This window comes from Synechococcus sp. MU1651 (assembly GCF_023630635.1).
Taxonomy (GTDB): domain Bacteria; phylum Cyanobacteriota; class Cyanobacteriia; order PCC-6307; family Cyanobiaceae; genus Parasynechococcus.
Map to the genome: position 1 here is coordinate 1 of NZ_JAKUHJ010000012.1, position 55,034 is coordinate 55,034.

Here is a 55,034-nt window from a genome sequence, read left to right on the forward strand (position 1 = left end):
CTGTTCCCTTCGGAACAGCAAAAACGATTCAGATCAACTGAATCGGAAAGCCCCCTCCTCGGAGGGGGCTTTTTGTTGTGCTTTCAGACTTGAGCTCCAATCAACCATCAACAGAGAGGAGCCATCTAAAGTCTTCTCTGCACAACTCTGTGCGATGCAGAGGTGCCAACCCCTCAGCAAAGCTTTGAGTCGACTCAGCAGCGTGGAAGCGAGGCAACCTCGATATCGCACGAAGCAACCGCTTTTGCTGGTGGGCTTTGACTGAGCAGTCCTATGGATGGGCCGGGACTAGCAGCAACTGAAAAGCATGAGAGAACGCGCCGGACTGCCATGAGAAAAACGCAACCCCTGATCCAGCACCTCGGCTTAAAGCCCCATCCAGAGGGGGGCTGGTACCGAGAGCTGCATCGCAGTCCAGACCAAGTGCAGCGACAGGACGGTGCCGAGCGATCTGCCTTGACGGCCATTCTGTTTTTGCTGCCCGCCGGTGCCGTCAGTTGCTGGCATCGGGTGATCGGTGGAGACGAAGTCTGGACGCACATTGATGGGGCCACGCTGGAGCTCTTTCAATGCCAGGGCGATGGCACAGGGCTGAAACGTGATGCTTTGCATGCGTCCAACCCCATCGAGGTGGTTCCCGCCAACACCTGGCAGGCGGCGCGGAGTCTTGGTGACTACTCGTTGATGAGCTGTTGTGTCGGCCCGGGATTTGAGTTCTGTGATTTCGAGATGGCCCGGCAGCATCCCACGACAGAACGTCCGAAATTGCCCCATCCGGAGTTGATCTGAACCGATGGCTTCGTAGCCTCACCGCATCGATCAATGGCCATGGGCAGCAGCTTCGGCGACCTCTTCCGGATCAGCACCTTCGGTGAATCCCACGGAGGAGGGGTGGGTGTCATCGTTGAGGGCTGTCCACCACGGCTCAACCTAAGCGTCGAGTCGATTCAGGCCGAACTGGACCGACGCAAGCCAGGCCAAAGCCACATCACCACACCGCGCAAGGAAGCGGACCAGGTGGAAATTCTCAGTGGCCTGCTGGATGGCGAAACCACCCTTGGCACCCCGATTGCCATGGTCGTGCGGAACAAGGACCAACGGCCCGGGGATTACAAGGACATGGCGGTCGCCTTTCGGCCCTCCCATGCCGATGCCACCTACCAGGCGAAGTATGGAATCCAGGCCCGCAGCGGTGGTGGACGTGCATCAGCGCGGGAAACCATCGGCCGTGTCGCTGCAGGTGCGATCGCCAAACAACTGTTGAAACAAGCAGCAGGAACTGAAATCCTGGCCTGGGTGAAGCGGATCCACACCATCGAAGCCTCCGGCATCGACCCACAGCAGGTTCAGCTGAGTGATGTGGAGGCCAACATCGTTCGGTGCCCCGAGCCAGCGATCGCCGAGCGGATGATTGAGCGCATCGAAGCCATTGGCCGCGAGGGTGATTCCTGCGGCGGAGTGATCGAATGCGTGGTGCGCCATCCCGCCATTGGTCTGGGCATGCCGGTGTTCGACAAACTCGAAGCCGACCTCGCCAAAGCTGTGATGTCGTTGCCGGCCACCAAAGGATTTGAAATTGGGTCTGGTTTCGATGGAACGCTGTTGAAAGGCAGCGAGCACAACGACGCCTTTGTGCCGACCGAGGATGGACGGCTGAAGACCGCCACCAACAACTCCGGGGGCATCCAGGGAGGGATCAGCAATGGTGAGCCGATTGTGATCCGAGTGGCCTTCAAGCCAACGGCCACGATCCGCAAAGAGCAGCAGACCATTGATTCCGATGGCAAGGCCACCACACTCGCTGGGAAAGGACGGCACGACCCTTGCGTTCTGCCGCGGGCCGTACCGATGGTGGAAGCGATGGTGGCACTCGTTCTGGCTGATCACCTACTGAGGCAGCAGGGGCAATGCAGCCTTTGGTGAGCACCACCCTTGAATCAGTTCAGACGGAACTCACCGCTGAGCTGGAGCTCACCGCCGCTGCGGCCGTTTTCGTCTTTGCAGCGCTGCGGGTCCGGGTGCGGCGGGCGGGCTTTTTGCTGGCCTGAGCCTTGGCTGAGGCTGGTTTCTTGGCAGCCAACGTTTTCTTCACCGTCCGGCGTGCACGACCGGTGGTCCCACGGCTGCGATGACTCAACACCAGGGCCCACTCCTCATCACTGAGGGTGGATGGCTTGCTGCCATGGGCGTAGGAGAGCTTGGCCGCCTTTTCAATGTCCTTGATCAGGTTCGTCCAGGACGTGGCAAAACGCTTGTCAGACTGCGATTTTGCTCCGCTTTCCACCAGGGTCTCCACGACTCCAGCAGCCGACACCTTCTTGCGCCGACGATTGAAAATCTCCTTCTGAAGCTGAGCGATCAGGGCATCGGCCTTGTCGCTGAGCTTGATCGTGAGCTGCGACATGACGCAGTTGGATAGCTATCTCATCTGTAGCATTTTGGACGCATGTCGACCAGCCGTTGGCGTCAACGCTGGCTTGTCGATTGACGCAACCAGTCGAGAAGTGCCTGGAAGGCAGGCGCCGATCCCACCACCCTGCGGCCCAGAGCCACGGCGCCATGACCAGCCTCCAGCCATACGGGGAGGTCGCTTACCTCGAGACCACCAGCGGCAATCACGAAGGGCAGGGGGCCAAGGGGCGCCTGCAAGCGGCTCCAGTAACCAGGCCCCAGATTGGCAGCGGGAAACAGCTTGACGACACGACAGCCGAACCGCATGGCCTGGTGAACCTCCGTGGGGCTGAAGACCCCAGGCACCAGCAAGACACCAAGCTCTCTGGCCTGCTCCACGAGCTCAGGGCACCAGCACGGTGCCATGGCGTAGCTGAGATCAAGCCGCGATAGATCGTTGAGCGCCTTGGAAACCGTCACCGAAGCAGCCCCAAGATTCAGACCAGGGCAATGGTCTTGTACCCGATGCATGAACCCCATCCAGCCTGGCTGGTCAACCCAGGCCACTTCGAGATGTCGAAGTCCTGCGGCGTGAAGCTGCTTCACCTGGTCCAACAAACCAGAGCCTGAAGCCGCGAGGTCGTCGGGATCAGGCCGAATCACCAACAAAAGGGGCTGATGCTGCAGGGATGCCACCAAGAGCTCCTGCCGCACCAGCCAAGTGTTGGAAGACGAATCGAAATCAGACGTATTCGGCGACCCGGACGTCACGTTTAATCAGCAGCTCCTGAAGCTCTTCAGCATCAACAGTCTCCTGCTCAACGAGCATCTCAGCCAATTCATCCAGAACGGCTCGGTTGTCGACCAGAACCTTGGTGGCGCGCTTGTAGGCCACATCGACCAGCTCAGAGACCTCTTTATCGATCATGGCGGCGGTTTCCTCAGAGAAGTCACGCTCCGCAGCGATGTCGCGGCCAAGGAACATGCCACCCTGCGCGCGCCCCAAGGCAACAGGACCCAGTTCATCGCTCATGCCGAAGCGGGTGATCATCTGACGCGCGGTGGACGCAACCTGCTGGAGGTCGTTGGATGCACCAGTGGTGACCTCATCTTCGCCGTAGACAATCTCTTCAGCCACCCGACCGCCAAGGGCAACAGCCATCTGGTTCTGGAGGTAGGCCCGGGAGTAGAGACCTGATTCCATTCGCTCTTCACTGGGGGTGAAGAAGGTCAGACCGCCAGCATTACCGCGGGGAATGATCGAGATCTTCTGAACCGGGTCATAGTCCGGCATCAGAGCGCCCACAAGGGCATGACCAGCCTCGTGATAGGCCACCAGGCGAGCGCGGCGCTCGCTCATCACACGGTCCTTCTTCTCCGGGCCCGCCATCACCCGTTCAATGGCATCGCTGATCTCGTCGTTGCTCACTTCGGTGAGCTCGCGACGGGCCGCAAGGATGGCGGCTTCGTTGAGAAGGTTGGCGAGATCGGCACCGGTGTAACCAGGTGTCCGGCGTGCAACCTTGTCGAGATCGACGTCCTTGGCGAGGGTCTTGCCGCGAGCGTGAACCCCAAGAATTTGTAGACGTCCGGAATAGTCAGGCCGATCAACGGTGACCTGACGATCGAAACGTCCGGGGCGCATCAGAGCGGCATCGAGCACGTCCGGGCGGTTGGTGGCCGCCACGATGATGATCCCGGTGTTGCCCTCGAAACCATCCATCTCCGTCAGGAGCTGGTTCAGCGTTTGCTCACGCTCGTCGTTACCACCGCCGAGGCCTGCGCCCCGCTGACGGCCAACGGCATCGATCTCATCGATGAAGACGATGCAGGGAGCGTTTTTCTTGGCTTGCTCGAAGAGGTCGCGAACGCGGCTGGCACCAACGCCAACAAACATCTCAACGAACTCAGAACCAGAGATCGAAAAGAAGGGAACACCTGCTTCACCAGCAACAGCCTTGGCGAGAAGGGTCTTACCGGTGCCAGGAGGCCCCACAAGCAGAACACCCTTGGGGATCTTGGCGCCGACGGCCGTGAAGCGATCGGGGTTCTTGAGGAAGTCGACCACCTCGGTCAGCTCAAGCTTCGCCCCTTCAATGCCGGCCACATCGGTGAAGGTCACCTGGGTGGAGGGCTCCATCTGAACCCGCGCTTTGCTCTTGCCGAACTGCATGGCTGGGTTGCCGCCACCTCCACCCTGGGCGCGCCGGAAGAGGAAGAACAGACCACCAAGCAGCAGCAGAGGGAAGATCAGACTTCCAGCAGCCTGCTGCCAGCCAGGGGTCTGACGGGAGGGCTGCACGGCGATATCAACGCTGTGTTCGGTCAGCAAACCGAGCAGCTCACGATCGGGGGCCAGGTTGACCTGGGCACGACGGCCGTCGTTTTCAACCACCTGGGCGGTGCCTTGATCAGGAGAAATCAGCACACGGCTGATTTGGTCATCCTTCACCGCCTCAACGAACTCGCTGTAGCGGATGGTGTTCACCTGGGGCTGGCTGCCACCGCCGCCACCAAAGAAGGCTGGTGCAATCACAACGATCGCCAGAACCAAGAGGGCCCCGAGACCGATATTTCGCCAACGCTTGTTCACAGGTCGCCTCGTAGATGAAGGAATGTTAAACGGGTTCTCAGTCTTCAGGCGGCGCGGAGCACCTCAACCACGCTCTTGAAGGCGAACCACTCGGGAATCTCCTCACCACCGCGCAGCATCTTGCGGAACTGGGTGCCGCTCAGCTTCTTCACGTGTAGGCCACGCGCTTCAGCATGCTCGGCCGTCACATAGCCCTCTTCCTGGGTGTAAACGAGGTTCAGGGAGGGAACGGTTTCCATCGTGAGCTCGGGGGCACACTCCTTCGCGAAGTTCTGAGCGTCGTAAGGGCCATAGAAATCGTCACCGGTGAGAGACGATTTGCAGCCGGCCATATCCCGGCCAATGATGAAGTGGGTGCATCCGTAGTTGCGGCGGATGATCATGTGCTGCAGCGCTTCACGCGGACCGGCCATGTGCATGGCGTAGGGCAAGTAGGCCCAGCGAATGCTGTCGTTGTTCACTTCAGCCGCCAGACGTTCATAGGTCTGGAAGCGAACGGCACCAGGGATGTCGTCCTGCTGAGTGGGACCGCAGGTGGGATGAACCAGCACCACAGCGTTGTCACTGACGTTCTGTGCATGCAGGGCACGGGTGAACAGTTCGTAGTGCGCACGGTGAATGGGGTTACGGCACTGGAACGCCACCACGTCCTCACCTTCGGGCAGGCCTGCACGCACCTCAGCAGGGGTCTTGCAGGGGAACACCCGCTCGGGCAGAGCAAGACCCTGGAGGCTTCCACCCAGATAGAAGCGCTTGCGCTCCATCGTGATCATCCGAACCGCAGGGTGCTCAATGGAGGTGGTGCCGTAGCAGCCCTTGGCTTCAGCCACTTTGTTGGGTTCCCACTTGTCCTCCACCTCGAGGACGGCCAGGTCCTGACCCTTGTAGGTGAGCAGCAGCTTGTCGCCCACCACCACGTCATCGCGGTCGGTGTCCATCACGATCGGCAGGCCGAACAGCTGGCCAGCAGCCAGACGATGCCCACTGACCACGGCGTCGTAGTCCTCCTGGTGCATGAAGCCACGCAGGGGAGAGAAGCCACCAACACACAGCAGCTCCACATCACAGGCGTTGCGATCGGAACACTCGATCGTTTTGGTCGCCGTGGCTTTCACAGCGGCACGATCCGCCTCGGCCACCATCAGATCAACCAGCGTTCCGCCGTAGGGAGCAATCACACCGGATCGCTGGGCAGGAGCTGAAGCACTGACGGTCATGGCTGCATGGAAAGATCGGGCGATTCTCCCAGATCGCCGGAGGATTGCAATGGGCCACAAAAAAGGGGGCCTAAGCCCCCTTGCAACCTGTTGTGATGACTTGGATCAGGCCTCTTCAAGACGGCCGTAGAGATCGCCAGTGATCTTGATGTCGACCACTTCACGACCACCCATGTCGGAGTCGGAGGGCTGGATGGCGCTGAACACACCAGCGAATTCTCCGGTTTCAGGATCAACCTTGGTGATGGAGAGGCTCATGGTTCCCACACCATCGATGTAGCGCTTGTTGTTGTCCTTCTCGAGCTGCTCGTCATCACCACCAAGTGCCACAAGACCCTGGGCGTACTGAACACCAGTCGTCAGAGCCCGACCCTTGGGATCAATGAAGTTGCTGGTGCGGTAGCTGGGGGTGCGATAGGTGCCTTCAAAGTCAGTGCTGGTGGTCAGAGCCGAGCCATCAGCAGTGGCATTGAGGGACTTGCTGGAGAACGTGAAGGGGAACTCTTCGCCACCGGGCACAAGAACGGTGATCGGCTGGAAGTCGATGCCACCTTTCTCCTGGAATTGCAGGCCTGATTCCGTCACCTTGAGATCGCCAAAAACGGAGTCGAGGCTGGAGGTGTAACGGGTGAGGATCTTGCCCTCAACAAACTCGGCTTGCTGACGAATGTTCTTGGGCTCCTCCTTGGCATAGACCTGCACGGGGTGCATGCAGATCTCACGCAGCTCGTAGCTGCCACCGGCCGTCAGAGGAATCGAGCCCCGGGCTGAATCCCCGATCGTGGGGCAATCGTTGGCTTTGCCGGTGTTGTGAATGTCGTCGTAGGTGACGTTGGATCCACCACGCTGGACTGCATCACTGTCGCCACTGCAGGCCGTGGTGAAGAACGCGAGGCAGAGCGCCAGCACGACGGCCAGCAGAGGACGAATGCGCATGGAAGGAGCCGATCGGCTGAACGCTAATGGGGACGGAATGCCGTCAGATCTGGATCTTACAGGGCGAAAAATGACGTCAGGGCTAGCCTTTTGCAGCTCTCAACAACTTGTCGAAAGAGCGTGACATCCAACGATCCCGATTCGACCCAGGCACGGATGGCTCCGGCACTGGCCGCCCTAGGCGAGCTGGCAGAGGAGTTGAGGGGAAATCCCGAAGCACTGCTCACCCTGCTGCGTGAGCTGGAGGCCCTGCATCGCGACGTTCAGGACGGTCCGTTTCGTCAAAGCCTTCCAGAAAACCGCCAGAAATTGTTCACACTTCTGCAGGGAATGGAGAAAAACGGAGGCTGGCCCTACATCCCTCGTCTTCAGCTGCGCACCTTCATCGACCTGCTCGGTCAGGACTCCATCGACGCCGCGGCCTGATCCCGAGCCTCAACCAGAGCATCTATCAATTGATGGGCCAGAGAGAGCTTTGCCGTCACAGGCAGCTCTCGTCTCCAGCCATCTCCAAGCAACCAGCCTCCATTGGATTGGTCCCCGAAACCCTGACCATCGCGGTCCACGGGATTCACCATCATCAAATCGCAGCCCTTCGCCAGCCGCTTGCTTTCAGCCCGCTCAAGCAAATGGGCATCGCTGCCTGTGAGCGCTGAGAAACCGAGAACCAACTGTCCGGGACGGCGTTGGCGGGTCAGATTCGACAGCAAATCAGGCACTTCGGCCCAACCAGAAACAAGTGCCTGCTGAAGATCCTGCTTGGCCAGCTTGCTTGGGGGAGCGGCATCGCGCCGCAGGTCAGCGACGGCAGCAGCCATGACGAGCACATCGGATCTGGACTGAGCCAACTGCAGAGCTGAACCGAGTTCGGCGGCACTCTCCACCGCAGTGCACTCCAGGCCTTCAAGCCAGGCGTCGGGGAGATCCAATGGACCATGCACCAGATGAACGGTGGCACCCCGGAGGCGTGCCGCCTGCGCCAGCAACACACCCATGCGGCCGCTGCTGCGGTTGCTCAGGAAACGGGCCGGATCAATCGACTCTTGCGTCGGTCCAGCCGAAACAAGAACGGTCATCCCCGAGCAATCAAGGGTCACGTCAGGAATTCCCGAACCGCGGCTGAACACAGACGCAGCCGCCAACTCAATCAACAGCGGATCGGCCATGCGCCCATCGCCGACGCGATCACAGGCCAAGAGACCGGACGCCGGCACGAGGGGGATCACCCCAGGGAAGGATTGAACCTGCTGCCAGTTGCGTTGCACCGCAGGGTGACGCCACATGGCCGTGTTCATCGCCGGAGCCGCGATAACAGGAGCTTCCATGGCCAGCAGAACACTGGCGAGCAGACCGTCGGCTGAACCCTGGCTCCAGCGGGACAGGCTGCTGGCACTAAGGGGCGCAACGATGGCCAACTCCGCCCACTCCGCCAACTCGATATGCAACGGCCTGGATGAGGCGGAGTCCCAATGGTCGGCCTCGAGATAGCAGCGATGGCGACTGAGGCTGGCGAGCGCCACGGGACTCACCAAGGCAGCACCACTGGTGGTCACAAGACAGCGCACCTCAGCGCCGGCCTTAATCAGCGCGCTGACGAGCAAGGGCGTCTTAACAGCAGCAATGCTGCCGCTGACGGCCACCAGCACACGCCGCCCGAACAGTGGCGACGACAGTGGCGACGCCTGCTCAATCTTCATCAAAAGGCTCTTGGTCCACCAAATGGTGGTACGGAAGGATCAGCTCGGGCCGGTGAATGGCCAGCGCCCGAAGCAGGTGCCAATCCGAAAGGCTGTCGAAAGGAGAGGGGTAATCGTCCTCTTCAAGCCGGCGGGCGAGTTCGGCCGTCGAGGCCTCGTCAAAAGCTTCGAGCCGTTCCTGCGTAAGCATCGAGCCGTCCTCAGACCCCATTCATGGCAGTTTGACGCAGGCCGTGCCGGCTAGCGTTGGCTGACCGGGGAATTAGCTCAGTTGGTAGAGCGCTGCGATCGCACCGCAGAGGTCAGGGGTTCGAATCCCCTATTCTCCACTGCGCTTTTGCAGCGTCGCCTGCCACTCATTGGCCTGTTTGTCCTGGTGGTGTTCAGCACCGTGGCACGACCTTCAGCCCTGCTCACCTTCACACTCCTGGCTGCAGCCGGTGCGATAAGTCGTGCCCCATCACGCCGCACCTGACCCCCCATGAGGTAAAAGGGGGGTGTTGAACTCCCCCGTAGCCGATGTCGCAATCGAAGCGCGAGCAGGTCGTGAGCCACCTGCGCTACATCCGCCAAGAGCTGCGCGAGATGCACCAAGGAGTCATGGAAGACGGCCTTCTTCCCGAAGCGGGCGAAGTTCGGGGTGTGATGGCACAAATGGAAGCTCTGCTAGAGCTTCTCGAAGGCAAAGCGTCCAGAAAAGCGAAGGCTGAGTCCAAATAACTTTCAGCGCAAGCCGTTGTCAAAGCCCTCAGCTCTGGCTTTGCTGCGCCAATCCCCATCACCTGGCCCGGGCTTGCCCCGGGTTTTTTTATTGAAATCTCCTATCCGTAGTGTCTGATGCCTGCAGGTTGCCTACGGGTGGTGTAAACAGGTGCTGGCAGGGGCATGGCCGGGTGATGGGGATCACTGGTTTCGACCCTGCCTCTTCCCCTGAAACCAGTGCCGTGCGACGGCTTCAAACCACCCGGCTGCAAACCAACCTTGGAGCAGCCTTTCAAAGGCTGGATCGATGGGCGCGCAATCCTTGGCGGCGGTTTTCCTTGCTGGCCCTTGCCGGACTCATCGGCTTTTTGATCGGTAGCGCCATCACATCAGTGGCAGGCGTTCTCGGGCAGATGGACCCCGTGGCTGCGCTTGTGGTGGTACTTGCCACTGAACTCACGATCCGGCGCCGACGCAGCTCCGAATCATCACTGAAGCTGCCCCAACAGCTCCTGGACCTTGGTCGTATTGGCTTTCTCTACGGCCTCTTTCTCGAAGGATTCAAGCTGATCTGAAGCAGAACCGTTCAAAACAGCCAACCAAGATTGCGATTCATACCCTTCGGAAAGAATCCGATGGGATGCAAATGGCGAGCAACCATTGCTTCCTGGAGCTTGAACCGCCAGCGGAGCGGTTACGTCATGCACCGCATGTGGTCATCGTCGGCGGAGGCTTTGCAGGGGTGCACGCCTGCAAGGCCCTGGCCAAGGCGGATGTGCGCATCACCCTGATTGACAAGCGCAACTTCAACCTGTTCCAGCCACTGCTTTATCAGGTGGCCACAGGTTTGGTCTCAAGAAGTGATGTGGCCACACCTCTGCGCGAACTGGTGGGCAAGCAAGACAACGTGCAGGTGCTGCTGGGGGAGGTCACCACCGTGAACCCCGAAGGCAAACAGATCGTTTTCAACGGCAAGGCCTACAGCTATGACCATCTGATCCTGGCCACAGGATCAGGCAGCACTTGTTTCGGCCACAAAGACTGGCGTACCTTTGCGACCCCGATGAAAATCCTCGAACACGCCGAGGAAATACGCCGCCGTTTGCTGATGGCGATGGAGCAGGCGGAGCAGACACCGAACCCCGAGGCACGCCAGTTTCTGCAGACGGTGGTGATCGTTGGTGCCGGCCCCAGCGGCTGCGAGATGGCTGGTGCCGTTTCTGAGCTGATGCGTTGGGCCCTGAACAATGCCTTCAAACAGCTGGATCCCCAGAAAACACGGATCGTGTTGGTGGACCCCGGCGACAGAGTGCTGAGAGCGATGCCATCGGAGCTCTCCGAAGCGGCCCTTGCGGCTCTCGAACGCGACGGGATCGAGTTTTTGCCCCAGGGCCGCGTCCAAACCATGCGGCCCGGAGAGGTGGTGATCAGCAGCCCCGATGGTGATGTCCGGGTCCATGCGGCAACGGTGATCTGGACCGCTGGTGTGAAGCCATCCCATCTGGGACAGAAGCTCACGGAAGCCACCGGTTGCGACGTCGATCGCGGTGGAAGGGTCATCGTCAACCCCGATTTCTCGATTCCCAGCCATCCCGAGATCCGCATCGCTGGTGATCTCTGCAGCTACAGCCACACCGTGAATGGCAGGCCGCTGCCGGGCATGGCGGCTCCCGCCAAACAGGCCGGCACATTCATCGGAAAAGACATCGCTGCAATCGTCTCCGGAGGTTCCCGCCCCAAATTCCGCTACGTCGATTTCGGCAGCATGGCTGTGGTGCACGCCAGTGCAGTGGCCGACCTGCATGGCTTCAAATTTTCCGGACGCCTGGGCCTGCTGCTGTGGGCCATCGTTCACCTGGCCTTGATCCCCAACCGAGAGAACCGGATCACCTTGAGCATCCAATGGCTGTACGCCCTGGCGACCCGGCAACGGGCCTCGATTCTGCTAACCGGAATGCCCAGCCAGCATCTGGCACTTGATGCTGAGGATGCCCACTTCCCGATGGCCAGCGGCAAAGGTCCCTCCATCGCAGAACCCGATGCCGGCCTCAAGGCAGCGATGGATTACTACGCCCATCAGCTCAGTGGACTCCCCCAAACTCAGGAGCTGCTCGACACCAGGGAGGCCTCAGTTGCAGATTCGGAAGCTGCCATCAAATAGAGCAAGGCCATCCGGGTGGGCACGCCATTCCTGACCTGCTCTTCCACAAGGCTGACGCGCGGGTCATCCAGAAGCGTGCCACTCAATTCGACGCCGCGATTGACCGGGCCGGGGTGCAGTACGGGAGCGTTCTCTCCGCAGAGCTGCATGCGCTCATGGCTCAGCCCGAAGTCCCGGTGATAGCGCTCCAAGCTGGTGAGCAACTGCTGGCCCATCCGTTCCTTCTGAAGCCGCAGGGTCATCACGGCATCGGCGCCCGGCAGCGCATGCTCCAGGCGCCGCACCACGCTGACCTTGCCCCGTTGCGGCACCGGATCCTTCAGCAGACCCGGGGGCGGAGCATCCACGAAGGCCGAAAAATCCTCGGGAACAAGGCTGGGAGGACCGCACAACACCACATCCGCGCCACAGGCCGTCAAAGCCCAGAGATTGGAACGGGCCACCCGCGAGTGAAGGATGTCTCCGACAATCACAATCCGGCGACCTTGCAGCGCTTCCGGCATGGGGTACTGGGGCGAGAAATGCCGAGCAAGAGTGAGCAGATCCAGCAGTCCCTGACTGGGATGACTGTGAAGTCCATCGCCCCCATTGAGCACCACGGTGCGCTCACCCATCTGCTGCAGATCCAGCGCCAGTTGCTGCGGAACACCGGTGGAACGGTGGCGCACCACCAAAACGTCGGCGCCCATGGCCACGTAGGTGCGCGCTGTGTCGAGAACGCTTTCCCCTTTGCTGAGTGAGCTGCTGGAGGGTGAAAAGCTCATCACGTCTGCCGACAGACGCTTGGCCGCCAACTCAAAACTGCTGCGAGTTCGGGTGCTGGGCTCGAAGAACAGCGTTGCCACCAGACGGCCCTGCAAGGCGGGCAGTTTGCGGGCACCAGTGACGGGCAGTGAACGAAACCGCTGGGCCAGCTCAAGCACAGCTGCAAAGTCTTCCCGCGAAAACGAGGCGAGATCCAGCACGTGTCGATGCGGCCAGCCACTCATGACGACGACTCCAGCGATGGCGCCCAGCACTGTGCCTTGGGTGGCATGCGATCGCCCCGAGCTCGTCTGCTGACACTGCGACTGCTCCGCAGGTACCAGCGCCATGGGGTTGCAGCGCCCTGGGAAATGCCGATCCGGGTGGTTGTCACAAGATCCTGGCTGGCAAATGTGTCTGACCTTGGGGCCATCCACACGTCATGTTCGCCTGTCACCGGACGGCTGTCATCACAGCGATCAAGCCCGAAACGTCGTGCCAACAGGCCGGGCCCTGCAGCCATCCGCTCCGGCTCATCGGGAAGTGCCACGGCACGCAGCAACACGCCGTTGGCCCAATCGGCCCGATCGGTGACCACGTTCACGCAGTGGTGGATGCCATAGCTCACATACACATAGAACCGCCCTGGCTCACCGAACAGGGTTTCGTTTTGCGGTGAACGGCGGCGGTAGCCATGACAGGCGGGATCATCCTGGGAATACGCCTCCGCCTCCACGATCACGCCCCACAGCAAGGAGCCGTCGTCTTGCCGTTTCACCAACCTGCAGCCCACCAAATCGGGGGCAACGACCTCCGCTGGTCGGCAGAAGAAACTCAGCGGTAGTGCCTCCATACCTCCCAACCTGGCTTGGTTTCTGGCTTATGCCTTTGCAGGCAACCAGCGCTCCTTGTCTGATAGCAATTCGCTGGTTGGCATCAACACACATTCGTCAACAGAAGTCTGAGCAGTTTCCGAGTAAAAGATAAATGTCCAATCATTTAGAGCAGCAGAGTCGTCAGGCAATTCGATCAGCACATCATCTAAATCAATAGAATCATCCAGAGCCTGATCCCACTGATCGAAACCCCGAGCTCTCGCCAAACTCAAGAGATCCTCCATCATCTCAGGAGACGGCGAATACTTAGGCGAAGTGGAGTTGACGACAGAAGGTAGAATTATATTCGGAAGTCCATTGGCAGATAAGAATGCAGACTGAATTCTTGAGCCCACAGAAAAATCACCTAGCGGAAGAAGATAGTCAACACGCTCTTTCGCAAGGGCAGCACTCAAGTCTTTCTGACTCAGCTCTCGATCGAAAACCCCAGAAAGCGCTCTGACAGTGGGGTTGTCCAGATGCAGATGCCCACCATTGATCTCTTTCTTTAGCAATGAATAATCGCATTGGTTGCTGCGATACAAATACTTCAAGGCAGAGACGAGCCTCTGCTCAGCAGGGCGGTAAAAAGCTACTCGCGCAGGCTGAGACTGCAATCTCATACACAGGTCATTCCAAAGCAAATCCTGCGCAACTGAAAAAACATTGACCATGCACCCACTCAAAACGCCGTCCACCTCATTCAGAGCACGCGAATAAGCCTGAAGCTCCAAAGGCGAGTGACAGCGACTGACATGAAAAAGATTCCTCGCAGGGCTCAAGCCGACAAGCTTGATTCTTTCAAGCAAGAGCTTGAGCGGGTTATACATACGCATTCCTCCTGTTTTAGGAATATGCACATGCCAAAGGCTCGCCCAAGATTCCAAAGCAATTGCATCCTTAAAGCTAGGAATTAATTGATACGATGACGGCAAGACAGTCTTTATCTTTTGGGCAACTTCTGAGGTCAAATCCTTGCCATTCGATGCATCAGACCTTTTCCCCAAAACAATAAATTCCTGCTTGATTTCCAGACTTCTCTGATAATGAGAAATCGCATCATCTACAAGAGACTGTCCCTCCTCTAATTCAGCTAGAAGATAAAAAGCATCCGCAGAATCGGGCTTCAACTCAATCGCATTCTGATAACTAGCGATCGCTTCTTCAAACTTCTCTTGCTCTTTAAACGTATTACCTAAATTCAAATACGCATCTGCAAAATCGGGCTTCAACTCAATCGCCTTCCGATAACTGGCGATCGCTTCTTCAAACTTCTCTTGCTCTTTAAACGTATTACCTAAATTCAAATACGCATCTGCAAAATCGGGCTTCACCTCAATCGCTTTCCGATAACTGGCGATCGCTTTCTCTACCTCTCCCTCTTCATTCAATACATTACCCAGATTCAAATACGCATCAGCAAAATCAGGATTCACCTCAATCGCCTTTCGATAACTGGCGATCGCTTCTTCAAACTTCTCTTGCTCTTTAAAAGTATTGCCTAGATTCAACCAAGCACCCGCGAAACCTGGCTGTATGGAGACTGCGCGCCTGAGGACAATCTCTGAGTGCTCAAAACGCTCTACCTCTTTCAGGCAAATGCCAAGATTATTTAATGCCTCAGGATACTCCGCCCTCAAACCAAGAGTCTTCTCATAGCAAGGGATCGCCTCGTCCCATCGCTCAGCATCCTTAAAGACATTCCCAAGGTTATAAGCAGCGTCAGGATTTCCTGGCTGCAGAAATATCGCCTTACTCAATAGATCAATTGCCTCATCAAAACTCTTCTTCTCTCTGCAGATACAACCACAGAAATTAAGTGCATAGAAATTATTGGCATCAACAGCGAGCACACTTCTATAAATCACCTCTGCCTGATCCAGCTCTCCCTGGTTATGCAATGCAACAGCAGCCTGCAGCTGCTGCATAATCTCCTCTTGATTCACCAGGCATCTCTCACCTGACGCCATTTTACGGCAACTTCTTGCCTCGCTTCACTGCCTGGTGGTCACTGGTGAACCTTGCGATCACATACTCCTCTACAGAGGCATAACTGGTGCGCTGCAAAATCTCTTTGATCTGATCCTCTATCTTTCGATTATTGATCTTCAGCATTGGAATCTCCTTCAGCGGATGGCGGCTGATTGAGTCAACCTGGCGTGATATTCCAGCAACGCTTGCTTGTAGCACTCTCACCTGCACAGCGCCGTTGTTATTGCGCAATGGCGGTGGTCTCCGCATCACAACCTCTTCTCTCACTCGCTTCCCGATCTGGTTTACCTGCGGGCTAAAGCCGATTCAGCGCAAAAGCCAATCCCAAATGCCACTGCCATAGCCATCCGTAGCTCCTCTGCTTCCACCTCAGCAGCAACTCTCAATCTTTCCATGTTTGTGGCTTGATTTCTGGCTTATTTCTCCAAAACTCCAAACCAGACGCCAAGCCCAGTCTTCAATTTCAGCGACCCGTCACCACATTCACGCAGTGGTGGATGCCATAGCTGACATACACATAGAACCGCCCTGGCTCACCGAACAGGGTTTCGTTTTGCGGTGAACGGCGGCGGTAGCCATGACAGGCGGGATCGTCTTGGGAATAGGCCTCTGTTTCCACAATCACGCCCCACAGCAAACCTCAATCCGCTTGGCGTTTCACCAACCTGCAGCCCACCAGATCGGGGCCCACAATCTGAGCCGGACGGGCAAAAAAATTGAGCGGAAGCGAAACGAAATCGATGACAAGCTGCCGGCTGGCGGCCACGCTTGTTTCAGCTTGAACGTTGCAGGCTGTGGACAGCAACCTCCAGGCACGGCGTGATGGGGTTTTTCTGGTGCTGGCGGGTTTGTTCCTCGGAACACTCGGCATGCTCAACATCCTGGGCCTGACGCGCTTCCTGCAACTGGGCAGCATCGGCGGCTGGCCGATCGTGGTGGCCGTTGGCGCACTGCCCTACCCGGTCACGTTCCTCTGCACTGATCTGATCAGCGAACTCTGGGGAGAACAGAAAGCCAATCAAGTGGTGTGGGTCGGGTTGCTGCTCAACGGATGGGTGCTGCTGATCCTCTGGCTGGGGGGTGTGCTGCCGAGCATGAGCGGCAGCGATGACAGCACCTTTCGCACCATTCAGCAGCTCAGTTTCGGTTCGGTTGGCGCCTCGATGGTGGCTTACCTCACGGCGCAGTTCGTGGACGTGCGGCTGTTCCATTTCTGGAAACAGCTCACCAAAGGCAAGGCGCTCTGGCTGCGCAACAACGGCTCCACCCTGGTGAGCCAGTTGGTGGACACCAGTGCAGTGGTGCTGATCAGCCATTACGGCGCCCATGTGCTGCCTGTGCAGCCGGAACGGTCCGTGCTGCCGCAGCTGATCAGCTTCATTGGCAGCGGCTACCTGTTCAAGGTGCTGGCAGCGCTGACCGACACGCTTCCCTTCATCTGGCTCACAGGATGGCTGCGGAGGTGGCTGGACATTCCTGAAGAGGAAGGCGAACTCACAACAGAAGCCCCGTCATCGATGCATGAAGGGCGCATCCACTCCAAACTGAGATGAGTTCAGGCCAGGTGATGGACGCAGCCACCTCCAGCTTCAACCTCGGCACTGTGCTTCTCGCCAGCATCGTGCTGTTCCCCTTGGCCTGCCTGTTCTTCGGAACACGCGGCGGCTACTACAACACCGATCAGTACGACGGCAACGGCACCGCCCACTGATCGGCGGGAGTTGAGCGATCATCGGGTCACTGGTTCAGCCTGAATGACCGCTGCAACTCCCGGTCCTGTCGACAGCACGGACGCCATTCGCCTCGCCCTGCGCAGTTGGCCTGAAGTGGAGAGCTACCTCCAAGGCTGCAAGGGGGTGATCATCCCCCTGGGATCCACCGAGCAGCACGGTCCCACGGGCGCCATCGGCACAGACGCCCTCACCGCAGAAGCGGTGGCCCTTGAGGTGGGTCGTCGCACAGGCGTTTTGGTCACCCCAGCTCAAGCCTTTGGCATGGCGGAACACCACCTTGGTTTCGCGGGAACGATGAGCCTGCAGCCAGCAACGCTTCTGGCCGTTCTGCACGACCTGGTGTTGTCCCTGGGCCGGCATGGCTTCGAACGGGTGTTCGTGATCAATGGCCATGGCGGCAACATTGCAACGGCCAAAGCCGCCTTTGCCCAGGCCCACGGCACCGCCGCCACCCGCAAGCTCCCCGTTGCCCCGCAGCTGCGTTGTCGGCTGGCCAACTGGTTCATGGCCGGCCCCGTGATTCGCCAGGCGCGCGATCTGTATGGCGACAAAGAAGGCCATCACGCCACGCCCAGCGAAATCGCTGTCACCCTCGCCATGGAGCCGAGCCTGCAGAGCAAGCAGCGACCGCTGCCCGACCCCGCGCCAGCAGGCCCCATCCATGGACCGGACGACTTCCGGCGCCGTCACCCCGATGGACGCATGGGGTCCCACCCCTCCTTGGCCACCGCCCAGCATGGTGACGCCTTGCTCGAGACAGCCGCGACCGCGTTGAGCGAGGATCTGCGCACGTTCCTCGGCGAGTCATGAGCCAGATTTCCAGCGACGACGTCCGCAAAGTGGCCCAGCTCGCCCGCCTTGATCTGCCCGAGGACAAGATTGCGACCTACACCGGTCAGCTCGAGTCCATCCTCGAGTACGTGGGTCAGCTCCAGCAGGTGGACACCGAAGGCGTTCCGGAAACCACGCGAGCCGTGGAGGTGACCAACGTCACCCGGGCCGATGGCGTGCAGCCGACCCCCGTTCGGGACGACATTCTCAACCAGGCACCCCATAGAGAGGGTGACTTCTTCCGGGTTCCGAAAATCCTGGCCGACTGAACCCGGATCAGCGAGACACCGAACGTTTGGGCTCGGTTTTGATCGCGATGCGATCAACAAAACCGAGCCAGTGGCGACGCAGCCCACGACCTGGCATGAAGCGGGCTGCGCGCCTCATCTTTCCGCTGCGGCGCTTGTGGCTGCGCACTCCCACAAGGATGTCGTAGAGGAAGTTGTAACCATCCCGGCGGGTCTCAAAAATTCCCAACCGTTGGGGAGATCCCTTGGCGTCGAGCAGAGGCTTGGTGGCCTCATAGGCCGGTTTGTATTCGAACCAGGGAATGGATGGCCAGAGGTGATGAACCAGGTGATAGTTCTGCCCCATGATCAGCCAGTTCATCAGCCTGCCTGGGTAGATCCTGGCGTTCGTCCAGCGGTTGCGGGAGGTGAACGGCCGATGCGGGAGGTAGTCGAAGAACAAACCCAGCGTCACGCCCACCATCAGGGCAGGGGCAAACCAACAGTTGAAGATGAACGGCAGGAAGTCAAAGCGTGCCGCCGCCAGCACGATCACCACAAAAATGCTGCGCTCCAGCCCCCACTGCATCAACTCCCAGCGGCGCCAGAGGCGACGTTGAAAGAAAAACCATTCGTGATAGAAAAATCTCGGAGCAATCAGCCAGAGCGGCCCGAACGTGCTGACGATATGGTCCGGGTCGTTCTTCGGGTCATTCACATGGGCGTGATGCTCAAGATGCACCCGCGTGAACACGGGAAAGCTGAACCCGAGCAACAGCGCCGAGCCATGGCCCATGGCCTGGTTGATCCATCGATTGGGATGGGCTGCGTTGTGGCAGGCGTCATGAATCACCGTCCCTTCCAGATGCAGCGCAAGAAAGCCCGTGCAAAGCACCACCGGCAGGGGCAAGGCCGCCACAAACCAGCCCCAGATGGTCAGAGCCGCCAGGGCATAACCGCCTAGGAAGAGGCCAACGGTGGGGTTCCAGAAGGCCGGCGGGTCAACGAATTCACGCGGAACCGAGCGATAGCCCATTCCGACCGGACGAGGCTGCTGTTGTTGAGCAGTGCTCTGATGCATCCGGAGGTCAGGCAACAAGTCTGTAACGATCCCGAACCACGGTAGGGAAAGGAATGCCCACCGGGGGACTTGAACCCCCACGACCAAAGCCACTGGTACCTAAAACCAGCGCGTCTACCAATTCCGCCAGGTGGGCAACGCCCCGACTTTAGAGATCGCACCAGAATGGGAGCAGACCGCCACACCTCGGATGCTTGCGACCCTCAGCGGCGATCTCTGCCTCCTGCTCGGCCTGGCACTCCTGTTGCTTCCCCTTCTGGCCGTTGAACTCAGTCGTCCCCGCGATGGTGTTTGGGGCGCGGTGGTCTTGCTGCTGGGTCTCGTTCTGGTCACCAGCACGGACCGTCTGCGGGGAGCGCCGATGCTGGCGGTTCTCTGCGCCGGCCTGTTGATCGCACGCTTGGGATCCGAGGTCGGACAGGCCCGCTGGAACAGCCTCAGCGAAACCGAGCAGCAGCGGTTCACCTCGCTCGATCATTGGCGCACCAGCCTTCAACAACTGTTGATCACCACGGGCCGAGTGGGCGAAGGCATCAGCGGCATTGCCAAACAACTCAAACCGGCCGGGAAATCAGGGGTTACGGGCAAAAAATGGGTGCGTCCCGAGTCCCCCGAAACCACTGACGCAAGCGACACCGAATCAGCCGAAGCCGCCAAGGTCACATCTCCAGAGGGCGAAGACTGATAATCCCGAGGCCAGAGCAGGGACCCCGTGAGCAAGGAGACGCGCGACGCCGCCGCTGAGGAACGCCCCTCCTACAAACACACCCTCAATCTGCTGCAGACGGGATTCGGCATGCGCGCCAATGCCGTCCAACGCGAACCTGAACTGCAGGGCTTCTGGAAAGACCACGGCATCGACGGCGAGCTGGGCCTGAACAACAGCGGCCCAACTTTCACCCTCCATGACGGCCCGCCCTACGCCAACGGTGCGCTGCACATGGGGCATGCCCTCAACAAGGTGTTGAAGGACGTCATCAACAAATATCAGGTGTTGAACGGGCGGCGAGTGCGCTACGTACCGGGCTGGGACTGCCACGGTCTGCCGATCGAGCTCAAGGTGCTGCAGTCGATGGATCAGGAGCAGCGAAAGGCGCTGACACCGATCAAGCTGCGCAAAAAGGCTGCCGCCTACGCCCGCAAACAGGTGGATGGCCAGATGAAGGGCTTCCAGCGCTGGGGCATCTGGGCGGACTGGGAGCAGCCATATCTGACTCTGCAAAAGGAGTACGAATCGGCTCAGATTCGGGTGTTTGGCGAGATGGTGCTCAAGGGGCACATCTACCGGGGTCTGAAACCGGTGCACTGGAGCCCGAGTTCACGCACCGCTTTGGCCGAAGCGGAACTGGAGTACCCAGACGGCCACACCAGTCCCAGCGTCTACGCCGCCTTCCCAGCCGTGGAGCTTCCAGCGGCGCTGCGGGATGCACTCAAGGCCGAAGGCCTGGACCTGCCCACGGAGACCGACGCCCTTGGGAAGGCCCTGCAGGTGGCGATCTGGACCACCACCCCCTGGACGCTGCCGGCCAACCTGGCGGTGTCGGTGAATGAACGGCTCGATTACGCCCTGGCCGACGACGACGATGGCCGACTGCTGCTGGTGGCTGCCGATCTGATCGAGACGCTGAGCAGCACCCTGGCGCGCCCACTGAGCCGGCGCGCCACCGTCAAAGGCGCTCTGCTCGCCGGGCTGACCTACCGCCACCCGCTGCTGGATCGCACCAGTCCGGTGGTGATCGGGGGCGATTACATCACCACCGAATCAGGCACAGGCCTCGTGCACACCGCACCTGGTCACGGCGTCGACGACTTCCACACCGGCCAGAAGAACGGCCTGCCGGTGCTTTGCCCTGTGGACGAAGCCGGCAACCTCACCGACGAGGCCGGGCCGTTCGCGGGCCTGAATGTGCTCAAGGATGCCAACCCCAAGATCATTGAGGCACTGGAGTCCGCCGGGGCCCTGCTCAAGCAGGAGGCCTATGGCCACCGCTACCCCTACGACTGGCGCACCAAGAAACCCACCATCTTCCGGGCCACGGAACAGTGGTTTGCCTCCGTGGAAGGGTTCCGTCAACAGGCCCTGGATGCGATCGCCGCCGTGGAGTGGACCCCTGCTTCCGGTCGCAACCGGATCGAATCGATGGTCAAGGAGCGAGGCGACTGGTGCATCTCCCGTCAGCGCACCTGGGGGGTGCCGATCCCCGTCTTTTATCACCGCAGCAACGGCGAGGTGCTGCTGAACGCCGACACTCTGGAGCACATCCAGGCGTTGATCGCCGAGCACGGCGCCGACGTCTGGTGGGAGAAAGACGAAGCGGATCTGCTGCCGCCCGCCTACGCCGACCAGGCCGATCAGTGGCGCAAGGGCACCGACACCATGGACGTGTGGTTCGACTCCGGCTCAAGCTGGGCTGCCGTCGCCAGCCAGCGGGACAACCTGAGCTATCCCGCCGACCTGTACTTGGAAGGGTCCGACCAGCACCGCGGCTGGTTCCAGAGTTCACTGCTCACCTCGGTCGCCGTGAATGGCCACGCTCCCTACAAGCGGGTGCTCACCCATGGCTTCGCCTTGGATGAGAAGGGCCGCAAGATGAGTAAATCCCTCGGCAACGTGGTCGACCCGATGGTGATCATCGAGGGGGGCAAAAACCAGAAACAGGAACCGCCCTACGGCGCCGATGTGCTGCGGCTCTGGGTGAGCTCGGTGGATTACTCCGCCGATGTGCCGATCGGAGCCGGGATTCTGCGCCAGCTGGCCGATGTGTATCGCAAGGTGCGCAACACCAGCCGCTATCTGCTGGGCAACCTGCACGACTTCAATCCGGCAACCGACGCGATCCCGATTGCGGAACTGCCGTTGCTGGACCGCTGGATGCTGCAGCGCACGGCCGAGGTGATGGACGACATCACAGAAGCCTTCGAAAGCTTCGAGTTCTTCCGCTTCTTCCAGCTGCTGCAGAACTTCTGTGTCACCGATCTGTCGAACTTCTACCTCGACATCGCCAAGGACAGGCTCTACGTGAGTGCCCCCGCCGACCAGCGCCGGCGCAGCTGCCAGACCGTGATGGCCCTGATCATCGAGCGCCTGGCCGGACTGATCGCTCCCGTCTTGTGCCACATGGCCGAAGACATCTGGCAGAACCTGCCTTACCCCGTGGAGAAGACATCGGTCTTCCACCGGGGCTGGCCGACGGTTCCAGTCGAGTGGCGTGATGCTGCTCTCAGCGCTCCGGTTCAAGAGCTGCGGGAGCTCCGCGCCGCCGTCAACAAAGTGCTTGAAGATTGCCGCGGCCGTCAGGAACTTGGCGCATCGCTTGAGGCAGCCGTGCGGATTGACGCCCGCCGTCCGGAACTCCAGGCCGCTCTCTCCTGGCTGAGTGAGACGGGGGATCCCGAGGTGGACGGTCTGCGGGACTGGCTGCTGGTCTCACAACTGCAGATTGGCGGCGAGCCCTGGGCCGAAGTGCTGGCCAGCCAGGACGACGAGCTCGCATCGATCGAGGTGAGCCGAGCGCGGGGAACCAAATGCGAGCGCTGCTGGCACTACGAGGGGGATGTGGGTCAACACCCGGAGCATCCCCACATCTGTGGGCGCTGTGTTGGGGTTCTGGAACGCCGGACTCACCAGTTGGCCTGAGCCAGGAGATCGTTCGGCGGCATCGGTCCAGCCAGGACAACCTCTTGACCTGGCGACAAGGGCCCCTGCAGCAGCTCAGCCTGATCGAGGCTGGTTCCCTCAGGGAGAACGGAGGCATCAGGGTCAAAGGCGGTTGGATGGGTGGTGCTGCTGCTGAACCCACGGAAGATCAGCAACTCAAACGGCTCATCCCCGACCTGACCCCGTAGGCGGACAACCCGCTGGGGCTGAACACGCGTTCGCTCTTCCAGGGCCTGAACCAGCGCCTGGTCAGTCATCAGAAATCCCCCGCCACGCGGCCGTAACGGGGCAAACGCACCAACAGCCACTGCAGCAAACCAGCCAGGTAAGCCACCAGGGCGACGTACCCCACAAAGGCAGCAACGGCCTCGGTCCACAAACCACCGAACAGAAAATTGAACACCGTGGCCGCAAGACCATGGATGCCCTGAGGAGCTTCCAGCCAGGTGTGGCATGCCGAGGACTCCAGCTGTTGCATGCAGCCCAAACCCGTCACGCTCATGCCCAGGCTGATGAGAGCAAACCCACTGAATGCCCAACGCCACACCTTCACGGCAAGGGGCAGCGGACGCCAGGGCGGCTGGTCGGCCAGCTCCTCATTGATGTCGACCCAGAACCACAGGCTGATCACCATCAACACCGGTGCGACAACCGCCATGGCGTAGCCCAAGGGCCGCTGATCCGTCAGCAGCAAGAGGCTGATCGCCATCAGGCTGGCCACTTTCCAATAGATCCCGAGCAGCCGAAGCACCAACGGCTCGCGACGCCAGGACGACCAGATCAACAGGACCAGAGGCACGCCAACGGCGAAGGTGGCGGCCAGGCGATAGGTCAGCCACACCAGAGCGCGGTACGTGAGCTCGTTCACTGGGGACTGTCACAGTGCCGCCATTATCAACGTCCCGAGCTGTGCTCCAGGGTTGATAAGGTCCGCTTCATGGCACCGTTCGCACCGTTCAGCTGGTTTCGCTCCGGGGGCGCTGAAGCCAGTTGCCGGACAGGGTTGTCTGGCAAAGCGTCCCTGGATGAAGCCGTAAGGGATGTGGTCGTGCAACTGGGCCGATCCAAGGGCGAAGCCGATCTCGCCCTTGTCTTCACCTCCACGGGTTATGCCACCGACCTGCCGCGGCTGCTGCCGATGCTTCGCGCCCAGATCAGCGCGAAGCATTGGATCGGATGCACCGGTGGCGGCGTGGTGGGCACCCGCGGCGACGGAAGCGCCGCGGAACTGGAGCAGACACCTGCTTTGAGCGTGACGCTGCTCTCCCTACCGGGGGCATCGATCGCCACTCAACACCTGAGCATCGAGGAGCTGCCTGATCTGGATGGAGCCGCCCAGCAATGGCAAGACTGGGTTGGCATCACCCCTGAGGCTGCCCGCAGCCAGATCCTGCTGATCGACCCCACCAGCAGTGGAATCAATGACCTGATCAGCGGGCTGGACTACGCCTATCCGAGTGCCGAAAAGATTGGCGGCATCGCCGCACCCCACAACAGCCCGCACGGATCGTTGCTGCTGGATGACCAGGTCGTCACCGGCGCAGTGGTGTGTTCCATCGGGGGAAGCTGGCGGCTCGAAACCGTTGTGGCCCAGGGATGCCGCCCCATCGGCCCGGTCTTCTCAATCGAGCAGGTGCAGCGCAACGTGTTGTTGGAACTCAGTGATGGCAGCACCAAGGCCAGCCCCATCAATTGCCTGCAACGGGTTCTGGCGGACCTCAGCGAACGGGAGCGCGAACTGGTGCGTCACTCGTTGTTCCTCGGTGTGGAACGCAGCAGCCTGCGGCTGAACGCCAACGGAGCAGCCTCGGAATCGAGTGCCTTCCTGATCCGCAACCTGATCGGAGTCGATCCCAACAATGGCGCCGTGGCCGTTGCAGCGCGGGTGCGCGCCGGCCAAAACGTGCAATTTCACCTGCGCGAAGCAACGGCCTCCCAGGACGAAGCCGTTGCCCTGCTAACGGCAGCGACAACTGATTCTGACGACACGGTCCACTTCGGACTGCTCATGGCCTGCCTGGGACGGGGCCAGGGGCTATTTGGTCGAGCCGATGGCGACATCAGCCTGGCGCGTCAACTAATGCCAGACCTGCCTGTGGCGGGAGCGTTCTGCAACGGTGAGATCGGACCCGTCGGCGGGACAACACATCTGCATGGCTACACCGCCTGTTGGGGCTTGCTGCGCCAGGACCCCGACAGCTCCTCCGGCAGTGGCTCTGACAATCTCGGTTGAACCGGATCGCACCGCTTCAGAACCTTGCGTCAGCACGTCAATCCCCTCAGCAGCTTCTTCCAGTTGCCGCTGGAATTACCACCACCCCAGCAGCTGTTTCGCGTTCCTGATCAGCCGATCCACCTTGATATCGGCTGCGCCCGTGGCCGGTGCCTGCTGGGCTTGGCCGAGCGTGATCCCCACTGGAACCATCTCGGCGTTGAAATCCGCCGACCGCTGGTGATGTCTGCCGATCAAGACGCGCTCGCCTCGGAGCACGGCAATGTTCGGATCCTGTTCTGCAACGCCAACATCAGCCTGGAAGGCTGGATGAAGGCCCTGAAGCAGGACCGACTGCAGCGGGTCTCGATCCAATTCCCCGATCCCTGGTTCAAACGCAGGCACCACAAGCGCCGGGTCCTGCAGCCGGCGCTTCTGCTCGCGATTGCAACAGCCCTCCAGCCCGGCCGTGAGCTGTTTCTGCAGAGCGATGTTCTGGACGTGATTGAGCCGATGGTGGCTCTCACCGAGCTCAGCGACTGTTTCGACCGCCCCGCCGAGGACCAACGTCCCTGGCGCGCCAGCAACCCGCTTTCGGTTCCCACGGAACGGGAGCGCTACGTGCTTGAGCAAAACCTCCCCGTCTACCGGGTGCTCTATCGACGGAACCAGAATCCACTTCCTTCCGTGTCAGATCTGGAACAGCGCTGGCAGGAGATCGATAATCCGGCGGAAGCACTCACCACCTGAAGCCCCACGATGGCCTCTGCGGATGCAACCCAGACGGCAAGCGGTGGGGCCCTGTTGGTGCGCTGGCAGGGGGTGATCACTCCGGATCAGGCGGTGCTGAAACGCCTTGAAGGGCTGGCGGGACTCCTGCTGCTGGCCTTGTTCACGGGTCTTCCTTTCTTCACACGCACAGGCCTGGCCCTGGTGATTGCAGCCTGCGGCGTTCTTTGGCTGCTCTGGTGCCTCTGCAGTCCGCCACCTCGGCGCATCGGAACCATCTCGCGCTGGCTGATGCTTTTTCTGGCCATCGCGATTGTGACCACCGGATGTTCTCCGGTTCCAATTGCCGCCAGCAAAGGCCTGATCAAACTGCTCAGCTACCTGGGCGTTTATGCCTTGCTCTGCAAGCTGCTGCTGAGCAACAGCCGATGGTGGAACCGGCTGGTCGCCGGACTGCTGAGTGGCGGGCTGCTCAGCAGTGTTCTGGCTTTGCGACAGCTGTATGCCTCCAGCGAGGCACTGGCGGGCTGGGCCGATCCGAATTCCATCAGCGCCGGCACCATTCGGATCTACGGCCCCCTGGGCAACCCCAACCTCCTGGCGGGTTACCTGCTGCCGCTGATTCCCTTCGCAGCGATCGCACTGGTGCGCTGGCGTGGGGTGGGAGCCCAGCTGTTTGCCGGAACCACATTGGTGTTGGCAGCAACAGCCACGCTGTTCACCTACAGCCGCGGCGGCTGGCTGGGAATGGTTGCTGCCGGTGCCGTGCTGCTGTTGTTGCTGCTGCTGCGCTGGACACGCCACTGGCCTCCGCTCTGGAGACGTCTTGTGCCTCTGGCCGTGCTGCTGGTTGGAGCCGCTTGCCTTGTGGTGGCGGCCACCCAGATCGATCCGATCCGCACGCGCATCACCAGCCTGCTGGCGGGACGGGGGGATAGTTCCAACAACTTCCGCATCAACGTCTGGATGGCGGCCATCCAGATGGTGCAAGACCGTCCCTGGCTGGGCATCGGCCCTGGCAATACGGCCTTCAACAGCATTTATCCCCTGTATCAGCAACCGAAGTTCAACGCCCTCAGTGCCTACTCCGTACCCTTAGAAATCCTGGTGGAAACAGGCATTCCCGGGCTACTGGCCTGCCTGGGATTGCTGGCCAGCAGCCTGAGGCAGGGCCTCAAGCAGCTCAATGCCGATGCTCCAAGCGCCTTGGCATCCATCGCCAGCCTCGCTGCCATCGCTGGCCTGCTGATGCAGGGCAGCACCGACACAATCTTCTTCCGCCCCGAAGTGCAGCTGATCGGCTGGTTTGCTCTGGCCAGCCTGGTGAGTCAACCCAGGGAATCATGACACTGCTCGCTGGATTCGATGCCGGACAGACGCACACCCGCTGCCGCCTCAGCGTGGTTCAAAACGGCGTGCACCAGCCTGTTGGAGAAGGCGAGGGCCCCGGAGTCAGCCACCTGGATGCCCCCCAGGGTGAACGTCGTTTCCTCGAGGCGATCAGCACCAGTGCGCAGGAGGCCCTGAAAAATCACCCCGATGGCGTGATCCAGGCGGCCGTTGTGGGAGCCAGCGGTATCGAACACGGAACAGCGTTGCAACAGCGTGCTGAACGTTTGGTGGGTCAGGCCCTGGCCATCGGTGATGACACTGGCTTGACCAAGGTGCTGGTCACCGGAGACGAACACACCGCCTTGCGAGGTGCAATCCCTGAAGGTGCAGGAATCCTGGCGATCAGCGGCACCGGAATGATCGTGCTGGGCCGAGACGAGAACGGCCATGAACACCGCTGTGGTGGCTGGGGATGGCTACTCGATGGAGCCGGCTCGGCCTTTGATCTCGGCCACCAGGGATTGCAGCTGACCCTGCGCATGGCCGATGGACGCCTGCCCGACCATCCGCTGCGCCTGCAGATCTGGAATCAGATGGGCTGCGACAGCCACGCTGCAGTGAAAGCCCGGGTGGTTCAGCAGGACTTCGGCACGGCTGACTTTGCAGCCTTGGCTCCGCTGGTGGTGGAAGCCGCAGCCAAGGACTGCCCTGGCGCGGAGAAGATCGTTCAGGGATCGGCAGCAGCCCTCTCCCGCTGCATCAGCACCGTGGCCCAGCAGCTTTCCCTGCGCTCCCCCCTGGTGGTCTGCCATGGAGGAGCCGTCACCCATCTCCAGGGGTTCCGCACAGCCGTGCAACAGGCCATCCATCAGTCGATTCCCGAAGCCCGATGGGGCAAGGCCAAGGGCGATGCCTGTGATGGCGCCCTCCTAATGGCCGAGGCCTTAAGCCTCAGGCCGCGTTGAGATGATCCTCGGCAACGGCGGCCAGATGCCCCGTCCAATGCTCCACAGCGTCCGACTGCTCGGCTTCCACCATCACCCGCAAGACGGGCTCCGTACCACTGGCCCGCACCAAAATGCGACCGGTCTCGCCCATCGACTGCTCCGCTGAAGCAATGGCGTCGGTGAGAGCAGTGCAAGCGCTCCAGTTCTTACGGCGCAAACGGTCGATCACCCGCACATTGACCAATTTCTGCGGGTAGGCCTGGAAACTGCGGTCCAACCAATCGCTGAGGCTGATGCCCTGGGCATGGCACAAGGTGGCCAACTGAACAGCGGTCAGAACACCGTCACCACACAGCCCATGGGAGGCGGAAAGGATGTGGCCGGATTGTTCTCCACCGAGGCCCGCGCCACTGGCCACCATGGCGGCATGGACGTGCTGATCTCCCACCGGCGTGCGATCGAGGGTGCCGCCCCGCTGCTGCCAGGCACGCTCGAAGCCAAGGTTCGACATCACAGTGGCCACCAACCGCTGATCGGGGAGCGCCTGCTGCTCCTGCAGCACGGATCCCCAGAGAAACAGCACGTGGTCGCCGTCGATGATGCGGCCGCGGCCGTCCACCGCCAGCATCCGATCGGCATCACCATCAAAGGCAAAACCCATCGCCGCGCCGCGCTCGATCACAGCCCGTTGCAGCGGTTCCAGATGGGTTGACCCGCAAGCAACGTTGATGCGGGAGCCATCGGGTTCCCCATGGAGCACGGTGAGATCAGCCCCCAGGGCACGGAAGGCATCGGCACCGCACGCCGTCGCGGATCCCCAGCAGAGGTCCAAAACGATGGGAACGCCATCCAGTCGGCGTTCAGCCACCGATTGCTGCAACACCTCTCTGTAGCCATCCAGGAGATCGGCGCTGGATCGCACCACACCGCAGCGGAATGTTGCTTGCTCAGCCATGGGCGTCTGCCCCTGCAGACCGGCTTCCACCTGGGCTTGACGGGAGGCGCTGAGTTTGGCGCCATCGGCCCCAAACACTTTGATGCCGTTGTCCGCAGGGGGGTTATGGCTGGCGGAGACCATCAGGCCGCCGGCGGCCCCCAGCTGGCGAATCAACAACGGAACCGCCGGCGTCGGACAGAGCCCAAGGGTCCACACATCGCGACCAGCGGCCGTCAAGCCGGCCGTCAGGGCAGCAACCACCATGCTGCCGCTGGTCCGGGAGTCCATCCCGATCAGAACAGGACCTTCCGCCTGCAGAACCCTACCGACCCAATAGCCCACCTGAAGACACAGGGCGGGGGTGAGAACAGTGCCGGCGAGACCACGGATCCCATCGGTTCCAAACCCTGGCGCAGCGTCACCGAGAGCGGGGCCGATCGGGGAGCACGCCTTTTGAACCATGGGTCTCAATCGTGGACAGCACCATAGGAAGCACCTCTGAGGCTGATTCCCAGGGACGTGACAGGTGCAGCTCTGCCCTCCACGGCCCACAGGCGATCAAAGGCTCGCCAACTCTGTTTGAAGCATCAGAATGAAACGAGTTCAAGGTTGGGTGTGCAGGCAGGGCCGCGAATCGGAACGCTGCTGCTGCTTTCGGTTGCTGGTTTCAGTGGGTTAGCTGCATGGGGCGGGCAGCTGCTTCTGAACAAGCAGCATCAGCGCCTCACGCCTGAGGTCTCGCAGGCAAGGCTCTGGCAGCACTACCGCTGGGCCATCGATCCGCAGACCCGTCGAGAGGCCGCCCTATTGATGGTGGCGAGGGATGGGTCACCGCAACTGCTCCATGGCCAAGGCTGGGGGCGCGATCCGATGGCGGCCGTGGTGCTCGAACGGGCAGCCCTCACCGCTGCCGCCCAGGGCAAGCCATCGGACGCTGCTGAGACCTGGCAGCGCCTGTTGGATCGCTTTCCCGAAGCACCCGGCTCCGCTTGGGCTCGATTGGCGCTTGGCAACAACAATCCCGTTCTTCATCAGCAGCTGCTCCAACAGCAACCCGCACACCCCGCAGCACTGACCCTGGCGGCTCGGGATGGCTCCGAAGCGCTAGCAAGCCATCAAGGCGCCTTGCACCTGGCCCGTTGGAATGCGCGCCGAGCCGGCGCCCTTGGGCTGATGCGTGACGCCTGCGAGGCCACGGGGGCGCAGGCACCTCAACCCGACCAACGCCAAACCTTGGCGCAAGCACTGGCAAAACAAGGCCATGCCGACACCGCAGTGACCTGTCTTCAGGAGCTTGAGGCCTCCCCTGAGACCCAGCTGGCCATCGGTCGTTCCCTGCTGCTGCATGGCGACCCTGATGCAGGTACAGCCCGGCTGCTGACCCTGGCGCAGAACCACCCAAACCACCCCGCCAGCCTTGAAGCAGCACGGATCTTGAGTGAACCGCTCGATGCCCAGCCTGGGGTTCTGGATGCGCTTCCGGCTGCCCTTGAGGAGCGCTCAGCCGCTGTTGCAGCAGCTCGCGTGCGACTCGCAGGCGGCGATGGGGCGGATGCCGCCCTGAGCCGCTGGCCCAACGACCCCGACATCTGGCAACTCCAATGGGACCTCGCCCGCGAGGCATTTCTGGCTGGAGATTGGGATCGTGCCCGTGCCCTGCTGGAACGCCCCGATGAGGATGGTCCCCTGCCTCCACCGTTGGAGACGCGGCGGCTGTTCTGGTTGGGGCTTAGCCACAAGCAACTCGGCGAAACGACAAAGGCAGAACGCAGCTGGCGCCGCCTGATCGGGGCCTTCCCGGGGGGCTACTACCGCTGGCGCGCCATGGAGCACCTGGGTGTGGCCGAACCCCTTGCGTTGCGATCCCCAGACCCGCAGCAGGAGCCTCCAGCCTGGCAACCGCTCAACAGCCATCACCGCCTGGTGAACGAGCTTTGGCGCCTGGGCCAGGTGCACGCCGCCTGGGAGGCCTGGCAAGCCCAGGCAGACCCTGCAGTCCCACCGCCACCTGAAGAACGTCTCGCCGAAGGCAGGCTGCGCCTCGCCATCGGGGACACCTGGATGGGACTGGACCAGCTCTGGTGGCTCAGCCTCCGCTGGCGTAATCCGAGCTGCCATCAACGGACTCTCCTGCATCGCAGCCAATTCCCTCGCCTCTTCGAAGCTGAGATCCAGACAGCGGCAGAGCAAGCAGGCGTTCAGGCCAATCTGCTGCGAGCAATCGCCAAACAGGAATCACGCTTTGCTCCTGGTGTCGTCTCACCTGCTGGTGCCGTAGGCGTGATGCAATTGATGCCCTCCACAGCCACAGAGATGGCTGACGCACCAACCAGCACGCTGATGCTGAAGGATCCCTCCGACAACTTCGAACTGGGCGCGCGCTACCTCAACCACTTGCTGGAGCAATGGGAAAGCGACCCATTTCGCAGCATTGCCAGCTACAACGCCGGGCCTGGTGCTGTGGCCTCTTGGGCACAACCCACGGATCAAGACGACGATGCGCTCTGGGTGGAACGCATTCCCTACCCGGAAACACGCTTCTACACCAAGAAAGTGCTGGACAATCTGCTCGGCTACCTAGGCGGCAATCAATCGTTCTGCAACGAGACTGGCGCTGGGATGGAGCAGAAGCGTGCCGGCGACGATGCCAGCGATCACGACCAAACTCATCAGAAGCAGGCAGATCCCGGCGGCGGGCAGAACACCGATGCGGATGAGATCGAGCCTGGCCAACAGCACGGCTGAGGCCAGGATCAACACGTCGGTGAGCACATTGAGCTTCAGCAGATAGATGCCACCGGTGATCACCACCAGCAGCGTGACCACCAACGTCATCACCCGGCTCGACGCCATCAGCAACGACACCTGGCGCAACAGCAGATCGGGCATGGTGCAGAAGACGACAACCACCTGCGTCTGCAGCAGCACGAGACACCAGAACCAGGCCGCACTCACGCCATAGAGAGACGTGAAGGAGGGCTGAACAATCTGCCAATGGTTGCCGAGCACAACCGCAACGAGAAACAGCACCGTCAGCAACGGCGCCCGAACCGGAAGGCTCAGCAGTCGCAGAATTGGCATGGCGTCAAGGTAGCGGCGGCCTTTCGAAGGAGCTGCCAGAGTGATCGCTGTGGTTGACGTGCGATGACAGGCACCCCGGAGTCTTCGCCCCTGGGCACAGCGCAGCGATGGGTGCTGGTGCTGATTGCGGTAGCTCTGGCCATGGGCCTGGTTGTCCTACGCGGTGGCATTCAGAGCGAAAGTCCGATGGAGCAGCTGGCGAGACGATCCCTCGACCCACAAACAGCGTTAACCAACGGACGCCCAACGCTGATCGAGTTCTACGCCGATTGGTGCCAGGTCTGCAGAGAGATGGCACCTTCGATGCTGGCTTTGGAGAAGCAATCGCGCGATCGACTCGATGTTGTTCTCGTCAACGTCGACAACCCCCGTTGGCAAGATCTGGTTGATCGCTACGACGTCAATGGCATTCCCCAGTTGAACCTCTTCAACGCTGAGGGGGAAGCCAAGGGGCGATCCCTCGGCTTGCGCAGCGCTGAGGAACTCCAGCTGCTCACCACAGCACTGCTTGAAAATCAGCCGTTGCCGGCCTTGCCTGGCGTCGGCAACATCAGCCAGCTGCTGACGCCCCCCTCTGCGAACAACGCGATGGCAGGGGCCTCGAGCCCAGCCAACGCGGGGCCCCGCAGCCATGGTTGACACGCCTCGCCATGATCACCACAACTCGTCACTCTGACGCTCCCATGGACCGCTTTCGGGTCGATCTGATTGCAGCTACGCCGAACCCGCAGCAATGCGTGTACGCCGCCATGCATCAGGACTACAGCGAAGGATTCGTGGCCGGAGATCGTGCCAACTGGCCCGATGAGCAGCGGGCTGGAGAGATCTGTGTGAAACGCCTGCTGTCTGGAGAGCGCGGCCACTACGGCCCGATGGAGCATGCGCAGATCGTGCTGAACGTGGGCTGGTTCCCGCACTCGGTGATGCAGCAGGCCCGCACCCACCGGGTTGGGGTGAGCTTCGATGTGCAGTCGATGCGTTACACCGGTGAACGCATCTGCCGTGCAGCGGATGGAGCCCTCGACCTGGAAGAGGTGTTCTATCTGCGGCCCATCGGCGAGTACAGCGATCGGCAGGGCAAGAAATACGCCTACACCGAAGCACTACGCCAACAGGATCTTGATCTCTGCCGGAGCGCCGCCGAGCGCTACAGGGATCTGCTCAGGGCGGGCTTCGCCGAGGAGCACGCCCGCGGCATCCTTCCCTTCGACTACCGCCAGCATTTTGTGGTGAGCTTCAGCCTGCGGGCTTTCCTGCACTTCATGGACCTGCGGGCCAAGCTCGATGCCCAGCTGGAGATCCGCCAGCTCTGTGATCTGATGTGGCCCCACATGGTGGAGTGGGCCCCTGAATTTGCAGCCTGGTACGAAAAAAGCAGGCTGCACCGGGCGCGTTTGGCCCCCTAATCAGAGAGAACTAGACCTTGGCCAGCGTCACCCGTTCCGGTTGATGCTGGTATTTGCCTTGTCGATCGCTGTAGGTGGTCGAGCAGGGATCACCCTCAAAAAACAGCAGCTGACAGATGCCCTCATCGGCATAGATGCGGCAGTCAGCACCGGAACTGTTGCTGAACTCAAGGGTGAGGTGACCCTCCCAGCTCGCTTCTGCCGGGGTGGTGTTCACGATGATTCCAAGGCGGGCATAGGTGCTCTTGCCCAAGCAGATCACGGTGATGTTGGGGGGAACCCGCAACTTCTCCAAGGCCACACCCAGGCCATAGGAATGGGCCGGGAGAATGAAATATCGCCCGTCTTCATCCTCATGCAGGGGAGTGGGTTCCAGGTTGGCCGGGTTGAACCGCTTGGGGTTCATCACCGTGCCTGGAACATGCCGGAAGATCAGAAATTCCTGGGGAGAAAGGCGTAGGTCGTAGCCGTAGGAGGAGCAACCAAAACTCAGCACTGGCCGCAGCTTCTGCTCCGGCTCCAGGTGACGGACCAAACCGCTCTGGAATGGCTCGATCATTCCCTGCCCGGCCTGTTCAGTGATCCAGCGATCGCACTTGAGCATCAGAAACCTCGGCGCAACTCCGTGACTTGATCTGCCATCTCCACCACACCGGCGGGGATTGCAGGTCCAGTGATGATCACATCCATCGAAGCGGGCCGCTGCTCAAGCGCTGCAATCACGTCCGCTTCATCCAGGTATCCGAAGGCCACGGCAAGGCCGAGTTCATCCAACACCAGCTGGTCGAGATCTCCCTGGATCAGATGCTGACGGCAGATGGACCAAACCTCAGCCACCGCCTCCGCACCACCGGGATGCCCCGGCGAAGAGAGGCAGAGTGGCACTTCCGGCCGCAGCCAGACGAGGCCTCCGCAGAGCTGCACCCGGCCGGCCGGTCCCTGCTGCACGCCCCCTTTGAGGAACTGACTGATCAGAACACGACTGCCCAAGCCGGCAGCTCGCATGGCCTGGCTGAGAACACTGGCGAAACTGCCTCGATAAGGCGCCGTATGCACTTGCAGCTGCCCTTCGGGAGCCACCAGATGTAGGGGTGGCGGATCAGAAACGGCAGGCAAGGGCCTCAGGCCCGCCCGTTGCAAGGCCTGCTGATCCCGATCCAGGGAATTTTGGAAGGATTGGGGGTCGGCGAGGCTTGTGGTCATCACGAAAGCATCTGTCCGGGCGACCCCGGCAAGACCTTGAATGTAGCGGCGAGATCACATTCCACAAGGGGATCGACACCACCCATGGTGTTTGGACAGGGCGAGAACCAACCGCCTGCGAGGCTTGACGAACTGCACACCACCGATGAGCCAATCCCCTGAGCAACGCACTGATGGCCGTCGCCCGCAGCAGTTGCGACCGTTCTCGGTGACCTGGAATCCCATGGGGTTTGCCTTGAGCTCCCTTGTGGTTCATACCGGCCGAACCGCTGTTCTCTGCAGCGTTTGCTTAGAGGACAAGGTTCCCCGCTGGCGCAAGGGAGAAGGATTGGGATGGCTCAGCGCCGAATACCGGTTGCTGCCCGGATCAACCCCACAGCGGCAATCACGGGAGCTGATGAAACTCTCGGGTCGCACCCAGGAAATTCAGCGACTGATCGGCCGAAGCCTGCGCGCCGTGATCGACATGGAGCGCTTAGGGGAGCGCACCTTGCTGATCGACTGCGACGTGATCCAAGCGGACGCCGGCACCCGGACGGCCTCGATCACCGGGGCTTGGCTCGCCCTGGACCAAGCCTGCCGATCACTGGTGGACCAGGGAGTCCTAGAGCAATCGCCCCTGATCGATCAGGTAGCGGCCGTCTCCGTGGGCTTGGTGGATGGCCAGGCCTTGCTGGATCTGGACTACAGCGAAGACAGCCGAGCCGAGGTGGACCTGAACATTGTGCAGTCCGGCGATGGCCGCCTGCTGGAAATACAGGGAACTGCAGAGGGTGCGCCCTTCAGTCGCAGGCAACTCAATGAGCTGCTGGATCTAGCAGAGCCGGGATTGAGATCCCTGATGCAGGCGCAACGCCAGGCCTTCAACGAGCACAGCAGCGTTACGTAATAACCGCTACATGCCGGCCACCGCCGGCTCCGTAACTTCGCCACACCAGGGGGTTGTCATGACCAGTAGCCGAGGTTTCAGCCGATACGCCCCACAGATGGTGGCTCCAGCTCCCAGCGCAGAGCCCGCCAACCGTTCTCTGCTGGAGATCATCCGGGATCTCGATGGCGCCAGCAGTGAACTGGTGGATCGCAACAAGACCATCTTTTTCCCCGGAGATCCCGCAGAACGGGTGTATCTGATCCGCCGGGGAGCCGTTCGTCTGTCCCGCGTCTACGAATCGGGAGAAGAAATCACCGTGGCCCTGCTCCGCGAGAACAGCCTCTTCGGGGTGCTGTCGCTGCTGACAGGTCAACGGTCCGACCGCTTCTATCACGCTGTGGCCTTCACCCGGGTCGAAATGGTGACGGCACCAGCGACCTCCGTGAAGACCGCCATCGAAGCAGACACCAGCGTTGGCCTGCGCTTGCTTCAGGGTCTCTCCAGCCGGATTCTGCAGACCGAGACGATGATTGAAACCCTCACCCATCGGGACATGTCCTCCCGACTGGTGAGCTTCCTGCTGGTGCTTTGCAGGGACTTCGGCGTGGCAGATGAGCTGGGCATCACCATCGACCTGCGCCTGTCCCATCAAGCCATCGCTGAAGCAATTGGCTCAACACGCGTCACAATCACGCGTCTGCTGGGAGACTTGCGTCAATCCGGTCTGGTTCAGATTGACCGCAAGAAAATCACGGTTCTGGATCCGATCGCGCTGGCCAAACGCTTCAGCTAGGCCTGCCATCGCCCAACTTGTGCAGCCATGAGCGGCTGGGCACTGATACTGGTTCTGTTGGTGCTCGGGGGCGTGCTGTCGACCCTGGGCGACCGCTTGGGCAGCCGCGTCGGCAAAGCGCGACTGAGTTTGTTCAGCATGCGCCCACGGCGCACCGCCGTTTTGATCACGGTGTTGACCGGCAGCCTGATCAGCGCACTCTCACTTGGCCTGATGCTTCTGGTGAGCCGGCAGTTGCGGGTCGGCCTGTTTGAACTGGATGCCCTGCAGGAGAAACTCCAGGACAGCCGTCAACAGCTGGAGGCAGCCGAGCGGGAACGGGACAAGACCCAAACGGAAACCAAACGGATCGCCATTGAGCTCGAGCAATCGCAGCAACGGGCCAACACCCTGCGCCTCCAACTGGCTCCTCTGCAGAAGGAGCTGGCCCAACTCGAAGCCGAACGTGAACGTCTCAGCCAGGACATCGCCTCCCGCGATGCGGACATCCAGCGCACGGAAGCCGAACTCAACAGCGTTCGCAGCCGCATCCGTGCCGGTGAGCAGGAACTCAAACAACTGGAACGCAATCTGGTCGCCTTGCGGCGTGGATCGGTGGTGATCAGCAGCGGACAGACCTTGGCAAGAGCAACGGTTCGACTCGATGCTCCAAGCCAGGCCAAACAGGCTGTCGACAGGCTGTTGCAGGAGGCCAATCTCAACGCCTACGGGAAAGTGCGGCCCGGCGAAGCACCCGAACGCCAGTTGATCCGCGTTCCGCGCAGCGATGTGGAACGCCTGCAAAGCATCATCCGCAAACCGGAGACCTGGGTGATCTCGCTGCGCTCCGCCACCAATGTGCTGCGGGGTGAAACGGCGGTGTACGCCTTCCCCGAGGTGCGTCCCAACCGGCCGGTGACCCAACGCGGAGATGTACTGGCCACCACCACACTGCAACCGGATGAACGCACCTCAGAGGGCATTCGCACACGGCTGAACCTTCTCCTGGCCTCGGCCTATGCCGAAGTGCAGCGGCGGGGATCTCTGACCGAAGGCCTTCAGTTCGATGGATCAGCCCTCTCCCAACTGGTCCAGACCCTGATGGAAGGACCCAGCCAAAGCGTGGTCTTGAAAGTGATTTCCGCAGAGGTCAGTGAAAGTGCCGATCCTGTCGTGGTCACCATTCAGGCCTCCCCATGAAACGGGTGGCCGTCCTCGATCCAGGCCGCTGCAAATGTGGTCTTGTGCTGGCCGATCTTCAGCTCGGCCTCGTGCGCGAAGGGCATGTGCTGGCCCCGGAGGCCGTCGAACCCTGGCTGGAGCGATGGAATCAAGACCAAACTCTCGACCGCATCCTGATCGGCGATGGCACGGGAAGCCGAGCCTGGATCCAGCGACTGGAACGGCTGGGCCATCTCACTGTGGTTCCGGAGCAGGGAACAACCCTGAGGGCGAGACAGCGTTACTGGGCGCTGTGGCCGGCTCGAGGTTGGCGACGGATGCTGCCGGCAGGACTGCGCATTCCACCGGTGGATCTGGATGCTGTTGCAGCTTTGGTGATGCTTGAGGAGCACCTGCAATGCCGCCTGAAATGGCCTGAGCCTGCTCCCACCTTCTCGCTCAGAACCTGGCCCGGACCATGAAGGTGTAATCACCCCCCGGCTCCAGCCTGTAATCAGAACGCACCAGAAACCTCCGCAAGGCATCCTCGATCAGGGCACGTCCCAGGGATGGCTCCACCATCAGTTCACCGCGATCAAAGGCCCAGGAAAACTGCCACTCAAACCCTCCAGCAGAAACTTCACCCTCCACGCACTTGGCTTGAAAACACTGACGGAGCACCCGCAAATGGGCCGTTGTCGCCGGAAGTGCCGGCATCAGTCGACCGACTCCAGGTCATAGCGGAACCCGTTGATCCAGGTTCCAGCGCGCTCAAAGCTCTGGCGCTGAAGACGTTGAATCCCATCCAGAACAGCATCGAGAACTGCGCCAACACAGGGTTGCTCCACCTTGCTGAACGGACCAAGAACATGGGAAACCGTTCGGGCGCGGCGTTCGGCAGGGTTCTCAGCCGGCGCACCAATGCCAATCCGCAGCCTGGGGAACGCCTGGGTCCCGAGATGCTGAATAGTGCTGCGCAAACCGTTGTGCCCGCCGGCACTGCCCTGGGCCCGCAACCGCAAACGACCCAGCGGAAGATCCATATCGTCCACCAGCACCAGCAATTGGTGAGGCTCCAGGCCGAACCAATCGAGAGCCGCACGAATGGCACGACCGCTGTCATTCATGTAGGTCTGAGGCATCAGCAAGCGCAGCCGCTGCTCACCAACCCCTGTATCAGCTGCAAGACCGTGCAACTTGGCTTGCTGACGAAAACTGAACCCAGAGCGCTCACCCAAAAGCTCGAGGGCCATGAACCCGATGTTGTGACGGGTGCCGGCGTATTTCGCACCCGGATTTCCCAGACCCACCACCAGCTTGAGATCAGTGGTCATACCGCTGGAACGACTCAGTCGCTGGGGGGAAGTTCTTCAACCGGCTTCGCAGCCTCACCGGACACTTCCGGTTCAGCCATGGCTTTGTTGATCTCGCGTTCGAATTCCTTGGACGCGGATTGGAAGCCCTTCAGGGTTTTACCAAGAGTCCGACCAAGCTCAGGCAGGCGTTTCGGCCCGAAAACCAACAAGGCAACGGCGCCGATAACCGCCATTTCGGGGAGACCGACGCCGAAGATGTTCATGGGTGCAGATCAGCCGAGACCGTTCCAGTTCACGTTGATGCCCTCGAGGATGAGGGACTTGTTGTACAGCTGAAGAATCACCAGCAGAAACACCAGGAACAGCACCATGAAGATGCCCATCACAGGAGTGGTGCCCCAGCCGGGAACCACCTTGCCGTACTCGGAGTTCAGTGGGCGGAGAAGGTCTCCCAGACGGGTGCGTTGTGCCATGGCGACGCTGGGTCTCGGGTGGTTTGAAGTCTCGATACTGTAGGGGCCGACTCCGGTTCGGGGTTGATCCTGTCGAGAGATGTGATGGAAACGTCGTCCCCAGCCCTGTCCGTCGCCATTGGCGTACTCGCCGTTTTGTTCGGTCTCACCGGATTTGGCGTGTATCAGGCCTTTGGCCCTCCATCAAAAGCACTCGACGACCCGTTCGACGATCACGAGGACTGATCCACCACCAGGGAGACGAGTTCTCCTGGGGTGATCACCACGGCAGAAGCGGCCATTGAGTCGGCTTCCCTACGAACCCTCCACCCCGCTCCGGGAGTCCAGCGACAGCGCGCTGATCCCGAATTGAGCAGCTTCAGCACGCAACCATCGGCATGGCGTTCCAACGCCACCGGCGTGAGTTGTAGCGGCAGCGATGGGAACCATTGATGCTGCTCCGCCGGCAAGTTCGCACACCACCCGGGCTCACGGAAGGCAATGGCCGCCTGCGACACACCAGCATCGCTCCATGAGCCGGCGAACGGCATGAGGGCCAAGCGCTGGCGATGCCACCCCTGATCAGCGCTGGGATCTGGCCAGGTCGGCCCCCGCAGCAGCGAAATGCCAAGTCGGCCTGAAGACCAATCCACACCCTGGGGGCCATCCAGCAACACAGCCATCCCGCCTCCGGGAGCCGCCGACTGCGAGGCGAACCAGGAGATCACAGGCACTTCCCAACGGGCTTGTTCCCGAGTCGTCATCGGTGCAGCGGGTCGTTCGATCACCCCTCCACTGGTGTCGGCAGCGATGCGGACGGCGGGGGTCGCCAGCGGCAGCTCCAGACGCAGCAACTCATGGGTCTGGCGCCAGTCGATACCGCAGATCAGCTCCAGCCAGGGCGTGTCGGCCTTCAGCCGCAGGTCCAGACGCATGCAACTGGCACCGAGCTGGCGCCGCAGCACCAGATGCGCCACCAGGGGGCCCTGGTCGAGCCACTCCAGGGAATCCGTACGGAGCACGCCCAGGGGCTGAGATCGGTAGTCCGCCGCAAGATCCCAGGCATCCCAGAATTCGCCCCGGTCCCGATAGCGCTCCAACTGCAGGGAAGACGACAACTGGTCTCGTCCATCGCGATCCCGCAAAGCCAGCAGTCCGGCCGCGGAGACATCGAGCTCGATCAGACCATTGCCCACACGCCAAGCTCCTGCCCCCAGCGACGTGATGACCACAGCCTGACGGGGCTCAGCCGCGCAGGACGTCAAGCCTGGTTCACGCCGGAGCGGCACCGAACAAATCCCGTGCTGACGCGGTAGCTGCACCCAGGCACCACCACCGGCAGCGGCTTGCTGCGGCAGTGAAGCGGCGTCCGCTGACCACGATCCCACAGGAAGGCGAACCAGAGGCGACCAGGACGCCAAGGGCTGCAGACCCCACCAACTCCACACCGCTGCTGTGTCCTCCGGACGCGGCAGCCTTTCCAGCCGCCGATCGCGTTCCTGGCGGGCCTGGCGCCGGGCCGAGCGCCAAACCGGTTCCGCCTGGTCAAACACCTCCGGGATCGAGGTTCCCGGAAGGATGTCGTGAAACTGCTGAAACAACAGCGGGCGCCAATCGCTGCTGCCGCTGTCGCGACCTGCGATCGCCAACAGGGCTGAGACTGCATCAGCCTCCCGCAAGAGCCGTTCGAGCGTTCGGTTGTGGCGCTTCTGATCCGGACGGCTGGTGGCGCAACCGCGGTGCAACTCCAGGAAGAGCTCATCCCGCCACACAGGCCAGACCTGATCACCCTGCTCCAGCTCGGCCAAGAATTCCCGCACCGTGCCGGCTCGGGTGGGCAGGGCGGCCGCTTGCCCTTCCCAGAGCTCGATCTGCTCCAGCAACTCCTCGGTGGGACCACCACCGTGATCACCAACGCCTGGAATCCAGAGCGCCGCCTCCAGCCCCGTGGTCTGATGCCAGGCCCTCTGCTCGTCCAGCATCTCCACGGGATCGGCGCGGCGCCCGATCGGCGGCAGCATCAGGCTGTGCAGTTCCGCACGTCCCCGTGCGCGCCAGCGGAACAAACGGTGGGGGAAAGGGTTGTCAGCATTCCAGGCCAGCTTGTGGGTGCAGAACCAGCGCACACCGGTGGCGGCCGCCACGGCAGGCAGACCAGCAGCGAAGCCAAAGCTGTCCGGCAACCAGGCCAGTTCATGGGTCCATTCCGGGAAACGGCGGCGGCTGTCGTCCTGACCGAGAGCGAACTGATTGCACAACGACGCCGTGCTGACCAGCACACAGTCGGTCTCCACCCAGGGGCCATTGATCGGTTCCCAGCGGCCGGCCCGGCTGGCCGCCTGAATCTCCGCAAATAGAGCAGGCCGATGTTGCTCCATCCAGGCATAAAGCGCCGGCGTGGAATGGGCAAAACGCAGCTCGGGCCAGCGGCACATCAGATCCAACGCTGACCGGAAGGTGCGTTCAGCGGCCTGCCAGGTGTCAGCGACCGGCCAAAGCCAAGCGAGATCGAGATGGGCATGACCCAGCCAATGCAACGACCCTCGCGGCGGTTCTGCCTGGTGCAGGTGCGCTGCAACAGCAGCCTGCGCCTCTGCACCGCTGGGATCCAGATCCGCCCAATGCGGTGGCAGGTCTCCGTCCACCGCCAGATGCAGCTCAAGGGACGCAGGCACGAGCGTGCCCTCGGGGTCTAGGCCTGCGGTCTGCGGCTCCAGGTCGAGATGGCTGCTGATCAGAGCTCCATCGTCATGCAGGGGACTGCAGAGTTCCAGCACAAGATCCAGTGCAGCCCCCTGACGACATTGCTGGGGCAGCGGCCAGCGACAGGCGGTATCGAACAGATCCCCCTCATGAACCAGCACGCCATCCACCCAGAGACGCATCTGCTCGGCCCACCAGCTCAGCACCAGCCGGGCATGGCAGGAAGCACGGTTACTCCAACCATCAGGCCAGCTCAGTCGCTGCTCAAGACGCAACCATTGGCGTCCCCTGGGCCAGATCAGCAGACCGCGCTTGGCCCAGTCCGGCCGGTGCGTTGATCCCCAGCTTTCATCAAGAAAAAACCCAGTCTGGGCGGCGCCTGAGCGGCGCCAACCGGCACGCAAATCACGCCGCGAGCGACTGCGAAACGTTTCAATCCACTCCGATCGACCGACTTGATCAGGGTTCATTCCCCTGCTGACGCTGTCATGCCCCATAGGATGATGCCCTTGTCACAGACGCCGGTCGGTCTCCATGCTCGCCCTCAAGATCTCCGTTTACTCGGTCGTCTTCTTCTTCCTCGGCATCTTCGTGTTCGGGTTCCTTGCGAGCGATCCAAGCCGCACCCCTAGCCGCAAAGACCTAGAGGATTGAGGCTGTCTCCTGACCAGACCGCGCCACACACTGGTCTGATCGGAGCATGATCTCTGAAATGAGCTGGCAAGCTCATGGGCCGCAGCAGCATTGCCTTGGCGGCGCTCCGCCTTCTTTTTGCATTGTCAGGAACCCTGATAGCAGGGTCGGTATCAGGGTTGCCCGCAGCGGCCGGTTCGGCTGAATCAACGCCAGAGCAAGCTGCTCCAGCACCCTCGAGCCTGAACGTTCGAGCTGACCGCCAATACACCGACACCAGGTCGAAAGCCAACGTCGCCGAAGGCAACGTCTCAGTTCAGCTCGGGAACGCCGAACTGCAAGCCGATCGGATCGAATTTGATGCGGCCTACCGCACGCTCTACGCACGCGGCGCTGTCCGCTTCAGGCGCGGAAGTCAATATTTTCAAGCGTCCAGCTTCCGCTACAACCTCGTCCAGCAGGAAGGACTGCTCAATGATGTTTACGGGGTCATCGACCTCGAGGAGTCCCTCACCAATCCATTAACCAGCTCTCGAGCAACATCAGCCCCACCGGAGTCACCCACGCTTGCCAGCCGTGAGGACATGCCGACCGTGGCCTGTCCGCCACTGCTTCCTCCGATCCCCGACTGGCATCCCCAGCCCTGGGCAGTGACGGCCTGGGGCGGGCAGATGATTGATGCCGCCTTCGGGGACACCTTCCTGTTCAACGGACGCATGCGTCCGGAAGCTGTGCTGGGCGTCGGCGTGCAGAAACGGATCATGCGCGCTGGTCCACTCGCCGTTGAACTTGAGGCTGACCTTTTCAGCCACATTGCCCAGCAACAAAAGGGCGGCGAATTCAACCAGAGCACGCCCTACGCCGACCTGCCCCCCCAGAACTTCGGAGAAGCGGTGATCGGGATCGGAGCGCGCGTCTGGGTACAGCCTTGGCTGAGCTTCAGCGTTGTTGAAGGCGTCAGTTACAGCACCGATGTCAGCCTCTACGAGAAAACGTTCCGCGAGAATTACACCCAGCTGCTGAACTACCTCGCCTTCGAGGTGGAAGCAGCAGTGTCATCCGACCTGTCACTCGTTGGTCGAATTCACCACCGCTCCGGAGCCTTCGGCACTTATGAAGGTGTCTCCGAAGGAAGCAATGGTTACTTGCTTGGCCTCCGCTACCGCTGGGGACAGGACACACCCAAGCCGGAGAGCGCTGTCATGCCTCCCCTTCCTGAATGTGAAGACCCGGATCGCGGCCAGCGCGTCAAGCCCTCCTCCCTCTCCGAGCGTCTCGACTCGATTGCCCTCGGCGATGGAGGAAGCCCCCAACGCCATCTCATCAGCGATGGCACAACAGAACAACCCACGATTCCGCCAGCCCAGCAGCAAGCCATGCGGAACGAGGCAATCGCTCAGATCGATCAGCGGATTTCCAACGTCACCTATCAAGGCAGCTTCAGCATCGAACGGCGCAGTGGCATCCCCGTTCAAGGTCAAAATTCGGCTGAAACTCGCTTCGGTGCAATCAAGCCTCCTCAACTACAGCGTCCGGCGAGAGTCCAACTTCTCAACGGCACGATCAGTCGCTGGAGAGTTCAGGCCTCGAAGATTCTGATTACGCCGGATGGCTGGGAAGCCGACCGCATGGGATTCAGCAACGACCCCTTCACACCGGCACAAACAAGAATTGATGCAGAGGATGTGGTCGCCAAGGAACAAACCAATGGCGACGTGCTGATCTCGGCGCGGCGCAACCGCCTGATTGTCGAAGAACAATTGCCCATCCCGGTCACCCGTCGACAACTTATTCAGAAGGAGGAGGAAGTAGAGAACCGTTGGGTCTTTGGCATTGACAACAATGATCGCGACGGATTCTTCATTGGTCGCAAGCTCAAGCCGATTGAACTAAGCCGCAATTACACCTTGACCCTGGAGCCACAGCTCCTGGTGCAACGCGCCATCGATGGCCAAACCAACAGCTATCCGGCAACGGGCCAATCGGCTGACAGCGGAAACGTGAGCCGAGCCACCACGATCTCTGACCTGTTCGGCCTTGAAGCTGAACTCAAAGGCCAACTCTGGGGGTGGGACACGACTCTGGAAGCCGACATCAGCACCTTCAACCCTAAGGATTTCGCTAACGGCAGCCGCTACTGGGGCAGCATCAAAAACAACTTCAAGCTGCCATGGATTGGGGACATCACGGCCCGCTTGTTTGGCGCCTATCGCTACCGGACCTGGAATGGCTCCTTAGGAGAAACCGATGTCTACTCCGCCTTGGGCGGTTTCGTTGAGCAGAAGCAGGCCTTCAACTGGGGCAAGTTGAGTAACTCTTACATTTGGCGGATTGGTGTAGGCAATTACCAAGCAGAAAGTTTCACCAACGCAAACCTCACCGAGAGCCTGCGTGCCAACTTCTACGGCTCCATCAACAGCAGCTATCCGATCTGGCGTGGAAGACCTGCACCTCTGACCCCAGAAAAAGCTTATCGCTACTCACCGGGAGCAATCGTTCCTGGGCTCAGGTTCAACACCAATGTCAAAACCCTTTTAGCGGCCTACGGCAACGGCACTCGTCAAAGCACGATCGAGTTATCAGCGGGTCCATCGCTGACCCTGGGAACCTTCAGCAAACCATTCCTGGACTACACCCAGCTTTCGATCAGCGGTGGCGTCACCCTCAAGCAGGGGGCTAGCCCCTTTGCATTCGACCAAGCCATTGACCTTGGCACCCTTGGTGTTGGCATCACCCAGCAGATTGCCGGCCCCTTAGTCCTCAATGCAGGGATCGGCGTCAATGTGGATGCCGCTTCCGAGTACTACGGCGATGTGATCGATTCAAACTTCGAACTGCGCTGGCAAAAGCGCAGTTATGACTTTGGCTTTTACTTCGATCCCTACGAGGGCATCGGCGGCTTTCGCTTCCGGCTGCATGACTTCGACTTCAAAGACACAGGTGTGCCGTTTGTGCCCTACACCCCAACAAACTGGATGAAGACCACCAACGCGAATCGACCCTTCTGATCAATCACCGCCCCCGATGATCAGATCGCTGCCGAACAGTGAAGCTCCGGCATAACGCATGCCGGAGGTCCGCACGTTTGGTGCATAGGCATTGATCACCTGAGCCTCCCGCAGATCGGCATTGCGCAGGTCCACGCCGGACAACTCGGCATTGGTGAGGTTGGCTCCCCGCAGATCAGCACCTTCGAGCAAAGCTCCCGTCAGATCAGCACCTTCAAGATTCGCCTCCCGCAGATCGGCGCCGCGCAGATCGCTGCCCCGAAAATCAGCGCCGATGAGATGGGCCTGACGGAAATCCGCCTGGCGGAGATCACAGCCAGGACAGCTTCGATCCAACGGATCATGGGACTGCACCTGAAGCGGCACGGCACCAACGGGAGCCACACCGGCTACAACCAACAAGGGCACGAACGGCAACAACAACCGCGAGAGCGAATGGGCCATTGAGATCCAACCTCCGAGCGCGACTCCTATCTCCTTGATAGACACAGGAGTCGCGCTTGGCTGTTACTTGGCGGCGAACTGGTTGATGTAGGGAAGTGTTTGCATCAATTCCGCAACCTGGGGCCCATGGTCCAGGAGCTGAGACGTTGCATCCCAACGACCGCTGCGCAGCATGTCCAGAGGACCAGGATCGATCGACACAGGCCAATTGGAGTCGGCTGAAGTCAGTTGCAAACCGGCCAGATCGAGGCTCCAGGAGCATCCCGGATCGCCATCCACCTGGGCCTGAATCGCCTTGATCTGCTCGGGGGCCGCCGTTGCACAGGGAATGCCAAGGGCGAGGCAGTTGCCGTAGAAGATCTCGGCAAAACTGACCCCAACCACCGCACGAATTCCCCAGCGCATCAACGCCTGAGGTGCATGTTCACGGCTGGAACCGCAGCCGAAATTGCCGTTCACCACCAGGATCGAGGCCCCCTGATAACGGGCCTGATCAAAGGGATGGTCACCGGAGAGTTCAAGACGATCGTCGGCAAACACCTGATCACCCAACGCCTCGAAACTGACGCATTTGAGGAACCGCGCCGGAATGATCCGATCCGTGTCGATGTCTTCACCGGGGACGGCGATGGCCGTTCCACTTACCTGTTGAATCGGACCAGTGGGGAAGAGAGCCATCACGATGCGGACGGAGAAATCAAAGTACGGACATCGGTCACACGACCGTTAACAGCAGCGGCCGCCACCATGGCTGGACTCATCAACAACGTCCGGCCACTGGCCGATCCCTGCCGACCCTTGAAATTGCGGTTGCTGGAGCTGGCGCTGATCTGACGCCCCTCCAGCCGATCCGGATTCATCGCCAGACACATCGAGCAGCCGGGCTCTCGCCACTCAAAACCTGCGGCACGGAACACTGCATCCAGCCCTTCCGCTTCAGCAGCTTTCGCCACCTGCTCTGAACCGGGGACCACAAATGCCTTGATGCCTTCAGCCACCTGGCGCCCCCGGGCCACATCGGCAGCGGCACGCAGATCGCTGAGACGACCATTGGTACAGCTGCCGATGAAACAGACATCCACAGGGACCCCGGCGATAGCCGTTCCCGGCTGGAGATCCATGTAGCGGTAGGCCTCCTCAGCAATCGGACGCTCGCCTGGATCCAGCTGATCAAGGCTTGGCACCGTTTCATCGATCCCCAGTCCCTGGCCCGGGGTAATGCCCCAGGTCACCGTGGGTGGAATCGCAGCGGCGTCAAACACCACCTCGTCGTCGACCGTTGCGTTGGCATCCGTGGCCAGGGAGCTCCACCAGGCGACAGCACGGTTCCAGGCCTCACCCTCGGGGGCATGGGGGCGACCTTTCAGATAGTCAAAAGTGACCTGGTCCGGATTGACGTAACCGCATCGGGCGCCCCCCTCGATCGCCATGTTGCAGAGGGTCATCCGCTCTTCCATCGACAACGCCTCGATGGCAGAGCCGGCGAACTCATAGGCGTAGCCAACGCCGCCCTTCACCCCCAGGTGGCGAATCACATGCAGGATCAGGTCCTTCGCCGACACGCCCTCGGCGAGACGGCCATTCACCTGAATCCGGCGCACCTTGAGCTTGTTCATGGCCAGGCTCTGGCTGGCCAACACATCGCGCACCTGACTGGTGCCGATCCCGAAGGCAATCGCCCCGAAGGCGCCGTGCGTGGAGGTGTGGGAATCACCGCAGGCCACCGTCATGCCCGGCTGGGTCAGGCCCAGCTCGGGGGCAATCACATGAACGATGCCCTGCCGTCCACTGCCGATGTTGTTGAGAGGGATGCCGTGCTCCTGGCAGTTCCGCTCCAAGGTGCTGAGCATCTCCTCCGCCAACGGATCGGCGAACGGCCGTTGCTGAGACGTGGTCGGCACGATGTGGTCCACCGTGGCCACCGTGCGCTCAGGACAGCGCACCGTCAGCCCCTTGTCCTTCAACGCCGAGAAGGCCTGAGGACTGGTGACCTCATGGATCAGATGCAGACCGACAAACAGTTGGGTGGATCCGCCGGGGAGCTCCGCCACCCGATGCAGGTCCCACACCTTGTCGTAGAGGGTGCCGGCACTCAACAGTTCAGCCGCAAGAACCGTCGACCCTAAACCTGAGCGAGCAAGCGAAGGCGCAGACGGTCCAAGCCGCGGATCACGCTCATCCTCTGAATGGCCTCCCGACCTCGCCGCTCACCGAAATGCTGCACCCAGGCCTCACAGCCATAGGGACCAGCCAAGGCCAGGTGCACCAAACCCACCGGCTTCTCAGCACTGCCACCGCCAGGGCCGGCGATGCCGCTTACAGCAATCGCCCAATCGCAATTGAGGTTCTCCTGGGCTGCCCGAGCCATCGCCTCGACCACAGGCTGGGAAACAGCACCATGGGCAGCAAGTAAATCCGGCGACACCCCCAGCAATGCCTGTTTCACGGCATTGCTGTAGGCAACGACGCCACCCTGGAAGACCGACGAAGAGCCTGGAACAGCCGTCAGAGCTGCAGCCAATCCACCACCGGTGCAGGACTCCGCCACCGCCAGCGTCTGGTGCCGTTGCTTGAGCAGGTCGATCACCACCGACGCCAGGCTGTCCGCATCGACGCCGTAGCAGTGGTTGCCCGTGCGACGGCGCAGCTCAGCTTCCAGCGGCACCAACAGCTGAGCGGCGGTATCGGCACTGGGCGCACAGGCCGTGAGCCGCAATTTCACATCGCCGAGGGAGGCATAGGGAGCCACCGTTGGGTTGGTCGACGCCAACAAATCAGCAACGCGCTCAGCCAAATCGGATTCACCAATGCCGGTGAAGCGAAGCTGACGGCTCACGAACACACCGGAAGCTCCACCATTGGCTTGTAGCCACGGGGCGGCTGTTTCCGCCCACATCGCCCGCATTTCCGCAGGCACACCCGGGAAGGTGAGGATCGTGAAATCAGGCCGGGGAGACCAGATCATTCCTGGTGCCGACCCCTTTGGATTGGGGAGAACCTCCGCTCCACAGGGCAGATAAGCCTGGCTGCGGTTGCTGGGAGCAACCGGCCGGCCACCGGCCGATAACTTCCGCTGGATCTCCCGCCAGAGCTCGGGCCGCTCCTCCAAGGGAGTGTCGAAAGCAGCGGCCAGGGCCTCAGTGGTGAGGTCATCGGGGGTCGGGCCCAACCCCCCTGTCGTCACCAGAACCCTGCAGCGCTGCGATGCTTCGCGTACGGCAGAGATCAAACGCTCTTTGTTGTCGCCAACAACGGTTTGGCGGTAATGCGGCAGCCCCAGACCCGCCAACTGTTCGGCAATCCATCGAGCATTGCCGTTGAGGATGTCCCCCAACAACAGCTCTGTGCCCACGCACAGGATTTCAACACCCGATTCAGCCACGCGGTTCGCCAAGGGCCGCAGGATCAACAGGGGGGGAACAGGGGTTGGTGTTCAACAGAGCCCGCTCATGCTGCAGCTGGCGACGGCTGATCACCACCGTGGCCACAAGAATGGCTGTGGCCAAGGCCAGCCAGAGGAAGCGCATCTCAGCATTGGCCACCACAAGGGCCAGGGCAGCAAGCCACTGGGTGAAGACGTAGATCAACAGCACCGTGCGCCGATGACTGAACCCCGCGCGTAACAGGCGGTGATGGAGGTGACGCCGATCGGGATAGAAGGGGGAACGGCCTTCCCGCAGACGGCCCATGATCACTGCCGACATGTCAGCCAGAGGCAGCGAGAGAATCAGCAACGGCAACAGCAGGCTCACCGTCGTGAGCCCCTTGGCGGGTCCCACGATGCTCACGGCAGCGAGGGTGAAACCAAGGAAATAAGACCCCCCATCCCCCATGAAGATGCGGGCGGGGTTGAAGTTGTGCCTTAGGAAGCCGAGGCAGCAGCCCGCCAGCGCTGCGGCAAGGAATCCAGCGGCCACCTGATGCAGCGAAAAGCTGACGGAAACAAGCCCAACAGCGGCAATGCCAGCAACTCCCGCAGCAAGACCATCAAGGCCATCCAGCCAGTTGATGGCATTGGTGATCCCCACCAGCCAAACCACAGTGGCCAGGAGGCTGAGGCTGTCGGACAGAGCAATCGGACCGGCTGAAGCGGTGAACCAGGGGAGATCGATTGCCCCGATCCGAACGCCCTGGCTCCACACCGCACAAGCCACGGCAACCTGTCCAGCCAGTCGCGGCCAGGGCGAGAGAGCGAAGAGGTCGTCGGCCAGGCCGATCAGAAAAAAACAAAGCGAACCGGCCAGGGTGCCCCAGATCAGCTGATCCTTGGCCGGCGCCAGCAGGCCGAAGCCCCCCATGAACCAGACCGTCGCCAAAGCCAGGGCAAAACCCAGCACCATGGCAATGCCCCCCAGCCTCACCATGGGGGTGACATGCTGCTTGCGCTCATCCGGTTGATCAGTCCACCCGAAGCGAAGCCCCAGCCGGCGCACTTGGGGCACCAGCACCATGGTGGTCACCGCAGCCAGAAGAAAGCTGACCGAGGCGACCGCAATAGGGCTGGCCAAGAGGTTCACGCAGGCTCCAGGAAAGAGACGATCCCCCGGTCGGAAGGAGTCACCCCAATCCTAGGGAGCTCGCAACCGTTCAACCAGGCAGTGCCTCGGCCCATTCGAGAGCCAAGGCCAAGCCTCAGGCCAGAACCGGCTGCTTGCTGTCGGCGTAGAGGGGAAAGCGCTCACAGAGGGCGGCCACCCGATCGAGGCAACGCTGGCGAATCGCATCATCCTCAGGATTGAGAAGACGATCAGCAATCACATCTGCGACCTCCCTGAAGGCCTGCGCGTCAAAACCACGGGTGGTGAGGGCAGCTGTTCCCAGTCGCAGGCCGCTGGTAACGAAGGGCGATTCGGGGTCGAAGGGAACGGTGTTCTTGTTCGCAGTGATGTGCACATCACTGACCAACAGATCAGCCACCTTTCCGGTCATGCCGATGCCACGCAGATCCAACAGCACCACATGGTTGTCGGTGCCGCCGCTGACGACATCGATGCCGCGGGCAATCAGCTGTTCAGCGAGGGCTGCCGCATTGGCAACCACCTGCTGGCTGTAGGCCTTGAACGAAGGCTGCAACGCTTCACCGAAGGCCACAGCCTTGGCAGCGATCACGTGCTCCAGAGGGCCGCCCTGGCTGCCAGGGAACACGGCTTTATCGAACTTCTTGGCGAACTCAGCGTCACGACAGAGGATCAGGCCGCCGCGGGGGCCGCGCAGGGTCTTGTGGGTGGTGGTGGTCACCACATCGCAATGGGGCACCGGGCTGGGATGCACACCAGCGGCCACGAGGCCGGCGATGTGGGCCATATCGGCCAGCAGATAGGCACCCACTTCATCAGCGATGGCGCGGAAGGCGGCGAAGTCGATGGTGCGTGGATACGCGGAATAGCCGCAAACAATCAGCTTCGGCTTGTGCTCCAACGCCAGCTGGCGGATCGCCTCCATATCAAGGCGTTGGGTCTCCTTATCGACGCCGTACTGAACAACGTTGAACCACTTGCCGCTGACGTTGACCGGGGAACCATGGGTGAGGTGACCGCCATGGGACAGGTCCAGCCCCATGATCGTGTCGCCGGGCTGCAGCAGGGCCAGGAAGACGGCGAAGTTGGCCTGGGCACCGCTGTGGGGCTGGACATTGGCCCAGGCGGCACCAAACAACTGCTTGGCCCGCTCGATGGCTAGTTCCTCGATGGCATCAACGTGCTCACAACCGCCGTAATAGCGCTTACTCGGCAGCCCCTCGGCGTACTTGTTGGTGAGCACGGAACCCTGGGCCTGCATCACCGCACGGGAGGCAAAGTTCTCCGATGCGATCAGTTCCAGGTGGGTTTCCTGGCGCTGCCGTTCTTGATTGATGAACGCGGCGATATCCGGATCCGACTGAGCCAGATCAGCGTCGATGGCGCGTCCAGAAATCTGGCCCATGAAATGTCATTAAAGCTTTGACCAATCGTAAGAAACCGCAGCGATCAGCCCGAGCGATCAACCAAAAAAAAACTGCCCACCTGGGGCAGTTGAAACGCGCCTGGAGAGATTCGAACTCCCGACCCTCTGATCCGTAGTCAGATGCTCTAATCCGCTGAGCTACAAGCGCTTGCGCCAAACCATCAGACCCCATCGAGGGTCCGCTCGTCAACTGGGTGCGGGCCGCGTCAAGATTCAAGTGTTTCTGAGCCTGAGCAATGCCGATCCGCTGGTATGGCCCCGCTAACCCTGAGGATCCGACCTACCGGCATTTCGAACGAATCGTGAACCTGTGCCTGCATGGCGGCGTGTTCGCGGCGGTGAACAGCGGAGGCTGGTTTCTGCAGGAGATGCGCCACCCCTTTCCCGAAGGAAGCCTGACCTGGGTCACCAGCCTCTGGGCAACTCTGTGGCTGGGCCAATTGATCTGGGTGATTCTTCAGCGCCCCAAGCCGGAGGAATAAAGCCAGCATGGATGCAATCCCCACCTCGATCCTTCCGGGCTGATGTCCCTCTCCGCCAGCGACCTGCAGGACCTTCAGAGTGCTTTGGCTGACCGCCTCTACGTGCAGATCAGCGGCTGGCATCTTTACCTCGGCGATGCCGACCTGGCCTCAGCCCTGGCGATCGAATGCAGTGCCCGCGTCAATCAAGGTGCTCAGGTAGCGGCCCGGCAGGCCCTCGACGCCGTCAAGGTGCCTCTGGCAGGAGGCGCCAGTCAGCTCCCGCTCTCCAAGCTGATCCCCCCCGCCCAGCTGAGGGATCTTGAAGAGATCCTCGAGCCGTACTGCGGATAAGGTTGCAGTCCATCCGCAGCGGTTGGTGTGCTGATCATTGAAGTCACCAACTCCAGAGATCTGGTGCGCCAACGCATCGGCCGCCTTGGTGAACGGCTGATCGGTCGGGTCGTGGATGCGGAGGCTCAGGTTGAGAAAGCCCTGATTCAGGAACTGGAAACCGCCTTTAAAGAGTTCGGCATCGAGGCCCGAATTGTTTCCGTTCAGGGCCCGCAACTCGTGGGTCGCGAGCAGCTGGAACTTCCCATTCAGGTGCGTGAAGAGCTCGATGTTCGTCTCAGCGAGCCCTGAAACGGCCCACCACCAACTGCGTGACCTCACGCACCTCCGGCACCTGAAGTTGCGCACCGATTAAGGCAAACAAGGCCAAACCCAGCAGGCCAGGGGCAGACACCTGCAGCACTAGGCCCAGCAACCCTGCCGGCCAGGGCACAACGGTCACCAGGATCCCCGCGCCCCCCGCTGCCAGAACTCCTGCGATGGCGAGCCGCAGCAGGTCCATCCCCCAGCGCCGCAGCGGCAGGCCTCCAACCTGTTGCTGCAGGCCCAGCAACAGGGCGAGGCAGGTGATCAGATTGATGGCAACCGTGGCGAGCACCAACCCGGGCGCACCGAAATTGAACGGCGACTGATTCCCCCAAGGGGTCGGACCACCCACCAGCAGCCAGTCAAAAACCACGTTCAGACCAATCCCCGCCAGCGAGAGCCGAAAAGGCGTTGTTCCATCGCCAAGGGCATAGAAGACGCGCACCAGCACATCCCGGCCGAGATAAGCCGGCATGCCCAGGCCATAGGCCATCAACAGGCCCGTCACCAGCTGTGCGGCTGATGCATCGAAGGCACCACGCTCGTACACCAGGGCGACGATGGGGCCACCCAACGCAATGAACAGTCCCCCCAGGGGGATCATTGATGCCGCAGACAGCATCAACCCCTGGCGGATCCGATCGATCAGCTGCGGACGATCCTGCGGAGCCGTGAGCCTGGAAAAAGTGGGCAGCAAGGGCACCAGCAGTGCATTCGAGATCAGGCCCAGGGGGGTTTGCACCAGCAAATTGGCGTACCCCAGACCCGCCGCCGCACCGACGATGCCCGAGGCGAAAAACAGATCCGTGAACACATTGATCTGAAGCATTCCAGACGACAACGTTGCCGGCCCCATCACACGCCACACCTCCCGCACTCCCGGGTGCCGCCAGTCCCAGACCAGTTGGAAACGGGCCAACCCCTGCCGGATCAACGCCGGCAGCTGGATCAACCACTGCAGCAAGGCGCCCACCAACGTGGCCCAGGCCAGCACCACACCACCTGTCATGGCGGCGGATGGCAAGGCGATGTCAGCACCGAGCTGCCACCAGAGCAGTCCCACCCCCAGGATCAAGGCCCCGCTGGACATCAGCGGTGAAATCGCAGGGATCCAGAATTCGTCGGCGGCGTTGAGGGACCCGAAGCCGAGCCCGATCAGCCCGGCCAGCAGCGCCATCGGCGCCATCACCTGCAGCTGGACCCGTGCGATGGCGTGAAGCTCGGGGGCAAGGCCAGGCCCCACAAGGGTGATCAGGGGATCCGCCGCCAGCACCAGAACGATGGTGACCAGGAGCAACAGAGCACTGACGCTGGTATTGAGCGCCGCAAGGATGTGCGCCCCTTCAGCCCGGGGGCGCCGGCTCAGCACGCTCACCATGGCGCTGTGGAAGGGACCATTGATCCCCCCGAGCAGGATCAGCAGAAATCCAGGCAGCACATAGGCGTAGTTGTAAGCGTCATAGGCAGCGCCCACCCCGAAGGCCGCTGCAATCACCAGCTGCCGAATCAGGCCACCCACCTTGCTCAGCAGGGTTCCGAGGGTCACCAGCAGTGCAATCCCCTTCAGTGAACGCGCCATTCGCCCCCAGCATTGGGCGCATTGTGGAGGCACCACACGAGACCATGGGCCAATCTCGGCTGCTGCCATGACTGGCCTTCCCTCTCCGGGCGATGCCCTGCTGCGCTTTGAACCCCTAACGGAGGGCGTGCTGCTGAAGCGCTACAAACGCTTCCTGGCCGATGTGGAGCTGAGCAGCGGCGAGACCGTCATCGCCCACTGCGCCAACACCGGCCCGATGACCGGAGTCTTGATCCCTGGCCAACGGGTGCGTCTGCGCTACGCCCCCTCCCCCAAACGCAAGCTGGCCTGGACCTGGGAGCAAGCCGAAGTGCCTGGCGCCGATGGCCAACCTTGCTGGGTGGGC

The 55,034-nt window shown here is 61.3% G+C and carries 60 protein-coding genes, 3 tRNA genes and 2 pseudogenes (1 of these 65 running past the window's edge); 32 read left to right on the forward strand and 33 right to left on the reverse strand.

Annotated elements, in window-relative coordinates; all coding sequences use genetic code 11:
* Window positions 1-330: 330 nt before the first annotated feature.
* Window positions 331-789: a cupin domain-containing protein gene (locus tag NCN05_RS09260; RefSeq protein WP_250397861.1), complete on the forward strand. Its 459-nt coding sequence runs from the start codon at window positions 331-333 to the stop codon at window positions 787-789.
* Window positions 790-828: 39 nt separating this feature from the next.
* Window positions 829-1,923 (forward strand): chorismate synthase, encoded by a 1,095-nt coding sequence (aroC, locus tag NCN05_RS09265; protein WP_250397862.1) that lies wholly within the window; start codon window positions 829-831, stop codon window positions 1,921-1,923.
* 19 nt (window positions 1,924-1,942) lie between these two features.
* On the opposite strand, the gene NCN05_RS09270 is transcribed toward aroC, so the two are convergent.
* The 5 genes from NCN05_RS09270 to NCN05_RS09290 all read right to left on the reverse strand — a co-directional run bounded on the left by NCN05_RS09270 (window position 1,943) and on the right by NCN05_RS09290 (window position 7,137).
* Complete coding sequence (locus tag NCN05_RS09270) at window positions 1,943-2,404, reverse strand: hypothetical protein (protein WP_115131633.1); 462 nt, start codon at window positions 2,402-2,404, stop codon at window positions 1,943-1,945.
* Window positions 2,405-2,466: 62 nt separating this feature from the next.
* Entirely contained in the window at window positions 2,467-3,105 is a 639-nt protein-coding gene (locus NCN05_RS09275) for a bifunctional 4-hydroxy-2-oxoglutarate aldolase/2-dehydro-3-deoxy-phosphogluconate aldolase (protein ID WP_250397863.1), read from the reverse strand.
* 28 nt (window positions 3,106-3,133) lie between these two features.
* Window positions 3,134-4,984, reverse strand: coding sequence for an ATP-dependent zinc metalloprotease FtsH (gene ftsH, locus NCN05_RS09280; protein ID WP_006851961.1), 1,851 nt, complete (start codon window positions 4,982-4,984; stop codon window positions 3,134-3,136).
* Window positions 4,985-5,028: 44 nt separating this feature from the next.
* Window positions 5,029-6,201, reverse strand: a complete 1,173-nt coding sequence (gene sat / locus NCN05_RS09285; RefSeq protein ID WP_250397864.1) for a sulfate adenylyltransferase — start codon at window positions 6,199-6,201, stop codon at window positions 5,029-5,031.
* Window positions 6,202-6,306: 105 nt separating this feature from the next.
* A complete protein-coding gene (locus NCN05_RS09290; protein ID WP_114988159.1) occupies window positions 6,307-7,137 on the reverse strand; it encodes a photosystem II manganese-stabilizing polypeptide in 831 nt (276 codons plus the stop codon).
* 120 nt (window positions 7,138-7,257) lie between these two features.
* Here NCN05_RS09290 and NCN05_RS09295 point away from each other — a divergent pair, with 120 nt between their 5' ends.
* Window positions 7,258-7,563 carry a hypothetical protein gene (locus tag NCN05_RS09295; RefSeq protein WP_006850908.1) on the forward strand — a complete coding sequence of 102 codons (306 nt, stop codon included), beginning with the start codon at window positions 7,258-7,260 and terminating at the stop codon, window positions 7,561-7,563.
* Here NCN05_RS09295 and coaBC read toward each other — a convergent pair.
* Window positions 7,536-8,834: a bifunctional phosphopantothenoylcysteine decarboxylase/phosphopantothenate--cysteine ligase CoaBC gene (gene coaBC / locus NCN05_RS09300; RefSeq protein ID WP_250397865.1), complete on the reverse strand. Its 1,299-nt coding sequence runs from the start codon at window positions 8,832-8,834 to the stop codon at window positions 7,536-7,538. The genes NCN05_RS09295 and coaBC overlap by 28 nt on opposite strands.
* Window positions 8,824-9,024 (reverse strand): protein IsiD, encoded by a 201-nt coding sequence (gene isiD, locus NCN05_RS09305; protein WP_025362051.1) that lies wholly within the window; start codon window positions 9,022-9,024, stop codon window positions 8,824-8,826. The genes coaBC and isiD overlap by 11 nt, the downstream gene beginning before the upstream one ends.
* 66 nt (window positions 9,025-9,090) lie before the next feature.
* On the opposite strand from isiD, the gene NCN05_RS09310 reads away from it, so the two are divergent.
* The 5 genes from NCN05_RS09310 (at window position 9,091) to NCN05_RS09330 (ending at window position 11,697) form a co-directional block, all read left to right on the forward strand.
* A tRNA-Ala gene (locus tag NCN05_RS09310) sits at window positions 9,091-9,163 on the forward strand.
* An 8-nt stretch (window positions 9,164-9,171) separates the two neighbouring features.
* Complete coding sequence (locus tag NCN05_RS09315) at window positions 9,172-9,309, forward strand: hypothetical protein (RefSeq protein ID WP_170950906.1); 138 nt, start codon at window positions 9,172-9,174, stop codon at window positions 9,307-9,309.
* Window positions 9,310-9,353: 44 nt separating this feature from the next.
* Window positions 9,354-9,554: a DUF8635 family protein gene (locus NCN05_RS09320; RefSeq protein ID WP_011363323.1), complete on the forward strand. Its 201-nt coding sequence runs from the start codon at window positions 9,354-9,356 to the stop codon at window positions 9,552-9,554.
* A 176-nt stretch (window positions 9,555-9,730) separates the two neighbouring features.
* Window positions 9,731-10,111 carry a DUF565 domain-containing protein gene (locus NCN05_RS09325; RefSeq protein WP_250397866.1) on the forward strand — a complete coding sequence of 127 codons (381 nt, stop codon included), beginning with the start codon at window positions 9,731-9,733 and terminating at the stop codon, window positions 10,109-10,111.
* A gap of 71 nt (window positions 10,112-10,182) precedes the next feature.
* Window positions 10,183-11,697, forward strand: coding sequence for an NAD(P)/FAD-dependent oxidoreductase (locus tag NCN05_RS09330; RefSeq protein WP_250397867.1), 1,515 nt, complete (start codon window positions 10,183-10,185; stop codon window positions 11,695-11,697).
* Here the strand turns inward: NCN05_RS09330 and NCN05_RS09335 are convergent.
* From NCN05_RS09335 to NCN05_RS09355, 5 genes and pseudogenes are all read right to left on the reverse strand, one after another.
* On the reverse strand, window positions 11,637-12,686 hold the full coding sequence (locus NCN05_RS09335) for an aspartate carbamoyltransferase catalytic subunit (RefSeq protein WP_250397868.1): 1,050 nt from the start codon (window positions 12,684-12,686) through the stop codon (window positions 11,637-11,639). The two genes, NCN05_RS09330 and NCN05_RS09335, sit on opposite strands and share 61 nt — an antisense overlap.
* Window positions 12,683-13,294: a DNA-3-methyladenine glycosylase gene (locus NCN05_RS09340; protein WP_250397869.1), complete on the reverse strand. Its 612-nt coding sequence runs from the start codon at window positions 13,292-13,294 to the stop codon at window positions 12,683-12,685. Before NCN05_RS09340 ends, NCN05_RS09335 begins: the two co-directional genes overlap by 4 nt.
* Window positions 13,295-13,321: 27 nt before the next feature.
* On the reverse strand, window positions 13,322-15,262 hold the full coding sequence (locus tag NCN05_RS09345) for a tetratricopeptide repeat protein (protein WP_250397870.1): 1,941 nt from the start codon (window positions 15,260-15,262) through the stop codon (window positions 13,322-13,324).
* Between the two features lie 25 nt (window positions 15,263-15,287).
* Window positions 15,288-15,539 (reverse strand): hypothetical protein, encoded by a 252-nt coding sequence (locus NCN05_RS09350; protein ID WP_250397871.1) that lies wholly within the window; start codon window positions 15,537-15,539, stop codon window positions 15,288-15,290.
* Window positions 15,540-15,774: 235 nt separating this feature from the next.
* A pseudogene (locus NCN05_RS09355) lies at window positions 15,775-16,074 on the reverse strand (DNA-3-methyladenine glycosylase); the annotation flags it as partial.
* 28 nt (window positions 16,075-16,102) lie between these two features.
* On the opposite strand from NCN05_RS09355, the gene NCN05_RS09360 reads away from it, so the two are divergent.
* The 4 genes from NCN05_RS09360 to gatC are packed head-to-tail and all read left to right on the forward strand — an operon-like array spanning window position 16,103 to window position 18,141.
* A complete protein-coding gene (locus NCN05_RS09360) occupies window positions 16,103-16,861 on the forward strand; it encodes a queuosine precursor transporter (protein WP_250397872.1) in 759 nt (252 codons plus the stop codon).
* Window positions 16,862-16,875: 14 nt separating this feature from the next.
* Window positions 16,876-17,019 (forward strand): DUF8629 family protein, encoded by a 144-nt coding sequence (locus NCN05_RS09365; protein ID WP_170950905.1) that lies wholly within the window; start codon window positions 16,876-16,878, stop codon window positions 17,017-17,019.
* A 43-nt stretch (window positions 17,020-17,062) separates the two neighbouring features.
* Window positions 17,063-17,851 (forward strand): creatininase family protein, encoded by a 789-nt coding sequence (locus NCN05_RS09370; RefSeq protein ID WP_250397873.1) that lies wholly within the window; start codon window positions 17,063-17,065, stop codon window positions 17,849-17,851.
* Entirely contained in the window at window positions 17,848-18,141 is a 294-nt protein-coding gene (gene gatC, locus NCN05_RS09375; RefSeq protein ID WP_250397874.1) for an Asp-tRNA(Asn)/Glu-tRNA(Gln) amidotransferase subunit GatC, read from the forward strand. Before NCN05_RS09370 ends, gatC begins: the two co-directional genes overlap by 4 nt.
* Window positions 18,142-18,148: 7 nt before the next feature.
* Here the strand turns inward: gatC and crtR are convergent, their stop codons facing one another.
* Window positions 18,149-19,180 (reverse strand): beta-carotene hydroxylase, encoded by a 1,032-nt coding sequence (gene crtR / locus NCN05_RS09380; RefSeq protein WP_250397906.1) that lies wholly within the window; start codon window positions 19,178-19,180, stop codon window positions 18,149-18,151.
* Window positions 19,181-19,234: 54 nt separating this feature from the next.
* Window positions 19,235-19,316 (reverse strand) — tRNA-Leu (locus NCN05_RS09385).
* 54 nt (window positions 19,317-19,370) lie between these two features.
* Here NCN05_RS09385 and NCN05_RS09390 point away from each other — a divergent pair.
* Both NCN05_RS09390 and ileS read left to right on the forward strand, forming a co-directional pair.
* On the forward strand, window positions 19,371-19,865 hold the full coding sequence (locus NCN05_RS09390) for a Ycf66 family protein (protein ID WP_115081576.1): 495 nt from the start codon (window positions 19,371-19,373) through the stop codon (window positions 19,863-19,865).
* A gap of 27 nt (window positions 19,866-19,892) precedes the next feature.
* Window positions 19,893-22,817, forward strand: coding sequence for an isoleucine--tRNA ligase (gene ileS, locus NCN05_RS09395; protein WP_250397875.1), 2,925 nt, complete (start codon window positions 19,893-19,895; stop codon window positions 22,815-22,817).
* Here the strand turns inward: ileS and NCN05_RS09400 are convergent.
* Window positions 22,802-23,095 carry a DUF7734 family protein gene (locus NCN05_RS09400; protein WP_250397876.1) on the reverse strand — a complete coding sequence of 98 codons (294 nt, stop codon included), beginning with the start codon at window positions 23,093-23,095 and terminating at the stop codon, window positions 22,802-22,804. The genes ileS and NCN05_RS09400 overlap by 16 nt on opposite strands.
* Complete coding sequence (locus NCN05_RS09405; RefSeq protein ID WP_250397877.1) at window positions 23,095-23,706, reverse strand: DUF3177 family protein; 612 nt, start codon at window positions 23,704-23,706, stop codon at window positions 23,095-23,097. Before NCN05_RS09405 ends, NCN05_RS09400 begins: the two co-directional genes overlap by 1 nt.
* A 69-nt stretch (window positions 23,707-23,775) precedes the next feature.
* Here NCN05_RS09405 and NCN05_RS09410 point away from each other — a divergent pair, with 69 nt between their 5' ends.
* Genes NCN05_RS09410 through NCN05_RS09425 form a run of 4 tightly spaced genes read left to right on the forward strand, consistent with a single transcriptional unit; the run spans window position 23,776 to window position 28,076 of the window.
* A complete protein-coding gene (locus NCN05_RS09410) occupies window positions 23,776-25,071 on the forward strand; it encodes an FIST signal transduction protein (protein WP_250397878.1) in 1,296 nt (431 codons plus the stop codon).
* A 24-nt stretch (window positions 25,072-25,095) separates the two neighbouring features.
* Window positions 25,096-25,800 (forward strand): tRNA (guanosine(46)-N7)-methyltransferase TrmB, encoded by a 705-nt coding sequence (trmB, locus tag NCN05_RS09415; protein ID WP_250397879.1) that lies wholly within the window; start codon window positions 25,096-25,098, stop codon window positions 25,798-25,800.
* A 9-nt stretch (window positions 25,801-25,809) separates the two neighbouring features.
* Complete coding sequence (locus NCN05_RS09420) at window positions 25,810-27,126, forward strand: IctB family putative bicarbonate transporter (protein WP_250397880.1); 1,317 nt, start codon at window positions 25,810-25,812, stop codon at window positions 27,124-27,126.
* On the forward strand, window positions 27,123-28,076 hold the full coding sequence (locus tag NCN05_RS09425) for a BadF/BadG/BcrA/BcrD ATPase family protein (RefSeq protein ID WP_250397881.1): 954 nt from the start codon (window positions 27,123-27,125) through the stop codon (window positions 28,074-28,076). Before NCN05_RS09420 ends, NCN05_RS09425 begins: the two co-directional genes overlap by 4 nt.
* Here the strand turns inward: NCN05_RS09425 and glmM are convergent.
* Window positions 28,063-29,457, reverse strand: coding sequence for a phosphoglucosamine mutase (gene glmM, locus NCN05_RS09430; RefSeq protein ID WP_250397882.1), 1,395 nt, complete (start codon window positions 29,455-29,457; stop codon window positions 28,063-28,065). The two genes, NCN05_RS09425 and glmM, sit on opposite strands and share 14 nt — an antisense overlap.
* A 711-nt stretch (window positions 29,458-30,168) precedes the next feature.
* On the opposite strand from glmM, the pseudogene NCN05_RS09435 reads away from it, so the two are divergent.
* Window positions 30,169-31,485 (forward strand): annotated as a pseudogene (locus NCN05_RS09435) (lytic transglycosylase domain-containing protein); the annotation flags it as partial.
* 87 nt (window positions 31,486-31,572) lie between these two features.
* Here the strand turns inward: NCN05_RS09435 and NCN05_RS09440 are convergent.
* Complete coding sequence (locus NCN05_RS09440) at window positions 31,573-32,076, reverse strand: hypothetical protein (protein ID WP_250397883.1); 504 nt, start codon at window positions 32,074-32,076, stop codon at window positions 31,573-31,575.
* Between the two features lie 63 nt (window positions 32,077-32,139).
* Here NCN05_RS09440 and NCN05_RS09445 point away from each other — a divergent pair, with 63 nt between their 5' ends.
* Both NCN05_RS09445 and thyX read left to right on the forward strand, forming a co-directional pair.
* Complete coding sequence (locus NCN05_RS09445; RefSeq protein ID WP_114988140.1) at window positions 32,140-32,715, forward strand: thioredoxin domain-containing protein; 576 nt, start codon at window positions 32,140-32,142, stop codon at window positions 32,713-32,715.
* Between the two features lie 44 nt (window positions 32,716-32,759).
* Complete coding sequence (thyX, locus tag NCN05_RS09450; protein WP_250397884.1) at window positions 32,760-33,482, forward strand: FAD-dependent thymidylate synthase; 723 nt, start codon at window positions 32,760-32,762, stop codon at window positions 33,480-33,482.
* 10 nt (window positions 33,483-33,492) lie between these two features.
* On the opposite strand, the gene dcd is transcribed toward thyX, so the two are convergent.
* Together dcd and NCN05_RS09460 are read right to left on the reverse strand one after the other, a co-directional pair.
* Entirely contained in the window at window positions 33,493-34,086 is a 594-nt protein-coding gene (dcd, locus tag NCN05_RS09455) for a dCTP deaminase (RefSeq protein WP_006849961.1), read from the reverse strand.
* Window positions 34,086-34,685, reverse strand: a complete 600-nt coding sequence (locus NCN05_RS09460) for a cob(I)yrinic acid a,c-diamide adenosyltransferase (RefSeq protein WP_114988180.1) — start codon at window positions 34,683-34,685, stop codon at window positions 34,086-34,088. Before NCN05_RS09460 ends, dcd begins: the two co-directional genes overlap by 1 nt.
* A gap of 145 nt (window positions 34,686-34,830) precedes the next feature.
* On the opposite strand from NCN05_RS09460, the gene rph reads away from it, so the two are divergent.
* Genes rph through NCN05_RS09480 form a run of 4 tightly spaced genes read left to right on the forward strand, consistent with a single transcriptional unit; the run spans window position 34,831 to window position 37,971 of the window.
* Window positions 34,831-35,574 (forward strand): ribonuclease PH, encoded by a 744-nt coding sequence (gene rph / locus NCN05_RS09465; protein ID WP_250397885.1) that lies wholly within the window; start codon window positions 34,831-34,833, stop codon window positions 35,572-35,574.
* A 58-nt stretch (window positions 35,575-35,632) separates the two neighbouring features.
* Window positions 35,633-36,349: a global nitrogen regulator NtcA gene (ntcA, locus tag NCN05_RS09470; RefSeq protein ID WP_250397886.1), complete on the forward strand. Its 717-nt coding sequence runs from the start codon at window positions 35,633-35,635 to the stop codon at window positions 36,347-36,349.
* A 27-nt stretch (window positions 36,350-36,376) separates the two neighbouring features.
* Window positions 36,377-37,528 (forward strand): DUF3084 family protein, encoded by a 1,152-nt coding sequence (locus tag NCN05_RS09475; RefSeq protein WP_250397887.1) that lies wholly within the window; start codon window positions 36,377-36,379, stop codon window positions 37,526-37,528.
* A complete protein-coding gene (locus tag NCN05_RS09480; protein WP_250397888.1) occupies window positions 37,525-37,971 on the forward strand; it encodes a RuvC family protein in 447 nt (148 codons plus the stop codon). Before NCN05_RS09475 ends, NCN05_RS09480 begins: the two co-directional genes overlap by 4 nt.
* Here NCN05_RS09480 and NCN05_RS09485 read toward each other — a convergent pair.
* From NCN05_RS09485 to psbH, 4 genes are read right to left on the reverse strand one after another with little or no spacing between them, the layout of a single operon-like run.
* On the reverse strand, window positions 37,949-38,206 hold the full coding sequence (locus tag NCN05_RS09485; RefSeq protein ID WP_226402302.1) for a DUF3146 family protein: 258 nt from the start codon (window positions 38,204-38,206) through the stop codon (window positions 37,949-37,951). The genes NCN05_RS09480 and NCN05_RS09485 overlap by 23 nt on opposite strands.
* Window positions 38,206-38,823 carry an aminoacyl-tRNA hydrolase gene (gene pth / locus NCN05_RS09490; RefSeq protein ID WP_250397889.1) on the reverse strand — a complete coding sequence of 206 codons (618 nt, stop codon included), beginning with the start codon at window positions 38,821-38,823 and terminating at the stop codon, window positions 38,206-38,208. Before pth ends, NCN05_RS09485 begins: the two co-directional genes overlap by 1 nt.
* Window positions 38,824-38,837: 14 nt before the next feature.
* A complete protein-coding gene (locus NCN05_RS09495) occupies window positions 38,838-39,068 on the reverse strand; it encodes a TatA/E family twin arginine-targeting protein translocase (RefSeq protein ID WP_115131609.1) in 231 nt (76 codons plus the stop codon).
* 9 nt (window positions 39,069-39,077) lie between these two features.
* The gene (psbH, locus tag NCN05_RS09500) at window positions 39,078-39,278 is read right to left on the reverse strand and encodes a photosystem II reaction center phosphoprotein PsbH (protein ID WP_006849996.1); all 201 of its coding nucleotides are present in this window, start codon (window positions 39,276-39,278) and stop codon (window positions 39,078-39,080) included.
* An 84-nt stretch (window positions 39,279-39,362) separates the two neighbouring features.
* Here psbH and psbN point away from each other — a divergent pair, with 84 nt between their 5' ends.
* Complete coding sequence (psbN, locus tag NCN05_RS09505) at window positions 39,363-39,503, forward strand: photosystem II reaction center protein PsbN (RefSeq protein WP_011363291.1); 141 nt, start codon at window positions 39,363-39,365, stop codon at window positions 39,501-39,503.
* Here psbN and NCN05_RS09510 read toward each other — a convergent pair.
* The gene (locus NCN05_RS09510) at window positions 39,491-42,430 is read right to left on the reverse strand and encodes an alpha-mannosidase (RefSeq protein ID WP_250397890.1); all 2,940 of its coding nucleotides are present in this window, start codon (window positions 42,428-42,430) and stop codon (window positions 39,491-39,493) included. The genes psbN and NCN05_RS09510 overlap by 13 nt on opposite strands.
* Window positions 42,431-42,494: 64 nt before the next feature.
* Here NCN05_RS09510 and NCN05_RS09515 point away from each other — a divergent pair, with 64 nt between their 5' ends.
* Window positions 42,495-42,614, forward strand: coding sequence for a photosystem II reaction center protein I (locus tag NCN05_RS09515; protein WP_006042333.1), 120 nt, complete (start codon window positions 42,495-42,497; stop codon window positions 42,612-42,614).
* Between the two features lie 74 nt (window positions 42,615-42,688).
* Window positions 42,689-45,601 carry a DUF3769 domain-containing protein gene (locus tag NCN05_RS09520; RefSeq protein WP_250397891.1) on the forward strand — a complete coding sequence of 971 codons (2,913 nt, stop codon included), beginning with the start codon at window positions 42,689-42,691 and terminating at the stop codon, window positions 45,599-45,601.
* Here the strand turns inward: NCN05_RS09520 and NCN05_RS09525 are convergent, their stop codons facing one another.
* The 7 genes from NCN05_RS09525 to NCN05_RS09555 form a co-directional block, all read right to left on the reverse strand.
* Window positions 45,602-46,045 carry a pentapeptide repeat-containing protein gene (locus tag NCN05_RS09525; protein ID WP_250397892.1) on the reverse strand — a complete coding sequence of 148 codons (444 nt, stop codon included), beginning with the start codon at window positions 46,043-46,045 and terminating at the stop codon, window positions 45,602-45,604.
* Between the two features lie 63 nt (window positions 46,046-46,108).
* Window positions 46,109-46,723, reverse strand: a complete 615-nt coding sequence (gene leuD / locus NCN05_RS09530) for a 3-isopropylmalate dehydratase small subunit (protein WP_250397893.1) — start codon at window positions 46,721-46,723, stop codon at window positions 46,109-46,111.
* Window positions 46,723-48,141, reverse strand: a complete 1,419-nt coding sequence (gene leuC, locus NCN05_RS09535) for a 3-isopropylmalate dehydratase large subunit (protein WP_250397894.1) — start codon at window positions 48,139-48,141, stop codon at window positions 46,723-46,725. The genes leuD and leuC overlap by 1 nt, the downstream gene beginning before the upstream one ends.
* A 26-nt stretch (window positions 48,142-48,167) precedes the next feature.
* Window positions 48,168-49,427, reverse strand: a complete 1,260-nt coding sequence (locus NCN05_RS09540; RefSeq protein ID WP_250397907.1) for a competence/damage-inducible protein A — start codon at window positions 49,425-49,427, stop codon at window positions 48,168-48,170.
* On the reverse strand, window positions 49,420-50,562 hold the full coding sequence (locus NCN05_RS09545) for a glycosyltransferase family 4 protein (RefSeq protein WP_250397895.1): 1,143 nt from the start codon (window positions 50,560-50,562) through the stop codon (window positions 49,420-49,422). The genes NCN05_RS09540 and NCN05_RS09545 overlap by 8 nt, the downstream gene beginning before the upstream one ends.
* A gap of 115 nt (window positions 50,563-50,677) precedes the next feature.
* Entirely contained in the window at window positions 50,678-51,967 is a 1,290-nt protein-coding gene (gene glyA / locus NCN05_RS09550; RefSeq protein ID WP_250397896.1) for a serine hydroxymethyltransferase, read from the reverse strand.
* A gap of 95 nt (window positions 51,968-52,062) precedes the next feature.
* Window positions 52,063-52,136: transfer RNA gene (locus tag NCN05_RS09555), tRNA-Arg, on the reverse strand.
* Window positions 52,137-52,224: 88 nt separating this feature from the next.
* Between NCN05_RS09555 and NCN05_RS09560 the strand changes: the two genes are divergently transcribed.
* Genes NCN05_RS09560 through NCN05_RS09570 form a run of 3 tightly spaced genes read left to right on the forward strand, consistent with a single transcriptional unit; the run spans window position 52,225 to window position 53,094 of the window.
* Entirely contained in the window at window positions 52,225-52,470 is a 246-nt protein-coding gene (locus tag NCN05_RS09560) for a hypothetical protein (protein WP_250397897.1), read from the forward strand.
* Window positions 52,471-52,512: 42 nt separating this feature from the next.
* Window positions 52,513-52,803, forward strand: a complete 291-nt coding sequence (locus NCN05_RS09565) for a DUF3181 family protein (RefSeq protein ID WP_250397898.1) — start codon at window positions 52,513-52,515, stop codon at window positions 52,801-52,803.
* A 27-nt stretch (window positions 52,804-52,830) separates the two neighbouring features.
* Window positions 52,831-53,094, forward strand: coding sequence for a cytochrome-c oxidase (locus tag NCN05_RS09570; protein ID WP_114988123.1), 264 nt, complete (start codon window positions 52,831-52,833; stop codon window positions 53,092-53,094).
* On the opposite strand, the gene murJ is transcribed toward NCN05_RS09570, so the two are convergent.
* Complete coding sequence (gene murJ / locus NCN05_RS09575; RefSeq protein WP_250397899.1) at window positions 53,081-54,688, reverse strand: murein biosynthesis integral membrane protein MurJ; 1,608 nt, start codon at window positions 54,686-54,688, stop codon at window positions 53,081-53,083. The two genes, NCN05_RS09570 and murJ, sit on opposite strands and share 14 nt — an antisense overlap.
* Window positions 54,689-54,755: 67 nt before the next feature.
* On the opposite strand from murJ, the gene sfsA reads away from it, so the two are divergent.
* Window positions 54,756-55,034, forward strand: partial view of a DNA/RNA nuclease SfsA gene (sfsA, locus tag NCN05_RS09580; protein ID WP_250397900.1) — the 5' end (the start) only. The gene runs 486 nt beyond the window's last position; 279 of the gene's 765 nt are visible here — the first part of the coding sequence; the start codon lies at window positions 54,756-54,758; its stop codon lies off the right edge, out of view.

Bases quoted from the DNA above. Each gene is read 5' to 3' on its own strand.
- NCN05_RS09260 (WP_250397861.1), top strand. From the start codon at position 331: ATGAGAAAAACGCAACCCCTGATCCAGCACCTCGGCTTAAAGCCCCAT.
- aroC (WP_250397862.1), top strand. From the start codon at position 829: ATGGGCAGCAGCTTCGGCGACCTCTTCCGGATCAGCACCTTCGGTGAA.
- NCN05_RS09270 (WP_115131633.1), bottom strand. From the start codon at position 2,404: ATGTCGCAGCTCACGATCAAGCTCAGCGACAAGGCCGATGCCCTGATC.
- sat (WP_250397864.1), bottom strand. From the start codon at position 6,201: ATGACCGTCAGTGCTTCAGCTCCTGCCCAGCGATCCGGTGTGATTGCT.
- NCN05_RS09290 (WP_114988159.1), bottom strand. From the start codon at position 7,137: ATGCGCATTCGTCCTCTGCTGGCCGTCGTGCTGGCGCTCTGCCTCGCG.
- coaBC (WP_250397865.1), bottom strand. From the start codon at position 8,834: ATGAAGATTGAGCAGGCGTCGCCACTGTCGTCGCCACTGTTCGGGCGG.
- isiD (WP_025362051.1), bottom strand. From the start codon at position 9,024: ATGCTTACGCAGGAACGGCTCGAAGCTTTTGACGAGGCCTCGACGGCC.
- NCN05_RS09320 (WP_011363323.1), top strand. From the start codon at position 9,354: ATGTCGCAATCGAAGCGCGAGCAGGTCGTGAGCCACCTGCGCTACATC.
- NCN05_RS09325 (WP_250397866.1), top strand. From the start codon at position 9,731: ATGGGGATCACTGGTTTCGACCCTGCCTCTTCCCCTGAAACCAGTGCC.
- NCN05_RS09330 (WP_250397867.1), top strand. From the start codon at position 10,183: ATGGCGAGCAACCATTGCTTCCTGGAGCTTGAACCGCCAGCGGAGCGG.
- NCN05_RS09335 (WP_250397868.1), bottom strand. From the start codon at position 12,686: ATGAGTGGCTGGCCGCATCGACACGTGCTGGATCTCGCCTCGTTTTCG.
- NCN05_RS09340 (WP_250397869.1), bottom strand. From the start codon at position 13,294: ATGGAGGCACTACCGCTGAGTTTCTTCTGCCGACCAGCGGAGGTCGTT.
- NCN05_RS09365 (WP_170950905.1), top strand. From the start codon at position 16,876: ATGGACGCAGCCACCTCCAGCTTCAACCTCGGCACTGTGCTTCTCGCC.
- NCN05_RS09370 (WP_250397873.1), top strand. From the start codon at position 17,063: ATGACCGCTGCAACTCCCGGTCCTGTCGACAGCACGGACGCCATTCGC.
- gatC (WP_250397874.1), top strand. From the start codon at position 17,848: ATGAGCCAGATTTCCAGCGACGACGTCCGCAAAGTGGCCCAGCTCGCC.
- crtR (WP_250397906.1), bottom strand. From the start codon at position 19,180: ATGCATCAGAGCACTGCTCAACAACAGCAGCCTCGTCCGGTCGGAATG.
- NCN05_RS09390 (WP_115081576.1), top strand. From the start codon at position 19,371: ATGCTTGCGACCCTCAGCGGCGATCTCTGCCTCCTGCTCGGCCTGGCA.
- NCN05_RS09400 (WP_250397876.1), bottom strand. From the start codon at position 23,095: ATGACTGACCAGGCGCTGGTTCAGGCCCTGGAAGAGCGAACGCGTGTT.
- NCN05_RS09410 (WP_250397878.1), top strand. From the start codon at position 23,776: ATGGCACCGTTCGCACCGTTCAGCTGGTTTCGCTCCGGGGGCGCTGAA.
- NCN05_RS09420 (WP_250397880.1), top strand. From the start codon at position 25,810: ATGGCCTCTGCGGATGCAACCCAGACGGCAAGCGGTGGGGCCCTGTTG.
- NCN05_RS09425 (WP_250397881.1), top strand. From the start codon at position 27,123: ATGACACTGCTCGCTGGATTCGATGCCGGACAGACGCACACCCGCTGC.
- glmM (WP_250397882.1), bottom strand. From the start codon at position 29,457: ATGGTTCAAAAGGCGTGCTCCCCGATCGGCCCCGCTCTCGGTGACGCT.
- NCN05_RS09440 (WP_250397883.1), bottom strand. From the start codon at position 32,076: ATGCCAATTCTGCGACTGCTGAGCCTTCCGGTTCGGGCGCCGTTGCTG.
- NCN05_RS09445 (WP_114988140.1), top strand. From the start codon at position 32,140: ATGACAGGCACCCCGGAGTCTTCGCCCCTGGGCACAGCGCAGCGATGG.
- thyX (WP_250397884.1), top strand. From the start codon at position 32,760: ATGGACCGCTTTCGGGTCGATCTGATTGCAGCTACGCCGAACCCGCAG.
- dcd (WP_006849961.1), bottom strand. From the start codon at position 34,086: ATGCTCAAGTGCGATCGCTGGATCACTGAACAGGCCGGGCAGGGAATG.
- NCN05_RS09460 (WP_114988180.1), bottom strand. From the start codon at position 34,685: ATGACCACAAGCCTCGCCGACCCCCAATCCTTCCAAAATTCCCTGGAT.
- rph (WP_250397885.1), top strand. From the start codon at position 34,831: ATGAGCCAATCCCCTGAGCAACGCACTGATGGCCGTCGCCCGCAGCAG.
- ntcA (WP_250397886.1), top strand. From the start codon at position 35,633: ATGACCAGTAGCCGAGGTTTCAGCCGATACGCCCCACAGATGGTGGCT.
- NCN05_RS09475 (WP_250397887.1), top strand. From the start codon at position 36,377: ATGAGCGGCTGGGCACTGATACTGGTTCTGTTGGTGCTCGGGGGCGTG.
- NCN05_RS09480 (WP_250397888.1), top strand. From the start codon at position 37,525: ATGAAACGGGTGGCCGTCCTCGATCCAGGCCGCTGCAAATGTGGTCTT.
- NCN05_RS09485 (WP_226402302.1), bottom strand. From the start codon at position 38,206: ATGCCGGCACTTCCGGCGACAACGGCCCATTTGCGGGTGCTCCGTCAG.
- pth (WP_250397889.1), bottom strand. From the start codon at position 38,823: ATGACCACTGATCTCAAGCTGGTGGTGGGTCTGGGAAATCCGGGTGCG.
- NCN05_RS09495 (WP_115131609.1), bottom strand. From the start codon at position 39,068: ATGAACATCTTCGGCGTCGGTCTCCCCGAAATGGCGGTTATCGGCGCC.
- psbH (WP_006849996.1), bottom strand. From the start codon at position 39,278: ATGGCACAACGCACCCGTCTGGGAGACCTTCTCCGCCCACTGAACTCC.
- psbN (WP_011363291.1), top strand. From the start codon at position 39,363: ATGGAAACGTCGTCCCCAGCCCTGTCCGTCGCCATTGGCGTACTCGCC.
- NCN05_RS09510 (WP_250397890.1), bottom strand. From the start codon at position 42,430: ATGAACCCTGATCAAGTCGGTCGATCGGAGTGGATTGAAACGTTTCGC.
- NCN05_RS09515 (WP_006042333.1), top strand. From the start codon at position 42,495: ATGCTCGCCCTCAAGATCTCCGTTTACTCGGTCGTCTTCTTCTTCCTC.
- NCN05_RS09520 (WP_250397891.1), top strand. From the start codon at position 42,689: ATGGGCCGCAGCAGCATTGCCTTGGCGGCGCTCCGCCTTCTTTTTGCA.
- NCN05_RS09525 (WP_250397892.1), bottom strand. From the start codon at position 46,045: ATGGCCCATTCGCTCTCGCGGTTGTTGTTGCCGTTCGTGCCCTTGTTG.
- leuD (WP_250397893.1), bottom strand. From the start codon at position 46,723: ATGGCTCTCTTCCCCACTGGTCCGATTCAACAGGTAAGTGGAACGGCC.
- glyA (WP_250397896.1), bottom strand. From the start codon at position 51,967: ATGGGCCAGATTTCTGGACGCGCCATCGACGCTGATCTGGCTCAGTCG.
- NCN05_RS09560 (WP_250397897.1), top strand. From the start codon at position 52,225: ATGCCGATCCGCTGGTATGGCCCCGCTAACCCTGAGGATCCGACCTAC.
- NCN05_RS09565 (WP_250397898.1), top strand. From the start codon at position 52,513: ATGTCCCTCTCCGCCAGCGACCTGCAGGACCTTCAGAGTGCTTTGGCT.
- murJ (WP_250397899.1), bottom strand. From the start codon at position 54,688: ATGGCGCGTTCACTGAAGGGGATTGCACTGCTGGTGACCCTCGGAACC.